The sequence below is a fragment of the Micromonospora sp. NPDC049282 genome, assembly GCF_043197045.1.
Taxonomy (GTDB): Bacteria; Actinomycetota; Actinomycetes; order Mycobacteriales; family Micromonosporaceae; genus Micromonospora.
In genome coordinates, this window is sequence record NZ_JBICSL010000015.1 from 111,533 (window position 1) to 169,203 (window position 57,671).

The following is a 57,671-nucleotide window of genomic DNA, read 5'->3' on the forward strand; positions in this document are numbered from 1 at the left end:
CGCAGGCGTTGAGCGGGGGCCCCTCCTCAACTCCAGGAGGTGGGGGGCGCCGCGCAGCTCGCGCAGCAGCTCGTCGGTCGCGCGCCGGCCGGCCGGGGAGGCCAGCCAGGCCCGCTGCGCGGCGGCGAGGACGGCCGGCCCGGGCGCCGGCTCGGTGGGCGTGTCCGGGTCGTCGTAGGCGTCGGCGAGGTCCCGCACCAGCACCCCGAACGACCAGTCGTCGGCGACCGCGTGGTGCACGACCAGCAGCAGCGCCTCCGCCCGGCCCTCGCCGTCGGGCAGCAGGCAGGCGCGCAGCAGCGGCCCGGACGCCAGATCCATCGGGCGTGCCGTGGCCTCGGCGGTCAGCCGGGCGAGCCGGGCGTCGAGCGAGGCGCCCGGTTCGGGTGGCGCGACGACGAGGCTCGGCCGGGCGTCCGGCCGGACCACCTGCGCCGGCCCGTCCGGGCCGGTGGGGAACACGGTGCGCAGCGCGGGATGCCGGTCGACCACCAGGTGCAGCGCCCGGACCAGCCGGTCCCCGTCCACCGGCACGGCGAAGCGGACCGCGAACGCCAGCAGGTAGGACGTGTCGGCCGGGTCGAGCCGGTGCAGGAACCAGAACCGCCGCTGCGCCGCGGAGAGCGGCGCCGGCCCGTCACCGGCCGGCGTCGGCCCGGTGTCGCCCGCCTCGTCCGAGGCCGGCCCGGTGTCGCCCGCCCCGTCCGCCCCGTCCGGGGTGGACGGCGCGTCGAGGTGGGCGGCGAGCGCGGCGACGGTCGGGTGGGCGAACAGGTCGCCGGGGCGGAGCCGGCGGCCGGTGGCGGCGGTCAGCCGGGTGGCGCAGCGAACGGCGAGCAGCGAGTCGCCGCCGAGCGCGAGGAAGTCGTCGTCCGGGCCGGTGACCGGCACGCCGAGCAGCTCCCGCCAGACCGCCGCCACCAGGGCGCCGGTCGCGCCGAGCGGGTCCGAGCCGGAGCCGGAGGTCGAGCCGAACGCCGGCGCGGGCAGGGCCGCGCGGTCCACCTTGCCGTTGGGCAGCGTGGGCAGCCGGTCCAGCCAGACCACGGTCGCCGGCACCAGCGGCGCCGGCAGCACCTCGGCCAGCCGGGCCCGGACGTCGTCCCGCCGTTCCCCGGTCAGGTAACCGACCAGCAGCGGGTCCCCGCTCGGGCCGGGCCGGACCGCGGCGGTCGCCTCCCGTACGCCGGGCAGGGCGGCGAGCCGGGCCGCCACCTCGCCCAGCTCGATCCGGTAGCCGCGCAGTTTCACCTGGTCGTCCAGCCGGCCCAGATAGGCCAGTTGCCCGTCCGGGCGCAGCCGGACCCGGTCGCCGGTGCGGTACATCCGCTCGCCGGGCCGGAACGGGTCCGGCCGGAAGCGGGCCTCGGTCTCCGCCGGCCGGTCCAGGTAGCCGCGGGCCAGCCCGGCGCCGGCCAGGTACAGCTCGCCGGACTCGCCGGGCGGGACCGGCCGGCCGTCCGGGTCGAGCACGTACGCCCGGGTGCCCGGCAGCGGCCGGCCGATCGGCGGGTCACCGTCGTCCGGCGGCACCTCGGCCCAGGTCGAGTACGTGGTGTCCTCGGACGGGCCGTACAGGTTGCACAGCCGGCGCACGTGCGGACGCGCCCACACCCGGGCGGCCAGCGCGGCGGTCAGCGGCTCACCGGCGAGGCAGACCGTGCGGACGCCCGGCGGCAGCGCCCCGGCGGTGAGCAGCTCGCCCATCGCGGCCGGCACGGTGTTGACAAGCGTGACCGGCAGCCGGTCCGCGCCGGGCGCGGCCAGCGCCAGCACGTCGTCGACCAGCAGCACCCGGCCGCCCCAGGCGAGCGGCCCGAAGATCTCGAACACGGACAGGTCGAAGCAGACCGAGGTGGCCGCGAGCATCCCGCCCAGCTCGGTGTCGTCGAAGGTCTGCCGCACCCAGCGGAGCAGCACCGACGCCGAGCGGTGCTCGATCGCCACGCCCTTGGGACGCCCGGTGGAGCCGGAGGTGTAGATGACGTACGCCAGGTCGTCCGGGGTGGCCGGCGCCGCCGGGTCGGTGTCGTACCCGACCGGGTCGAGCCGGTCCACCAGCACGGTCGGGCCGCTGAACCGGCCGGCGAGGTCGGCGGTGGTCAGCACCAGCCGCGCCCCCGAGTCGGCGGTCATGAACGCCACCCGGGCCGCCGGGTACGCCGGGTCCAGCGGCACGTACGCGGCACCGGTCTTGAGCACGGCGAGCAGCGCGACCACCAGGTCGGGCGTACGCGGCAGGCAGACGCCGACCCGGTCGGCGCGCGCGACGCCGGCGGCGAGCAGCACCCGGGCCAGCCGGTTCGCCGCCCGGTCGAGGTCCCGGTAGGAGAGCGCGGTGTCGCCGTGCCGGACCGCCTCCGCGTCCGGGGTCCGGGCGGCCTGCCCGGCGACCATCCGGTGCAGGCAGTCCACGGTGGCCGGAGCGGTGTCGGCGCGGCGGGCGGCGACGCGGCGGGTCGGGCCGGCGGGCCGGGCGGGCGCGCTCACCGGGGACCACCCCCGGCGGCGGCCGCGAGGCGCCGGTCCGCCTCCTCCTGGATGCGGTCCTTGTCGGCGAGGACGACGCGGCCCGGGTCGTTGTCCGGCAGCTCGTCCTCAAGCCGCCGGATCCGCCGGTGCGCGATGCCGCCGGCGGCGAGCGCCAGTGCGCAGAGCCCGGCCAGGACCGCGGCGAGCGCCATGCCGCGTCCCGGCCCGGTGCCGACCAGTCCGGCGAGCGGGCCGCCGGGCCGGGCCAGCGGGGCGAGCACGTGCTCGGCGAGCGGGCCGGCGCTGAGGAAGCCGGCCGGCACCATCAGCCAGGACAGCATCTGCGCCATGGCGAGCACCCGGCCCTGGAGTTCCAGCCCCACCTTGGCCTGCACGATGGCCAGCCAGTGCGTGTTCACCAACGCGGTGGCCAGGCCCATGCCGAACAGGCCGAGCGCCGGGAACAGCGGGTCCGGCCGCAACCCGACGGTGAGCAGCGAGACGCCGAGCAGCACGACGCCGGCCAGGATGCCTGTGGTCCGCCGGGCGGTGCCGCCCCAGACGCCCATCAGCACCGACCCGACGACCATGCCGACGCCGCTGGCGGCCAGCACCCGGCCGAGCACCGCCGGGTCGCCGAAGGAGAGCGTGAGTGGGGTGACCAGCACCTCGACCAGGGCGAAGAAGTAGTTCAGCGACGCGACCAGGACGACCAGGGCGACCAGCCCGTGCCGCCGGACGATGAACCGCCAGCCGCCCAGCACCTCGCGCCGGAACGGCTCCTCCCGCCGCACGAAGAGGGTGTCCGGGAAGCGGACCGACAGCGTCACGGTCACCGCCACCGCGAACGTGACCAGGTCGATCACCACGATCCCGCGCAGCCCGACCGCGAGCACCAGCGCGCCGCCGACCAGCGGGGCCAGCACGGTGCTGGTGGCGGTGCCGAGCGAGACGATGCCGTTGGCCCGCCCGTAGTAGCGCTTCGGCACCAGTTGGGTCACCGCCGCCTGGTAGGCGGGCTGCTGGAACGCGGTGGCCACGGCGGTGACGGTGATCGCGGTGAGGATGTGCCACAGGTGGAGCTGACCCAGCCAGAGCAGCAGCGCCAGGCTCACCGTGCCGGTGGCGGCCAGGCAGTCGGCGAGCACCATGATCCGGCGGCGGTCCCACCGGTCGGCCAGCGCGCCGGCGATCGGTGACAGCACCACGGCCGGCAGCAACGCGAGCACGGTGGCGGTGGCGAACAGCGACACCGAGCCGGTCCGCTGGTAGACCCACAGCCCCATGCCGAACGCGGTCAGCCCGCTGCCGACCAGCGAGACCAGTTGGCCGACCGCGACCAGGTAGAACACCGCCAGGCTGGGCGTCGCGCGTCGCGCCGGCCGCCGGGACGCGACGGCCGCCGCGGGCGCGGTCCCCGGAGCGGTCCGGGCCGCCTCGTCCGGCTGCGCCGGCGCGGGTACGGCGGTGTGCTCGTCCGGCTGCGCCGACGCGGGTACGGCGGTGTGCCGGTCCGGTTCCGCCGGCGCGGAGGCGCAGTGCGCCAGGATGATCCCGGCCAGCTCGGCCGGCTGGTGCTTGGCGAAGTAGTGCCCGGCGCCGTCGATGACCTCCAGCGACACCCGGTCGGCGAAGAACTCCCACTCCAGGTAGCGCTCCTGGTACAGCTCGGTGGCCCGGTCACCGCCGCCCACCACGCAGACCAGCGGCGCGGACAGCTTGCGGGGCAGCCCCCGCGCGTAGACGTCGGTGTAGTAGTCCTCGCCCCGGGCCGAGTCGGCCAGGACCACCCGCATCACGAAGTCCTTCTCGCGGGCGTCGAAGACCTCGGTGAAGAAACCCATCGCGCGCAGCGACTCCAGCGTGCGCCGCTTCGACGCCCAGCGCTCCACCGGGAACCACCGGCGCAGCCAGCCGAACACCCGGCCGGGCAGCCGGGGCGCGGGGAAGTGCGCGCCGATCACCACGCCGGTCACCTCGACGCCGGCCGCCTCCAGCCGGCGGGCCAGCTCCACCGCCTCGGCGCCGCCCACGCAGTGCCCGTACACCGCCACCGGGCCGGTGACCTGTTCGACCACCTCGGCCACGCAGCGGTCCACCAACTCGTCCAGGTCGAGCATCGGCTCGTCCGGGCGGTTCAGGTCGTGCCCGGGGCGTTCCAGGGCGTAGAGCGACACCCCGGCCGGCAGGGCGTCCGCGAGCGGCTGGAAGGTGATCGCGGAGCCGCCGCCGAACGGTACGCAGAGCAGCGTCAGCGTGGCAGGTGTGCCGGGCCGGTCCGGGGTCAGCTCGTGCAGCAGCCGGCCGGCCGAGCCGCCGGTGGCGTCCAGGTGCTCGGTCAGCGCCCGGATGGTCGGGTGGCGGAACAGGTCGAGCACGCTGATCGCCGGGTCGCTGCCGGCCAGCGCCTTGATCGCCCGGAACGAGTCGCCGCCCAGGTCGAAGAAGTCGTCGTCGATGCCGACCCGGTCGTAGCCGAGCACCTCCGCCCAGCGTCGGGCCAGCGCCGCCCGCAGCGGGGTGTCCGGCTCGCCGGCGCCGGCCGCGGCGCGGTCACGGCGGGGCGCGGGCAGGGCCGCCCGGTCGACCTTGCCGTTGGCGTTCAGCGGCATCCGGTTCAGCGGCACGAACGCCGACGGCACCATGTAGTCCGGCAGCCAGGTGCGGGCGTACGCCCGCCACGGCGCCGGGTCGGCGGCGAAGTCGGCGGTCAGCTCGCTCCCGGCGTCGGGCTCGGGCCCGCCGGCCAGGGTCAGGTAGGCCACCACGGACTTCTCGCCCGCGTCCTCGCGGACCACCACGGCGGCGTCGCGGACCGCGTCGTGCCGGCGCAGCACCGCCTCGATCTCGCCCAGCTCGATCCGGAACCCGCGCACCTTCACCTGCGAGTCGCCCCGCCCGAGGAACTCGATCCGGCCGTCGGCCAGTCGGCGGCCGAGGTCGCCGGTGCGGTAGAGCCGACCGCCGCCGCCGCCGTGCGGGTCGGGCACGAAGCGCGCGGCGGTCAGCGCCGGGTCGCCGTGGTAGTCCCGGGCCAACCCCGGCCCGCCCAGGTGGATCTCGCCGAGCACGCCGACCGGGACCGGGTGCGACGCCGCGTCGAGCACGTGCGCCCGCATGTTGCCGATCGGCCGGCCGATCGTCGGCCGGGTGTCGTCCGGGGTGATCCGGTCCATGGTGGCCCAGACCGCGGCCTCGGTCGGGCCGTAGAGGTTCCACAGCGCGTCGACCCGGCCGGCCAGTTGCCGGGCCAGCGGCGCGGGCACCGCCTCGCCGCCGCAGACCGCGGTGAGCCCGGGAGTGCCGGTCCACCCCGACTCGATCAGCAGCCGCCAGGTCGTCGGCGTGCCCTGGGCCAGCGTGACCCGCTCGGCGGCGAGCAGCGCGGCCAGCCGGGACGCGTCGTAGGCGACGTCGCGGTCCACCAGCAGCATCCGGGCGCCCACCACCAGCGGCAGGAACAGCTCCGGCACGGACATGTCGAAGGCGAAGCTGGCCATCGCCAGCATGGTGCCGTCGCGGGTCAGGCCGGGCCGGTCGCGCATCGCGGCGAGCGTGTTGACCACCGCGCCGTGGGTGACCCGGACGCCCTTGGGCCGGCCGGTCGAGCCGGAGGTGTAGATCAGGTACGCCAGGTGGTCCGGCCCGGCCGACGGCGCGGGCGCGGTGTCCGGCTCCCCGGCCGCGCCCGGCGGCACCACCGTGCCGTCGAAGCCGGCGAACCGGTCGGCCAGCCCCGGGTCGGTGACCAGCACCGGGGCGCCGCTGTGCGCCAGCACGTAGCGCTGCCGCTCGACCGGGTACTCCGGGTCCACCGGGACGTACGCCCCGCCGGCCTTCAGCACGCCGAGCAGCGCGACCGGCAGGTCGGGCGAGCGGGGCAGGCAGACCGCGACCGGCACGTCCGGGCCGACGCCGGCCCGGCGCAGCCGGTGCGCGAGCCGGTTGGCGCGGGCGTCCAGCGTGGCGTAGTCGAGCGTGGTCGGGCCGAACGTCACGGCCGGCCGGTCGGGGTTCGCCGCCACCTGGTGGGCGAAGAGGTCGACGAGTGTCGGCGCCCGGTCGGGCGGGGTGTCCCAGCCGGCCGGCGTGGCGGTGTCGTTCCACTCGGCGTGCCGGGCGCGCTCGGCGGCGGTGAGCAGCGGCAGCGCCGCCAGTCGGGCGCCCGGGTCGGCGACCGCGGCGGCGAGCAGCGTCTCCAGGTGGCCGACCATCCGCTCGGCGGTCGCCGCGTCGAACAGCGCGGTGTTGTACTCCAGCCGGAACCGCAGCCCCTCGGCCACCTCGTAGGCGTACAGCGCCAGGTCCTGCTGCGCGATGCCCGGCTCGACCGCGAACGGGGTCATCCGTACCCCGGCCGCGTCCACGTCCCGCTGCTCGGGCACGTTGAGCAGGTTGAACATCACCTGGAACAGCGGGTTGCGGCTCAGGTCGCGGGGCGCGTCGACCAGATCCACCAGCCGCTCGAACGGCACCTCCTGGTGGTCGTACGCGTCCAGCGCGGTGCGCCGGACCCGACCGAGCAGCTCGGCGAACGTCCAGTCCCCGTCCAGCACGGTCCGCATCGGCAGCATGGTGACGAAGAAGCCGACCATCGGCTCCAGCTCGGCGCGCACCCGGCCGGCCACCGGCGTGCCGACGCAGACGTCCCGCTGGCCGGTCCAGCGGAAGAGCAACGTCTGCCACGCGGCCAGCAACGTCATCGCCAGCGTGGCGCCGTGGTCCTGGCTGAACCGGCGCAACGCGTCGGCGGCCGGTCGGGGCAGGACCAGCGTGCGGACCGCGCCGTCGAACGTCTGCACCGGCGGGCGTGGCCGGTCGGTGGGCACCTCCAGGGCGGCGGGCACCCCGGCGAGCTGCGCACGCCAGTACGCCAGGTCCGGGCTGTCCCTCTCGGCCAGCCGGCCGCGCTGCCAGCGCGCGTAGTCGCCGTACTGGACGGCCAGCTCGGGCAGCGGGTCGGCGCGTCCCTCCCGCGCGGCGGCGTAGAGCGTGGCCACCTCGCGGGCCACCACGCCCAGCGACCAGCCGTCGGAAACCGCGTGGTGCATGGTCAGCGACAGCACGTGCCGGTCGTCGGCGACGCGCAGCAGCACGGCCCGGAACAGCGGCCCGGCGGCCAGGTCGAACGGGCGCCGCACGTCGGCGGCGAGCGCGGCGTGCACCCACCCGGGCACCGCCCCGGCCACCGCCGGCTCGACGATGCTCACCGGCGCGGCCGGGTCCGGGTCCGCCGGGGCGGTCCGCACCGGCAGCTCCACCGGCCCGGCCGGGAGCACCCGCTGGACCGGGTCGCCGTCCGGGCCGAGTGGGAACACGGTGCGCAGCGCCTCGTGCCGCCGCACCAGCCCGGCCAGCGCGGTGCGCAGCGCGTCCTCCTCGAGCGCGCCGTCGAGCAGCAGCGTGGTGCCGACGGTGTAGGCGTTCTGCGCGTACGCCTGGTCGAGGAACCACAGGCGGTGCTGGCCGGAGGAGAGTGGTGCCGGGCCGGCGTCCGGCGCGGCGCGGGCGATGCGGTCCCCGGCGGGCGGATCCGTCGCGAGCGGCGCGGCCCGGTCGACGTCGACGGGTGTGGGCAGCGCCGCCGCCAGCGCGGCGACGGTGGGCCGGGCGAAGACCGTCTCCAGCGGCACCGCGACGCCGAGACGGGCACGCAGCCGCACCACCACCTGGGTGGCGAGCAGCGAGTGCCCGCCCAGCTCGAAGAAGTCGTCGAGCGCGCCGATCGGCCGGATGCCGAGCAGTTCCGCCCAGACCTCCGCCACCGCCTCCTGCGCCGCCCCGCCCGGCGCCACGTACGCGCTGCTCAACTCCGGCCGGTTCCCCCCACCCTCCGCGCGCCCCTCCGCGCGCTGATCGGCGCGCTGATGCACGGAAAGCGTGGCCATCCCGCCCGGAATGCCGACGCTTTCCGGGAACGAGGCCCGGGCGTCGGGGGTGGGGGTGGGGGTGGGGGCGATCCAGTGGCGGTGCCGTTCGAACGGGTAGCTGGGCAGCGGGAGCCGCCGGTCGCCGTCGCCGTGGAACCGGTCCACGTCGACCGGGACGCCGGCCAGCCAGAGCCGCCCCACCGCGTCGAGCAGCGTCGTCAGGTCGTCGGCGTCGGCGCGGGGGTGGCGCATCGCCGCCACCGCGTGGGCCGGGCGCAGCCCGGCGAGCCGGGCCAGGCCGCCGAGCGCGTGCCCGGGGCCCAGCTCGACCAGGGCCGCCTCCTGCTCGGCGAGGAGCGCGGCCGACTCGGCGAACCGGACCGGCTCCCGCAGGTGCCGGACCCAGTACGCCGGATCGGTGACCAGGCCCGGGGTGACCGGACCGCCGGTCAGGTTGCTCAGGTAGGGACGCTCGGGTTCGGCGTAGTCGACCTCGGCGGCGTGCGCCGCGAACTCGTCCAGGACCGGATCGAGCAGCGCGGAGTGGTAGCCGCGGGCCACCCGCAGCGGCCGGCAGTCGACCCCGTCGGCGGCCAGCCGGTCCCGCAGCCGGCCGACCGCCGCCGGGTCGCCGGAGACCACGCACAGCTCCGGGGCGTTCACCGCGGCCAGCGACAGCCCGTCGTCGAGCCGCGCGGTCACCGCCGTCTCGGGCAGCCCCACCGCGAGCATCGCCCCGGCCGGCGTCCGCGCCACCAGCTCGCCGCGCACCCGCACCAGGCGCAGCGCGTCGGCGAGGGAGAAGACGCCGGCCAGGCAGGCGGCCACGTACTCGCCGAGGCTGTGCCCGACCATCAGGTCCGGGGTGACGCCCCGGGCCAGCAACGTGCGGGCCAGCGCGTATTCCGTGACGAAGAGCGCGGGCTGCACCAGGGCGGGGCGGTCGAGCAGCCGTTCCGCCGCCGGGTACCCGCCGGGCGCCGGGTCGAGCACGGCGCGCAGGTCCCGTCCCAGGTCGGCGCCGAGCAGTGCGGCGCACTCGTCCACCACGGCCCGGTAGGTCGGCTCGGACCGGTGGAGCCCGGCGCCCATCGCCACGTGCTGGGCGCCGTGCCCGGGGAAGGCGAACACCAGCGTCCGCCGGCCCCCCGGGTGGCTACCGGTGAACCGGCGCGCCGGGGTGTCCAGGGCGGACACCGCGTCGGCGCGGTCCGCCGCCACCACGTACCGCCGGTGGGTCATCGGCTGCCGGCGGCCCAGCGCCGCCGCGACGTCCGCGAGCGCCACCTCCGGGTGGGCGTCGAGGTGGTCGCGGAGCTGCCCGGTGGCGCGCTCCAGCGCGGCCGGGGTACGCGCCGACACCACCAGCAGCCGTGGTCCGGGCGCGGTCGGGACCGGCGGCCGGGCCGGCGCCGCCGGCGGCTCCTCCAGCACCACGTGCGCGTTCGTGCCGCCCATGCCGAACGAGCTGACCCCGGCCCGGCGCGGACCGTCGGCCGCCCACGGGGCGGCGGCGCGGTCGAGCCGGAACGGGCCGGCCGTGACGTCGATCGCCGGGTGCGGCCGGTCCACGTTGACGGTCGGCGGCAGGGTGCGGGTCCACAGCGCCATCACGGTCTTGATCAGGCCGGCCACGCCGGCCGCCGCGTCGGTGTGCCCGATGTTGGCCTTGACCGAGCCGAGCGCGCAGAAGCCCCGCGCGTCGGTGCCGCGCCGGAACGCCTCGGTCAGCGCGGCCACCTCGATCGGGTCGCCCAGGCTGGTGCCGGTGCCGTGCGCCTCCACGTAGCCCACCGAGCGAGGGCTCACCCCGGCGGTGGCCAACGCCCGGCTGATCACCTCGACCTGCCCGGCGACACCGGGCGCGGTGTAGCCGGTGCGGCGCGCCCCGTCGTTGTTGATCGCCGAGCCGCGGATCACCGCGTAGACCGTGTCGCCGTCGGCGAGCGCGTCGGCCAGCCGCTTGAGCACCACCACGCCCACGCCGCTGGACTCGATGCTGCCGCGCGCGTCGGCGCTGAACGGCCGGCAGTGCCCGTCGGGGGAGTAGATGCCGCCGTCGTGCCAGAGGTACCCGCGGCGCTGGGCGGGGAAGACGCTGACGCCGCCGGCCAGCACCACGTCGGACTCCCCGGTCAGCAGGCTCTGCCGGCCGAGGTGCACGGCCACCAGCGAGGTCGAGCAGGCGGTGGCCACGGTGACCGCGGGACCGGTCAGGTCGAGCTGGTAGGCGATGCGGCTGAGCAGGAAGTCCTTGTCGTTGCCGAGCGAGATCTGGTGCTCGCTGAGCCCGCCGGTCAGCTCCGGGTGGCCGTTGAGGTGGTCGAGCAGGTAGGAGCTGCGGCCCGAGCCGGCGAACAGACCGACCCGGCCCCGATGGCGGGACGGGTCGTGACCGGCGTGCTCCAGCGCGTGCCAGGCGCACTCCAGCAGCAGCCGGTGCTGCGGGTCCAGCGTCTCCGCCTCGCGCGGGGTGAAGCCGAAGAAGGCCGCGTCGAACTCGTCGATGCCGGGCAGGAACGTGCCGGCCCGCACGTACGCCGGGTCGTCGATCCGGGCCGGGTCCGCGCCGTCGGCGAGCATCTCCTCGACGCTGAACTCATGGACCGACTCCACCCCGTCGCGGATGTTCGCCCAGAACTCGTCCACCGTGCGGGCGCCCGGGAACCGGCAGGCCATGCCCACCACGGCGACCGGCCCGTCGGCCGGGCCGGCGGTCGGGGTCGGCCGCGTGACGGGCGGGGCCTGCGGGGCCGGCCGCGGGTCCGCGCCGGTCGCCGTGACGCCGACGAGGTACGCGGCGAGCGACTCAGGCGTGGGGTGGCGGAACAGGTCGGTGGCGGTCAGCACGTCACCGAGTCGGGCACGTAGCCGGTCGAGCACGACCAGCAGCCGCATCGAGTGCCCGCCGAGGTCGAAGAAGCTGTCCCGGGGACCGACCTCGTCGACGCCCAGCACCTCCCGCCACACCTGGGCGACCAGCCGCTCCAGGCGTACCCGTTCGGCGTCCCACCGTCCCGGCGTGGCGGCGGCGCGGAGGCCGTCCGGTCCCGGGGTGGCGGGCGGGTGTCCGTCCGGTCCCGGGACGGCGGGCGGGTGTCCGTCCGGGTCCGGGGTGGCGGTGGCGGGGCCGTCCAGGCTCGACGTGTCGCGGCGGGCGGCCTGCGGGCCCGGCGCGGGCAGCGCGTCCGGGTCGACCTTGCCGTTGCCGGTCAGCGGCAGCGCGTCGAGCCGCACGAACGCGGCCGGCACCAGCCAGGACGGCAGCTCGGCGGCGAGCGTGGCGGGCAGCTCCGCCGGGTCCGCGCCGTCGCCGGCCAGGTAGGCCACCAGGCGCGGGTCGGCCGGGTCGTCGTGGCGGAGCTGGACGGTCACGTCGGCCCTCGGCCGCTGCCGCCGGATCGCCGCCTCGATCTCGCCGCACTCGATCCGGTAGCCGCGCACCTTGACCTGCCGGTCGGTGCGGCCCAGGTATTCCAGGTCCCCGTCCGGGCGGCGGCGCGCCAGGTCGCCGGTGCGGTACAGGCGCGCTCCGGGCACGCCGGAGAACGGGTCGGGCCGGAACCGCTCGGCGGTGCGGCCCGGCTGCCCCAGGTAGCCGCGCGCCACCCCGGCGCCACCGACGTACAACTCGCCGACCACGCCCACCGGCACCGGGTTGCCCCACCCGTCGAGCAGGTGGAGCGCGGTGTTGGCGATCGGCCGGCCGATCGGCACCGAACCGCCGGCCGGGGTGTCCGGCTCCACCTCGTACGCGGCGCAGCCCACCACGGTCTCGGTCGGGCCGTACTCGTTGACCAGCGCGGTCTCCGGCGCGTGCGCCCGCCACGGCGCGATCTGGTCGGCGCGCAGGTTCTCGCCGCCGATGACGAAGCACCGGGTGCGCCCGGCCAGCTCGTCCGGGCGGAGCTGGTGCGTGACCAGCTCCAACTGGGCTGGGGTGATCTTGACCAGGCCGAACGGGGTGGCGGTGTCGCGCAGCGCCTCGCCCAGCGCGGCCGGGCCGAGGTGCTCGCCGATCATCCGGACCGTGGCGCCGGCGGCCAGCGGCACCAGCAGGCTCGTCACGGTCAGGTCGAACCCGACCGACGAGTGCAGCGGGACCACGTCGCCGGCGCGTAGCCGGTAGGACTGGGTGGCCCAGCGCACGTAGTTGGCGACTCCCCGGTGGGTGACCATCACGCCCTTCGGGCGGCCGGTCGACCCGGAGGTGTGGATGACGTACGCCAGGTCGTCCGCGGTGGGCGCGGGCCGGCGGCGCGGTCGCCGTCGCGGCCCGCCGGCGCGCGCCGGCTCCACCACCGTGGCCGGGGTGTCCGGCCCCGGCACCAGCAGCGCCGCGTCCCCGGGCACCAGGTGCGCCAGCTCGGCGCAGGTGAGCACGACCCGGGCGGAGGTGTCGTCGATCAGGTGCCGCAGCCGGGCCGGCGGGTTCGCCGGGTCCAACGGGACGTAGCCCGCGCCGGCCCGCAGCACCGCCAGCACCGCCACGGTGAATCCGACCGCACGGGGCAGCAGCACCCCGACCAGGCCGCCGACGCCGACCCCCCGCGCGCGCAGCGTCTCCGCAAGCGCCTCGGCCCGGGCATGCAGCTCCCGGTAGCTCAGCGCGGCCACGTCGTCGGTCACCGCCACCCCGTCGGGGGTACGCCGGGCCTGCTCCTCGATCAGCGCGTGGACCAGCTCGTCCGGCTCGGCCGGCGTGGCGGTGCGGTTCCACTCGCCGACCAGCCGCCGGTGCTCGGCGGCGGTGAGCATCGCGGCCGAGCCCACCGGCGCGCCCGGGGCGGCCAGCAGCGAGGCCAGCAGCGTCTGGAAGTGCCCGGCGAGGCGGGTCATCGTGTCGGCGTCGAACAGGTCGGTGCGGTACTCCAGCACGGTCCGCAGACCCCGGTCGTTCTCCCGGACGGCGACCGTGAGGTCGAACTTGGCGGTGTCGACCGGCACCTCGACGGCGCTCACCTGGAGGCCGTCCAGGCGGGGCGGGTCGGCCTCGCGGCCGTACACGAACATCACCTGGAACAGCGGGTCGAAACCGGCCCGGCGGGCCGGTCGCAGCGTCTCCAGCACCGTCGAGAAGGGAAGCTCCTCCCGGCTCAGGGCGTCGAGCACGGCACCGCGCACCCGCTCCAGCAGCGTGCCGAAGGACGGGTCGTCGTCCAGCCGGGCCCGGATCGCGACGGTGTTGAGCAGCAGGCCGACGAGCTGCCGCGTCTCCGGACCGCGTCGGCCGGCCACCGGCGTGCCCACCACGACGTCCCGCGCGCCGGTCCACCGGGCCAGCAGCACGTGCAGCACCGCCAGCAGCACCATGTACGGCGACACCCGCGCCTGCCGGTAGCACGCGGCCAGCGCCTCGGCGGGCACCTCCAGCGGCACGGTGAGGGTGGCGCCCGCGCCGGACGGCACCGCCGGGCGTGGTCCCCGGGTGGGCAGGTCGAGCGCCGCGGGCGCGCCCGCGAGCTGCTCCCGCCAGTGGTCGAGCTGGGCCGACGCCTCCGCCCCGGCGAGCCAGTCCCGTTGCCGGATCGCGTGGTCGCGGCAGTCACCGGCCACCGGGTCGAGCACGGCCGGCCGTCCCGCGCGGTGGGCCGCGTAGAGCCGTTCCCACTCCTCGTGCAGGATGCCCAGCGACCACTCGTCGATCGCGACGTGGTGGATCGTCAGCAGGAGCACGTGCTCCTCCGGCGCGCACCGCACCAGCTCGGCCCGGAGCACCGGCCCGCGGACCAGGTCGAGCGGGTCGCTGGCGGCGGCGCGCAACCGGGCCCGCACCTCCCGGTCGCGCTGCCAGCTCGGCAGGCCGCTGAGGTCGTGCACCCGCAGCAGCCCCGGGCGCGGCTCGTGGACCACCTGGACCAGGTCGTCGCCGTCGCCGCCCGGTCCGGGCGCGAGCGTGGTGCGCAGCGCGGCGTGCCGGGCCACCAGGTCGTCGAGCGTCGCGGCGAGCGCCGGCACGTCGAGCGGGCCGTGCAGCCGGTAGGCCAGCGGCACCAGGTAGCCGGCCGAGCCCGGGTCGAGTCGGTCCAGTTGCCACATCTGGCGCTGCGCGGCGGTGGCCGGCGCGGAGCGGCCGGAGTCGGGTCGCGCCGGTGGGGCGGGCACCGGTCGCCGGGTCCGCAGGACGTCCGTCATCGCCTCCGCCTTAGATGGCTGCCCCGGCGGCGGCGGCCCGTGCGGGGACACGCCGGACACGCGGTCGGCCGAGTCGAGGAAAAAAATCTAGGCCCCTCAATGGGGACCGGGCTCATCATGTCACTGCGGATCCGCGTCGGCGGATCCCCGGATCGTGCCTGACATGGATGCGTTCCGGCGGCCCGCGCGACACGTTCGGCCAATTCTCGGAGGCCGGTAAGAAATGCGATTGCGGTCCGCCTGCGATCTTAGTCCGAGATGGGGTGCGGCTGGTGTTGTCGGACCTGCCGGTCATCGGCTCCGGTGCCGTCTACGCCGCACTGTGGACAGGTATGCCGGTTCCGTCAGGTGATGCCTTCCAGGTGGTCGCGGCGATGCCGTCGGCAGCCCTTCTACCTGCGGAAACCGCAGCTCTGTCGAGGCCGGACAGCTTTGATCCACAGTGGCCGTTCGGCTGATGACAAGGTGATCATCGATGAAATAGCGTCGTGTAAGGCATTCGACGGGGAGAGGACCACATGATTCGACGACAGCGTTTATGGTGGCGAAGTGTGATTGCTGCCGCAGTGACCGTAACGGCGACCATCGCGGTAGGCGCCACGCCCGCCCAGGCGGCCGTGTACGCGGACAATCTTTGTTCCGAGAATGATTTTCGGGTGACCGTCTCGGTCGGAAAATCGTGGTCCATCGGTCGGGTTCACGCCACCAGCGACTACACCGTCAACGGCAACGGTTACTCCTTCCGCAGCTGTAGCTGGACCGGCACCAACCACACCTACCGCTACCGGTGCACCAGCGCCACCGCCGGCACCTGGAAGATCAACCTGGTGGCCCGGGAGGAGAACGGCAACGGGGTCCGGGTCCAGCAGGACGTCCGATGCGACGGGTACGAGCGCAACGTGTACTGGACGGGCCAGACCAGTTCGAAGTGGCCGGTGCACTTCCACCTCTGGGCGCCGGCCGGCACCGGATGCCGGGACAGCGGCTGTGAGCAGTACCTCAACAACTGGTACGCCGTAGTCGCCTGACATCGAGCGCGCCGCGCGGGCCACCGAGGGGTGGCCCGCGCGGTCGTGTGTCCGATCCCGATCGGCCGGTCGGGGAACCGCCGGGCTGCCCTGCACCAGCCGATCGGTGGACCCGGATCGCCGTGCGGCCGGAATTGATGTCGAGCGGTCGATAACCGGTGCGGCGGCGTATCGCGAGAAGTCCTTGCCTCCTACGGTGACGTCCGGCACGCGGACGGGATGCGCCGGGAGTCACCCGAGAGCGCCGTCCGGGCGGACAGGGAGAGTTGTCTCGATGCGAGTTTGGAGTCGCGCGGTCGCGGTGCTCGCCGCCGGCGCGGTCGTGGTGGCGGGAGTGCCGGCGCTCGCCGCCACCGTCACCGTGGCGGACGCCGGCGCCACCGGACGTACCGGTGTCCGGACCTCCGGTGGTAGCGCCGCGCTCGGCGCCGCCCGTACGGTCGCCACCAGGGCGCTGGTGACGCCGGGGGACACCCGGCTGATGCCGACCACGCCCCGCACCGACACCCCGCGGATCACCGACGGCGGGATCACCGACATCGAGGTGATCGGCAACCGCGTCTTCGTCGCCGGCACCTTCACGTCGATCTCGAACGTCGGTGGCACGGCCGTCGCGCAGCGGTCGCTGGCGGCGTACAACCTGGACACCGGGAAGGTGGACACCGGCTTCCGGCCCACCATCGACGGCGCGGTGGCGGCCGTCGAGGCGTCGCCGGACGGGTCGTCGCTCTACATCACGGGCTCGTTCAACACCATCAACGGCGTCACCAAGCGCAAGGTGGCCCGGCTCAACCCGACCACTGGCGCGCCGGTCACCGCGTTCACCGCGAACGCGAGCGCGCGGGGGACCGCGCTGGCGGTGAGCCCCACCGCGGTCTACGTCGGCGGTCAGTTCACCACCGTCAACGGCGTCGCCCGCAGCGGCCTGGCCGCGGTCAACCCGACCACCGGCGCGGTCGACACCGCGTTCAACCTGCCGCTCACCGGCGGCATCGGCGTCGGCGGCCTGCTCACCGTGCAGCAGCTCAAGCTGACCCACGACCGCAGCAAGCTGCTGGTGGTGCACACCGGCCGCCAGATCGCCGGGCAGGACCGCTACGGCGTGGCGCTGATCGGTACGGCCAGCAAGGCGCTGCTGCCGTGGCGTACCCGGCTGTGGGAGGACAACCTCTCCTTCGTCGGCGGCATCCAGCGCGTCTTCGCCGGCGACATCGCGCCGGACGACTCGTACTTCGTGGTCACCAGCGGCTCGGGCGGCGACCGGCCGCCGATCAACGACACCGCCATCGCGTACCCGCTGACCGGGAACGACCACGTCGAGCCGCTCTGGATCTCCCGGCACTTCGACAGCATCTACTCGGTCGCCATCACCGCCACCGCCGTCTACGTCGGCGGGCACTTCAGCTGGCAGGAGTCACCCACCTCGAACGTGCCCTGGCCCGGCCTGGAGAACGTCGGCTACGGCACCGGCCAGGGGCTGAGCGGCTACGGCCTCGGTGACCAGGTGGTCCGCCGTGACCACCTCGGCGCGCTGGACCCGGCCACCGGCACCGCGCTGGAGTGGAACCCCGGCTCCGACTCGTACGAGGGGGAGAAGGCGATGCTGGCCACCTCGCGCGGCCTGCTCGTCGGCGGCGACGGCAACGTCAAGGGCGGGAAGACCACCGGTCGGGTGGCCTTCTTCGACCTGTCCACCCTGCCCGCGCCGTCGTCGCTGGACACCACGATCACCACCCCGATCGAGGGCGCGGTGAAGCCGGCCGGCGAGACGTTCGACCTCGGCGGGCAGGGGCTCGCCCCGGCCGGCGTGGCCCGCGTCCAGGTGGAGGTCATGAACCGCAACACCGGCCGCTACCTGCAGGCCGACCTGAAGACCTGGGGCGATTTCAAGGGCCTCAACGCCACGCTCGCCGCGCCGAACGCCACCTCCACCGCCTGGACCCTGCCGGTGTCGTTGCCGGCCGGGGTCTACCAGATCCAGGCGAAGACGTTCGGCCGCGACGGGGCCGGCGACACCACCAAGGCGGTCAAGAAGATCGAGGCGTTCCGCTTCGACGACCTGCCGCCGTCGACCCGGATCACCGCGCCCGCGGCCGGGCTGCTGGCCACGAAGAGTTTCGTGGCCAGCGGCACCGCCACCGACGACAAGGGCGTCAGCTCGCTGATCTACTCGTTCCGCACCCCCGACAACCGCTACCTGCAGGACGACGGCACCGTGGCGGCGGTCTACAACACGTTCCGGGGCGAGCCGGACGTGATCGGCGCGACGTCCACCACCTGGCAGTACGAGGTGACGCTGCCGGCCGAGGGGCAGTGGAAGATGAGCGCCACCGCGGTCGACACGACCGGGCAGAGCGACCTGCGCGGTGACGACCGGGACTGGACCGTCTCGGCGAACGGCGTCCCGCCGACCGTGGCCATCACCGCCCCGGTGGCGATGACCCCGCCGACCGCCGCCGCGCCGCTGACCGTCGCCCCGGGCGCGCGGGTCACGTTCGCCGGCACGGCCCGCGACGAGGACGCCCTGAAGTCGGTCGAGATCTACCTGCGCAACAACACCACCCGCGAGGCGCTCGCGGCGGACGGCACCTGGGGCGCCGACTCGGTGGCCGCGTACCACCGGATCTCACCGCTCAACCTGGACGCCGCGACGTTCGACTGGTCGTTCACCACCGTGCCGCTCACCCCCGGCGTCTACGACTTCCGGGTACGCGCGACCGACCGGCTCGACCTGACCACCGCCACCGGCGACCTGGGCCGGCTCACGGTCACCGCCCAGGTGCCCGGCGACGCCTTCCCGAACGGCCTGCTCAGCTTCACCGGAACCGACCAGAACGTCGACCGGTTGCACCTGGACCTGGCCGGCACGGCGACCGACGACAAGGGCGTCCGGGCGGTCCGGGTGGCGCTGCGCGACCTGGACACCGGCCGGTACGTGCAGCCCAACGGCACGATGGCCGCCGCGTTCGCCACCGTGGACGCGACGCTCGCCAAGCCCGACGCCACGAGCACCGCGTTCACGCTCTCGGTCGACCTGCCCACGAAGGGCACGTACAGCGTCGAGGCGTGGGCCGTGGACACGGCCGGCCAGCAGGACGGGTCGACCGCAGGCGCCACCGCGAAGTACCTCGTCTACCCCGGTGACCTCGATCCGAGGCTGGAGCCGAGCATCACGCCGGTCGAGGGCCAGGTCTACCCCGGCGGCCGGATCGTGGTGTCCGGCCGGGCCGTCGACGACGTCGGGATGCAGCGGGTGGAGGTGCAGATCACCAACAGCGCCGGGCAGGGGATGAACGCGGCCGGCACGTTCGGCCGGGCGGGCACCTGGATCGCGACGTTCCTCACCAGCCCGGGCTCGCCGGGGTCGAACTTCGCGTACACGTCTCCGGTCGTCCCGGCCGGCACCTACACGGTGACGATCCGGGGCATGGACAACTACGGGCAGTACCAGCAGCCGCCCCGTACCGTGTCGGTGACCGTCACCGGCTGAGCCGGTCGGCCCGCGGGCCGGTCCGCGTCGGTTCCTCCGGCGCCGGGCCGGCCCGCGGTCGTCAGGGGTGGACGAGTCGCATCCCGGCGGTCGTCGGACGGTCCATGGTGGCCAGCGCCGCGGGCGCCTCGGCCAGCCCGAGGGCGCCGGTGACCAACTCGCCGGGGCGCAGCACCCCGGCGCTGACCAGGCGCACCAGCTCGGGGTAGGCGTGGGCCGGCATCCCGTGGCTGCCCCGCAGCTCCAACTCGTACGCGATCACCAGCTCCATCGGCAGGGCGGGCCGGCCCCGCGCGGCGGGCAGCAGCCCCACCTGCACGTGCCGGCCGCGCCGGCGCAGGCTCTCGATCGAGGCGACGCAGGTGGCGTGACTGCCCAGCGCGTCGAGCGAGAGGTGGGCGCCGCCACCGGTCGCGTCCCGGACCGCGGCGGCCACCTCACCGGGGCCGCCGAGCGCGCTCCCGTCCAGGCAGACCGCGGCCCCGCTGCGCCCGGCCAGCTCCAGCGCGGCGGGCGCGACGTCCACCGCCACCACCCGGGCGCCGGCCGCCGCCGCGATCATCACGGCGGACAGGCCCACCCCGCCGCAGCCGTGTACCGCGACCCACTCGCCGGCGGCGACCCGGCCGTGGGCGACCACGGCCCGGAACGCGGTGGCGAACCGGCAGCCGAGCGCGGCGGCGGTCGCGTCGTCCACCTCGTCCGGCAGCCGGACCAGGTTGACGTCGGCGTGCCGCACCGCGACGTACTCGGCGAACGAGCCCCAGCCGGTGAAGCCGGGCTGGGTCTGCCGCTCGCAGACCTGCTGGTCGCCGGCGAGGCAGGAGGGGCACCGCCCGCAGGCGCAGACGAACGGCGCGGTGACCCGGTCGCCGGGCCGCCAGCCGCGTACCCCGGCGCCGACCGCCGCGACGACGCCGGCGAACTCGTGCCCGGGTACGTGCGGGAGCCGGATGTCCGGGTCGTGTCCCTGCCAGCCGTGCCAGTCGCTGCGACACAGCCCGGTCGCGCCGACCCGCAGGACCACCCCGTCCGGCGCCGGCTCCGGGTCGGCCACCTGCCGCACCTCGGGCCACCCACCGAACTCGTCGAACACCACCGCTTGCATCCTCGCATCCTCACACGGCGCCCAGCGTCGTTGAAAAGGGCAAGGAGCAGGGCGCAAGTTGCGGAAAAGCGGCAGAAATAGATTGATGCCGGCAAATCTTGACGCGTGTTCGCCCGGTAGCGCACGGTAAGGAAAGTGGTCGGTAGCGCAGGAGGCGGTCATGCGGTTGAATCCGTTCGCGGGAGCGTATCTCACCGACCCGGCCGGCGTCTGGGCCCGGCTGCTCGACGGCGGGGTGCACCACGACGAGGAACTCGGGCTGTGGCTGATCAGCCGGCACGCCGACGTCCGGCGCGCGCTCGCCGACGCGCGGTCGTTCGGCAACGCCCTCACCCTCGCCCCGGTCTACGACGTCTGCCCGGAGGCGCTGGCCCTGGTCGTCCAGATCGACGCGCCGCCCACGACCGCCGCCGCCGACCCGCCGGTGCATCCACGGACCCGCCGGGCGCTGCGGGTCACGTTCGCCAACACCCCGGAGCGGGTCGAGCAGCGCTACGGTCGGATCGTCCGCCGTCGGGTGGACGAGCTGGTGTCGCGGCTGGCCGCCCGGGCCGGTGAGGAGGTCGACCTCGTCACCGAGTTCACCGCCGAACTGCCGTTGCTGGTCCTGCTGGACATCCTCGGTGTGCCGGCGCGCGACGTGCCGCGGATCCGGGCCTGGGCGGACGGGCAGATCGCCCTGATCTGGGGCCGGCCCGACCCGGCCGAGCAGGTGCGGCTGGCCGGCGGGCTGCTGGAGTTCTGGCGCTACTGCCAGGACCTCGTCCGGCGCCGGCTCGACGGCGGCGGCGACGACTACGTCAGCGAGCTGCTGGCGTACCGGCACGGCGACGACGAGGTGCTGACCACCGCCGAGGTGTCCAGCATCGTGTTCAACCTGCTGGTCGCCGGCCACGAGACGACCGCCGGGTTGCTCGCCCACGCGCTGGAGGGGGCGCTGTCCGAACCGGACCGGTGGCGGTCGTTCGCCGAGCGCCCGGAGCGGGTGCCGGCGTTCCTCACCGAGACGCTGCGCTTCGCGCCCGCGATCGACGGTTGGCTGCGGGTGACCAACCGGCCGGTCACGCTGGGCGGGGTCACCATTCCCGCCGGGGCGCGTTGCCTGCTGCTGATCGGCGCCGCCAACCGGGACCCGGCGGCGTTCCGTGACCCGAACCGGTTCGACCCGGACCGGCCGGACGCGCACGAGCATCTCTCCTTCGGCCACGGCCCGCACTTCTGCATCGGGGCGGCGCTGGCCCGGCTGGAGGCGGGCACCGCGCTCACCCGCCTCGCCGCGGCCCTGCCGGACCTGCGGCCGGCGCCGGGGCACCACCGCGCCTTCCGGCCCAACCTGGCGTTCCGCGCCCACCGGGCGCTGCCGGTCACCGTCGCCGCGGCGGTGCCGTCCGGCCACCGGCCGGTGGCGTGACGCGTGCCGATGGGGGTGCCGGGCGGTAGACGCGGGCGGACACGCAGCGCAGTCGCGTCTTCACACCCGCGCGCCGGTGGGTTAAGAATGACCCCCTGCGAACGTCCGGTAATCACCCGCCCTCGATCTGCTGCCGATGCCGGTCCGGCGTCGCGAAGGTGAGCACATGGATCGCACGCCCGCGTCGAACGCCGCTCCCTCCGCCGCCAGCCACCAGTTCCGTGCCGAGCTGCGCCGCTGGCGGACCCGGCGCGGCCTGACCCAGCGGGCGCTGGCCGAGCGGGTGCGGTTCAGCCGGGAGACGGTCGCCGCGGTCGAGTCCGGCCGGCGGTTCGGCAGCCAGGAGTTCGCCGTCCGCTGCGACGACGTGCTCGCCACCGGCGGTCGGCTGTGCGAGCTGTGGCCGCAGGTCGCGGCGGAGCAGTTGGCGGCGGACGGCCGACGGGGGCCCCGGTTCGGCGAGGTGGCCCGGCCGGACCCGGCCGGCGCGCCGGCCGTGCGGCGCGACCCGCGCGATCCGCAGGCCGTGGTGGCGGCGATCGACGAGTTGCGGGAGCTGATCGGTCAGGTGCTCGCACAGCCCGAGCCCGACGGGCCGCCACCGCCGGCGGTGGACCGGCGCTGACCGGGCTCGACGCCCGGAGCCGGGGCGGTCACCGGCGTCGCCAACTCTGGGTACAGATGCTGGTACGGCCTGTTTGTACCACGGTCGGGTCTGGCCTCGACGCATGGCTTCCGGCGCAATGAGACGTGCAATCCGCAAATGCAGATAGAACTTTGCCGATCAGTGCGGGGAGTCAGCAGTGGCGTCGAGCACGAGGTCCCACGCGGCCCGACCCTACCCGACCCGCCGCCGTCGGTGGCGCATCGGCGGCCGGATGCGCCTCATCGTGGCGGCCCCGCTCGTCGCCGTGATGGGCTTCGCCGGGCTGGCCCTGACCGAGAGTGCCCGGCAGACCGCCCGCGCCAGCGACCTCGGCCAACTCGCCCAGCTCGGCGCCGAGGCGGGCGGCCTGGCGCACCGCCTCCAGCACGAACGGATCGTCGCCGCCGATCTGCTGACCCGCGGCACCCCCGCCCAGCAGGACGCCTTCGCCGACGCCACCAGCGCCACCGACGCCGCGGTGGCCGGATACCGCCGGCAGCGCGCCCAGGTGCCCACCGGAGCCGCCGCCGAACGGGCCGTCCTGCCGCGGATCGACGCCGCGCTGGCCGGCCTCGCCCCGCTGCGCGCCCAGGTACGCACCGCCGAGCGCGCCTCGGTGTCGGCGATGACCTTCAGCTACCGCATCGTCATCGCCGACCTGCTCGGCCTGCGGGAGAGCGTCACCCTCGGCGTGGTCGAGCCCCGGATCGCGGACGGCATCCGGGCCTCCGCCGCGCTGTCCAAGGTGGCCGAGGCGGTCGGTCAGCAACAGGTGGCCGTGCTGCGCGCCGTCACCGCCGGTCAGGTGACGCCCGCGTTGCAGCAGGACATCACCGCCGCCCGGACCGGCTTCACCGAGGCGACGCTGGCCTTCCTGGCACTGGCCCGGCCGAGCTGGCAGGGCTGGTGGGAGCAGGCCGGCAGCGGCGAGAACGCGCTGCGGCTGCAACGTCTCCTCGACCAGGTGGCCCGGACGGCGGCGGGCGACCGCCTCCAGCTCGACCTGGGCACCTGGCTCACCGCCACCCAGCAGTGGGCGGTACGCCTGGCCGAGCTGCGCCTGCGGGTCGACGGCGCGGTGCTCGACGACATCCGCGCCGCCCACGCCGAGCAACGCCGGCGCACCGTGGTCGAGGCGGCGGCCGCCGCGCTGGCCCTGCTGCTGACCGCGCTTGTCACCTGGGCGGTGGCGCGCCAGATCACCCGGCGACTGCGCCGGCTGCGGGACGCGGCGAACGCGGTCGCCTTCGAGCGGTTGCCCCAGGTGGTGGCCCGGTTGAAGGAGCCGGACAGCGCCTCGGTGGACCCGGACGAACTGGCCCGCCGGCAGGCCGTCGACGCGCTGGAGGTCTCCGGCGACGACGAGATCGGCGAGGTCGGGCAGGCGTTCAGCGCGGTGCACCGGGCCGCCGTGCGGACCGCCGCGGAGCAGGCGGTGATGCGGGCCAACACCGCGGAGATCTTCATCCACCTCAGCCGGCGGGAGCAGCGCCTGGTCGACGCCGTGCTGGCCCAGGTCGACAGGGTCGAGCGGGACGAGACCGATCCGGACCGGCTGCACCAGCTCTACGCGCTGGACAATCTCGCCACCCGGATGGGGCGGATCAACGCCAGCCTGCTGGTGCTGGGCGGGGTGGGCGTCGGGCGGGTCCGCCACCACGACGTGCCGCTGCCCCAGGTGCTCCAGGCCGCGCAGAGCCAGATCGAGCACTACGCCCGCATCCGGCTCGGTCTGGTGGACGGCGACGTCGCCGTGGCCGCCGAGTCGGTCGACGAGGTGGTGCACCTGCTCGCCGAGCTGATGGAGAACGCCACCGGCTACTCGCCGCCGGCGACCGAGGCCTGGGTGACCGGACGCAGTCTCGGCGACCGGGTGATCGTGCAGATCAGCGACGAGGGCGTCGGTCTGCCCCCGCACCGGCGGCAGCAACTCAACGACCTGCTCGCCCAGCCGCCCGCCATCGACGTCGCCACCGTCCGGGCGATGGGTCTGGTCGTGGTGGGGCAGCTCGCCACCCGGCTGGGCGCCGCCGTCCAGCTCCGCTCCGGGCCACGTCGCGGCACCATCGCCGAGGTGGCGCTCCCGGCCGCGTTGACCCGACCGCTGCCGCCCGAGGAGTTCCTGCTCACCCCCGAGCGGCCGTCCCGACGGACGGCCCGCACCACCCTCGCGTCCCCGACCGGGCGGGCCACCATCGTGCCCGCCGGGGCGCGGCCCGCCCCGCAGCCGTGGGCCGGCGGCCCGGCCGCCGACCGGGCGCTCCCGGTCGCCCCGGTCTTCCAGCCGGCGGCGGTCCCCGGCCCGGGCGACGCGCCGACCGAGGAGCTGGTCATCTTCCACCAGGTCAACCACTGGTTCCAGGCGGACCGGCCGGACGGCGACGGCACGTCGTGGGCCGGCCCCGCCGACGACGCCTGGCGCACGGCGACGCGTTCCGACGAGCCCCGGGTCGCCGGCACCACCACGTCCGGGCTGCCCCGCCGGCAGCCGCAGGAGCACCTGGTGCCCGGCGGCGTCCCGGCGCCCCGGCAGGCCACCGAGCACCGTGACCCCGCCCGGGTGGCCACCGCGATGGCCGCCTACGCCCGCGGTGTCGCCGGCCGCCGGGCCAACCTGATCACCCACTGACCCGACAAGGGAGCGCACGTGACCGACCACCAGGATCTCGGCTGGCTGCTGGACGCCTTCGCCGAGCGCGCCACCGAGGTCACCCACGCCATCGCCATCTCCAGCGACGGTCTGATGGTGGCCGCCACCCGCGGCCTCCCACCGGACCGGGCCGACCAGTTGGCGGCGACCGGCAGCGGGCTGGTCAGCCTGCTGCGCGGCGCGGCGGCGTTCTTCGACGCCGGCGCGGTGATCTCCAACGTCACCCAGCTGGAGGGCGGCTTCATGTTCTCCATGGCCTTCAACGACGGCGCCTCACTGCTCGTGCTCGCCGATCCGCGGTGCGACGTCGGCAAGGTCTCCTACGAGATGACCGAGCTGGCGAACCGCATCGGCGACGCGCTCACCCCCGCGGCCCGGGCGGCGCTGAGCCGCAGCCGCTGACCGCCGGCAGCACGCCGGATCCTCACCCCCTGACACAGGAGAGACACCATGTCCCTGACCCTGCCCCGGCGCAGCCGTGCCCGCACCGCGGCGCTGCTCGCCCTCGTTCTGCTCGCGGCGCCCGCCTGCGCCGACGGCGGCCCGGCCGCCGGCTCCGGCGGCACCGTCAAGATCGGTCTGCTCGCGTCGCTCTCCGGCACCTACCAGTCGGTCGGCAAGGACATCCGCGACGGCTTCCAGCTCTACCTGTCCGGCCACGACGGCAAGCTCGGTGGCCGCACGGTCGAGCTGGTCGTCGCCGACGAGGGCAACGGCGCGGCGACCGCCGTGCCCGCCGCCACCAAGCTGCTCAAGCAGGACCGGGTGGTGGCGCTCACCGGCATCGTCGGCGGCGGCTCGGTGGCCGCGGTCTATCCGCTGCTCAACGAGACGAAGGTGCCGTTCGTCGGCTCCAACGGGCGGCCGGAGCTCAAGGACGTGTCCCGGGTCTGGCACACCTCCTACCTCTCGGACGAGCCCGGCGAGGCGATCGCGGCGCACGTGCGCGAGGACGTCAAGGGCAGCGTCTACGCGATCGGCCCGGACTACCAGGGCGGCTGGGACGAGTTGCGCGGCTTCACCGAGGCGTTCGCCGCCGCGGGCGGCAAGCTGGCCAACCCGGACGGCAAGACCACGTTCACGCCGTTCCCGGCGACCACCAACTTCACCCCGTACTTCGCCCGGATCAAGGCCTCCGGCGCGAACGCGGTCTACACCTTCTACGCCGGTGGCGCGGCCGTCGACTTCGTCAAGCAGTACGCCCAGTCCGAGATCAAGGACGTGCCGCTCTACGCCGCCGGCTTCCTGACCGAGGGCGGGGTGCTCGACGCGCAGGGCGACGCAGCCCGGGACATCTACTCGGTGCTGAACTACTCGCCCGACCTCGACAACGCGCAGAACCGCGAGTTCGTGGCGGCCTGGAAGGCCGAGCACGACGGCTCACCGACGACGTACGCGATGGCCTCCTACGACGCGGCGGCGGTGCTGGACCGGGCGATCGCGGCGGCCGGCGACGACGCGACCCCAGAGAAGATCAACGCGGCGATCGGCCAACTCGGCCAGATCGCCAGCCCACGCGGCACCTGGCAGTTCTCGCCGACCACCCACGCGCCGGTGCAGAAGTGGTACCTGCGCCAGGTCCGCCAGGACGGGCGGGCGCTGTCCAACACCGTGGTCGGCGACCTCGCCACCGTGGGGGGATGACCGGCGTGCCGGTCGACCCCTACGTCGTCCCGGCCCTGGACGGGGTCGCCTACGGGCTGCTGGTGTTCGTCGCCGCGGCCGGGCTGGTGCTCTGCTTCGGCGTGGCCGGCATCCTCAACCTCGCGCACGGCACGCTCTTCGCCGTCGGCGGCTACACCGCCGCGGCGCTGCTGGACGGCGGCTGGCCCAGCCTGGCGCTGGCGTTCGCGGTCGGCGTGGGCGCCGCCACCGCCGCCGGCGCGCTGGTCGCGGTGCTGCTCACCCGGGTCGCGACGGCCGGCCACCTCACCCAGGCGCTGCTCACCTTCGGCGTCGCGCTGGCCGGCGGGAGCCTGCTCGTCGCCGCGTTCGGCCCGGACGACCCACCGGTGCGGGTGCCGGCCGCGCTGGACGGGTCGGTGGCGGTGGCGGGGCACCGCTATGCGGCGTACCGGTTGGTCTTCATCGTGGTGGCCGCGGTGCTCGCCGGCTTGTTGCACCTGGTGGTGCGGCGGACCCGGGCGGGGATGCTGGTGCGGGCGGCGGTCGACGACGCGGAGATGGTCGCGACGCTCGGGGTGAGCCCGGCGGTGGTCCGGGTCGGCGTGCTGGCCGCGGCCGGGGCGCTGGCCGGCGCCGCCGGCGTGCTGGGCGCGCCGATCATCGGCCCGGGGCCGGACACCGCGGACGCGGTGCTGCTGCTCTCCCTGGTCGTGGTGGTCCTCGGCGGCCTCGGCTCGATGACCGGCACGCTGCTCGCCGCGCTGGCCGTCGGTCAGATCCAGACGCTCGGCGTCGCGCTCGCCCCGTCGGCCGCCCCGTTCCTGCTCTTCGCCGCCATGGCGGTCGTGCTCGCGATCCGGGCCCGCGGCCTGACCACGGCGCGGAGGGCGACGTGAGGGGCCGGGCCGGGCGGGTGCTGCGGGTGGCCGTCGCCGCGGTGGTGCTGGCCGGTCTGGTCGCCGCGCGTCTGGTCGCCGTGCGGGGGGCGACGTGAGGGGCCGGGCCGGGCGGGTGCTGCGGGTGGCCGTCGCCGCGGTGGTGCTGGCCGGTCTGGTCGCCGCGCCCTGGGCGGTGGATGACTACACCGTGGCGCTGCTGGCCCGCACGCTGGCGCTGGGCCTGGTCGCGGTCGGCGTAGCCCTGCTGACCGGCGTCGCCGGGCTGCCCACGCTCGGCCAGACCGCGCCCTACGCGGCGGGCGCGTACGCCGGCGCGGTGGCCGGCGGCCAACTGACCGACGTCGGGCCGGTGCAACTGCTGGTCGCGGCCACGGCCGGGGCGGCGCTGGCGGTGGCGACGCTGCCGCTGGTGCTGCCCGCCCGCGGGGTGGTGCTCCTGATGATCACGCTGGCGATCGGCGAGCTGGCGGTGGTCCTCGCCGGGCGGTGGACCTCGGTGACCGGTGGCACCGACGGGCTGGCCGGCATCGCGCCGACCCGCCCGCTGTGGGGGCTGCCGGTGCTGGCCACCGACCGGTCCCGCTACCTCTACACGCTTGTGGTCGTCGCGGTGCTGACCGGCCTGGTGCTGCTGGTGCTGCGGACCCGGGCCGGGCTGCTGCTGCGGGCCGGCCGCGACGACGAGGCGCGGCTGCGGGCCAGCGGGCACCGCGTTCCGGCGCAGGTGGCGGGCGTCCACGTCGCGGCCGGCGCGATCGCCGGCGCGGCCGGCTCGCTGCTGGTCACCGCCCAGCAGTACGTCTCGCCGGCCGACTTCGGGTTCGACACCTCCGCGCTGCTGCTGCTCGGCGTGGTCGTCGGGGGCACCGCCTCGGTCGGCGGCGCGCTGGTCGGCGCCGTGCTCGTCGTCGCCGCCCGGGACTGGCTGTTCGGCGCGCTGCCCGGGCAGGCGCCGCTGGTGCTCGGGTTGGCCTTCGTCGTCGCCGCGCACCTGCTGCCCACCGCCCGGCCCGCCCGGCCGGCGGGCCGGCGCAACCGGGCGTCCACCCCGCACGCCGCCGACGCGCCCCGGCCGGCCGCCATGAGCGGGGTACGCACATGACGCCGCTGCTCACCGCCGAGGCGCTCACCGTGCGCTACGGCTCGCTGACCGCGCTCGACGCGGTCGACCTGCGCGTTCCGCTCGGCCAGCGGCACGCGCTGATCGGGCCGAACGGGGCGGGCAAGACCACGCTGCTCGACGTGGTGGCCGGCGCCGCCCGGCCGGCCGGTGGCCGGATCCGGCTGGCCGGGCGGGACGTCACCCGGCTCGGCCCGGCCGCCCGAGCCCGGCGTGGCGTCGGCCGGATCCACCAGCGGCCCGCCGTCTGGGATTCGCTCACTGCCCGGGAGAACGTGCTGGTCGCCGCGCTGCCCCGGGCCGAGCGGGCGGGCCGGTGGCACCCGACGGCCCGGCGGCGCGCGGCCGGGCGCACCGCGGACACGCTGCTCGACCGGGTGGGCCTCGCCCACCTCGCCGCGACCGCGGCCGGGCAACTCGCCCACGGGCAGCGCCGGCAACTGGAGATCGCCGTGGCGCTGGCCGGCCGGCCGCGGCTGCTGCTGCTCGACGAGCCGGCCGCCGGGCTCTCCACGGTGGAGGTCGGCTGGCTGGCGGAGTTCCTGCGCGGGCTGCCGCGCGCGGTCGCGGTGCTGCTGGTCGAGCACCGGCTGGACCTGGTCTACGCGCTCTGCGACACGGTGACCGTGCTGCGCGACGGCCGGACGCTCGCCACCGGGTCGCCCGCCGAGATCCGTGCGTCCGTCCCGGTCCGGGAGGCGTACGCGGAGGGGGTGACGTGATGCTGCGCATCGAACAGCTCTGCGCCGGTTACGCCGGCGGCACCGTCCTGCACGAGGTGAGCCTCGACGTGCCGCCCGGGGCCGTGCAGGCGGTGGTGGGCCGCAACGGCGCCGGCAAGAGCACGCTCGTGCACTGCGTGGCCGGCCTGGTCCGGCCGCACGCCGGGCGGATCGAGATCAGCGGGGTGCCGGTCGCCGGTCGGCAGCCGCACCGGATCGCCCGCGCCGGGGTGGGGCTGGTGCCGCAGGGCCGGCGGGTCTTCTCCCGGCTGACCGTGGCCGAGCACCTCGTCCTGGCCGCGGCGCCGTGGCGGGCGGCGACCCCGGGCGGGGAGGGCTGGACCGTCGCCCGGGTGCTGGAGCTGCTGCCTCGGCTCGGGGCCCGGCTGCGGCATCGCGGCGACCAGCTCTCCGGCGGGGAGCAGCAGATGCTGGCGATCGCCCGGGCGCTGCTCGGCCAGCCGCGGGTGCTGCTGCTCGACGAGCCGTGCGAGGGGCTCGCGCCCGACCTGGCCGCCCGGGTACGCGAGCTGGTCGGGTCCCTGGCCCGGGCCGGCACGACCGTGCTCCTGGTCGAGCAGCAGATCCGGCACGCGGTCGAGGTCGCCGACCGGCTCGCGGTGCTGGAGTACGGCCGGGTCGTCTACGACCGGCCGGCCGACGAGGCCCGGGCCGACCCGGGCGCGGTGGCGGCGCTGCTCAGCGTCGCCGCGGTCGGGGAGCCACCGGCCTCCCGGCCCGGGCCCGGGCTGCCCCACGTACCGGGCCCACGAACCGACCGACCGCGACAGGAATGAGGAGCGATGACGACCGACGCCCCCGAGACCGACTACGCCTTCGACACCGGCGCCGCCGACGCGGTGCCCCAACTGCACGCGCTCGAAGCCTTCCTGGACCCGATCACCACCGGCCGGATCGCCGGGCCGCTGCTCGCCCCGGACGCCGCCCGGTGCTGGGAGGTCGGCGCCGGCGGCGGCTCGGTCGCCCGGGCCATGGCCGCCGCGGTCGGCCCGGCCGGCCGGGTGGTGGCCACCGACCTCGACGTGACGCACCTGCGGCCGGCGGCCAACCTCGACGTGCGCCGGCACGACGTGCGCCGGGAGCCGCCGCCGGGGGACGCGTTCGACCTGATCCACGCCCGGCTGGTGCTGCTGCACCTGCCGGAGCGGCGCCGGGTCCTGCGTACCCTGGCCGGCGCGCTGGCCCCGGGCGGGTGGCTGGTGGTCGAGGAGTTCGACTGCACCGCGCCGCTGCGGGTGCTGACCGCGCCGAGCGACGACGCGGCGAAGCTCTTCGCCCAGGTGACGGACGCGATGCTGGGCATCCTGCAGAGCCACGGCGCGGACCTGGGCTGGGCGCAGGACGTGCACGCCGAGCTGGCCGCCGCGGGCCTGGTCGACATCGACACCGTCAGCCACGCGCAGAGCTGGCCGGGCGGCTCGCTCGGGGTCTCGCTGTACGGCACGAACTCCCGCCAGCTGGAACCGGAGCTGCTCGACGCCGGGCTGTCGCCGGGCCAACTGGAGGCGTTCCGTCGGCTGCTGGGTGATCCCGGGTTCGCGGCCATGTCCTACCAGTTCGTGTCGACCCGGGGTCGGCGTCGAGGTCCGGGACGGCGGTGAGTCCCGGGAACCGGCCGGCGGCCCCGGTTCATGGTGCTGCGTGCCGCGCACGCCGGCCTGAACCGGCGTGCGACGCGAGGACGCTTCGGCGGCCGTAGGTCCGATGGGCTCTGGGTGCGCTTGTGGTAGCTGGGACGACGACAGCCGCACCCAAGGGTGAGCGCGCGCGGCCGGCGTCAGAACAGCGTGGCCGGGCCGACCGGGGTCGGCTCGGGCAGCGGCGCCAACTCGGGCAGGCGGGCGCGGACCTGGTCGTGGAACCGGCGGGCCAGGTCCGGGGCGTCGGCGTTGTCCGGCGTGTGCACGAACACGGTCGGCGAGCGGCCCTCGCGCAGCCACCCGGTGACCACGTCCAGCCACGGCTGCCAGCCCTCGACCGTCGCGGCCGGGTCGTCGCGGCCGAGGTAGCGCACCACCGGCCGGTCGGTCAGCGCCTCGGTGCGCAGCGGCAGGCGCGGCTTGCGCGTCCACGCCTCCCGTTCCGCGTCGCTGGTCGGCGGCGTGCGGAAGAACGCGGTGGTGTCGAACGGGATCCACTCCGCGCCGGCCCGCCCCAGCGTCCGCGCCAACGCCCGCACCGCGTCGGCGTCGGTGAAGAACGCGGGGTGGCGGACCTCGACCGCGTACCGGTGGCCGGCGGGCAGGGCATGCAGGAACCGGTCCAGGTCGGGCACGTCACCCGGGCCGAACGAGCCGGGCAGTTGCACCCAGAGGGTGTCCGCCCGGGGCCCGAGCGGTTCCATCGCGTCCAGGAACGCCCGCAGCTCGGCCTCACCGCCGGTGAGCCGGCGCTCGTGCGTGACCACCTTCGGCAGCTTCGGCAGGAAACGGAAGTCCGGACCGGTCTGCTCCGCCCAGGACGCCACCGTCTCCCGGGCCGGCGTCGCGTAGAACGTGGTGTTCCCCTCGACCGCGTCGCACCAGCCGGCGTACGCCCGCAGCCGCTCGTGGGCCGGCAGGACCTGCCCCGGCCAGGACCGGTGCGTCCACATGGCACACCCGACGTGCAGTCGCATCCGACCCCTCCCTGCCGCGCCCACCGTATCCGGTCGCGGGCGGCGTGCCCGACTGGGCCGGGCCCAGCCTGGGAGGAGGAATCCGGAGGCGTCCGGCTCCGGTCAGCCGCCGCCGTCGGCGAGCAGCCGCCCGGCGGCCCGGCGACGCTGCTGCTTGACCCGGTAGAGGCGCTGGTCGGCGGCGTGCAGGAGCCGATCGAGGGTGTCCCCGTCGGAGGGCGCCGTGGCCGTGCCGACGCTCACCGCGGTAAGTGGCCGCAGCGCCGCCTCGATCCGCGTCGCGGTGGACCGGGCCGCCTGCTCGTCGGCGTCGGCGAGCACCACCACGAACTCGTCGCCGCCGATCCGGGCGATGGCGTCACCGCCGCGCAGCACCTCGCGCGTCGCGGTCACCACCCGGCGCAGCAGATCGTCTCCGGCGGCGTGCCCGAGACGGTCGTTGACCAGCTTGAAGTCGTCCAGGTCGAGGCAGAGCAGGGACGGTGCGGGCCGGCACCCGGTGCGGAACAGGAACCGGGCCAGCTCGGCCAGCCCGCGCCGGTTCAGCGCGCCGGTCAGCGGATCGAGCGAGGCCAGGGTACGCAGCTGCGACCGCTGCCGGGCCAGCGCCCGGGTCTGGGTGGAGCAGACCGAGATCAGCACCAGCATGCCGGACAGGTAGACGAAGACGTGACCGCGCGGTGCGGGCGGTCCGGCGACGGCGACCAGGAGATAGGTGCCGACGATGAGCACCTCGAAGCCCAGCATCAGGCGCAACTGCGGGGTGTAGCTGGCGACGAAGACGGCGGTGGTGAGGAAGCCCAGCGCGGCCGGTGAGGAGACGCCACCGTCGGCGAGCGCGCCCACCGTGGCCACCACCACCGTGATCAGCAGCAGTGTGGAGGAGACCCGGTAGCTCCAGGTCTTCGACGTCACCCGGGTCGCGACCCAGGAGCCCGCGACGCCGGCGGCCAGGCCGCAGCCGTACGCCCCGAGCATCATCGGTCGGTGCGGCTCGGTGAGCGTCGCCAGGCAGTACACCACGGCGACCGCGTGGGACACGGCGTGCAGCGCCGCGCTGAGCAGCGTGCGCCGGCGGCGCTCGGTCATCGGGCGGCCCGCCGGGGCGGGCGCCGGGCGGGTGCCCGGCGATGGTCGCGGGATCGGGCGACCGGCCCGCCCCCGCAGACGGCCGGTGTGCTCGCCACGCACCGGGGGCAGCTCGCCACGTCGAAATTCAATGACCGGGTCGCCCGGCCGTCAACACCCGGATCGTTCACCGAGCGTTCATCCGTGACAATTGAGACCTCATCGTGACGCGGTGCGACCGAGCCTGCTCAGAGCGCGGCGAGCGCCTCGGCGATGTTCCGCTCGGCCAGGTCGAGCATCCACCGCCGGTCCGGGAAGTCGCCCTCGGCGATCCGCAGCGGACCGTCGATGAGCGACAGCACCTGCGCGTACCGGTAGAACTCCAGCCGGTCCGCGTCGAGCGCGACCGGACGCAGCGCCGGGTACGTCGCGCCGAAGCGCAGCCGCAGCCAGGCGTGCTCCCACTCGACGTCGAACCAGGTCAGACCCTCGATGTCGATCATCACGGGTTCGCCGGCCGGGGTCACCAGCACGTGGTCCGGGCCGAGTTCGCCGTGCACCAGCGCGTACGCCCGCCGGGCCGGCACCCGGCCGCGCAGCCCGCGCAGGTGGGCGGCGATCCGGTCCCGCGCGGCGGCCGGCCGGGGGTCCCGGGCCGCCGCCCCGGCGAGGTGCCCGAGCGCGCGGTCCAGGACCACGTCCTCGGCGGGCCGGGCCGGTGCCGCGTTCCGGGCGGCGTCGGTGAGCCGGCCGTAACGCGGGCCGAACGTGGTGTGCATCCGCCGGAGCGCGTCCCCGAGCCGGGCCAGCGGTTCGGCCGCCCGCTCGGGGTCGCGCGTCAGCAACGCCTCAAGCGTCATCCCGCCGGCGTCCTCCACCAGCGCGACGTCGGCGTCCAGGTGGCGGCCGGCGGGATCGCGGCCGATCAGGTGCGGCACGCGTACGCCGACGGCGGTGAGCGCGGCGTGGTTGGCGGCGAACAGCTCGGGGCCGGACGCCTCGGTGAACGGGTCGTCCGGGACGGTCTCCGCATCGGGCCAGTAGTTCTCCCGCGGCGACCAGACGTACAGGACCACGGTCGTCCCGTCGTCGAGCCCGATCCGGTAGACGCCCTTGCGGGTGCCGCCGGCGAGCCGGTCCAGCGCGGTGACCCGCCGGTCCGCGCCGAGCCGGTCACGCACCAGGTCACGAACGTCGTCCGGCCGCAGGAACGTGCGCGTCACGGCCGTTCCACCCGGACCGGGTCGCCGCGGACCAACTCGTCGTGGATCCGCCACCGGGCGGTCGTGCCGGCGCGCCGGGCCGCCTCGTCGTCCTCGGCGACCCGCCGCCGCAGCAGGTCGACCGCGATCCGGCGGTTGAGGTGGAGCTGCCGTTCGGTGTCCACCACCACGACGTGCCCGGACGGGCGGTGGGTCGCCCGGACGGCGGTGCTGGCCTTGTTCCGGTGCTGGCCGCCGGGCCCGCCGGTGCGGCACGGCGTGAACTCGACGTCCGTCTCGTGGAACGGGGTCACCACCACGTCGGCCCGGTGCGGCCGGGCGGTGACGTACCAGTTCTTCCGCCCGTGGCTCGGCCGGTAAGGGCTGGACGCCTGCCAGCAGAGCGTGCCGGTCCAGCCGGCGGCGAACGCCTCCGCCCCGGCGCCGGAGATCCGGACCAGCGCCGAGCGCCAGGTGCCCGGCCGGTCGCCGGGCACGGTTTCGACCCGGGTCGTGTCCAGACGTCGCCGGGCGGCGTCGGCCTCCAGGCGGTCCAGCAGCCGGCCCAGCGCCCAGGCGCACTCCTGCGGGCCACGCCCGGCGGACAGGAAGAGGTCCGTCACCGTCGCCCCCGGCGGCGGGCCGGTACGACGTCCGGCGTCTTGTAGGTGACCAGGGGCACCGTGGTGGTGACCGGGGTGGCGAGGTCGTGTGCCACCAGGTCGCCGATCACCTGCTCGATGCGCTTGTAGGCGGTGGGCGCCTCCTCGAACAGCAGTTGGCGGTCGCCGCACACCACAAGCGACCCGACCGGGGTGCGGCGCAGCTCCTCCACGGTGTGCTTGGCCCTGCCCCGGCGCAGCGCGTCGGCGCGGGACATCTTCCGGCCGGCGCCGTGCGCCACCGAGTGGTTGGCCGCCGCGCCCGCGTGCGCGGCCACCAGGTGGGACGGGGTGCCCCGGGTGCCGGCGACGAGCACGTCCCGGCCGTCGCCCGGGGCCGCGCCCTTGCGGTGGAGGTAGTGCCCGTCGCGCGGTTCGACCAGGTTGTGGCACTGGTCGACGACCGGCTCGGTGGGTTCGGCGCCCAGCGCGTGGGCGACCCGGGCGGCCAGCAGCCGCCGGTTGAGCGAGCCCCAGCGCACCGCTTCGTCGTGCCGGGACAGGTAGGCATCCGGGTCGGGCGCGGGGCCGGCGCCATGCGCCTCGGTGTGCTCCCGCAGGATCTTCTCGCCCAGCCCGCGCGACCCGGAGTGCACCACCAGCACCAGGTCGCCGGTGGCCAGCCCGAGCCGGCCGGCGTGCTCCGGCGCCTCGATCGCGCCGACGCGGGCCAGCTCGACGAAGTGGTTGCCACGCCCGACCGTGCCGAGGCCGTCGAGGTGCCCGGCCGGCACGTCGCCGGAAAGCACCGACCAGGCCGGGTCGTCGGCGTCCCGGTCCGGGTGCAGGGCGCGGTCCAGGTCGGGGAAGCGGGCGGCGAGCCGTTCCGGCACGGCCCGGCGCAGCGCGATCGGGAACACCGCGATGCCGCAGCCGATGTCGGAGCCGACGAGGAACGGGTAGAGCACGGTCGACGACATGGCGGCGCCGATCGGCGCGCCCTTGCCGGGGTGCAGGTCCGGCATGGCGGCGACGTGCGCCATCCCGTCGAGGGCGGCGACCTGGTGGCACTGGTCGAGCGCGGCGGACTCGATCCAACTGCCGGGGGAGGAGAAGACGGAGACGGTGGCAGGCACGGACGCTCGTTTCGGTCGAGAGGGTGCGGGAAGCGGCGGGGTGCGGTCCGTCAGAACGTCATGACCGACACCCTCCCGGACCCCGCCACGCCCGGCAACCGACTTTCCGTCGACACCGGGTCACCGGCTCCATAGACTCCGGTCGTTCTGGTACCACGAGTCCAGGGAGGACCCACGTGTCGAGCGAAACCCGACCGCACGCCGCCGTACCGCTGCTGGCCCGTCTCGCCGGGGTGACGGTGGCCGCCGCCGCGCTGGTCGCCGGCTCCGCCGTCGTCGCGACCGCGGCGCCGGCCGCCGACCCCGTGCCGACCAAGGGGCCGTGCGCGTACACGCCGACGCCGGACGAGCCGGCGGCCCGGCCGGTGCCGCTGCCGCCGGACCCGCGCCGCACGCCGGACCGGGGCACGGTACGGGTCACGCTGCGCACCAACCAGGGGCCGATCGGGCTGACCCTGGACCGGGAGCAGGCGCCGTGCACGGTGCAGAGCTTCCTGCACCTGACCCGGCACCGGTTCTACGACCGGACGCCCTGCCACCGGCTGACCGCCTACCCGACGCTGACCGTGCTGCAGTGCGGTGACCCGTCCGGCACCGGCGAGGGCGGTCCGGGCTACCGGTACCGCGACGAGCTGCCCACCGACCTGCCGCCCGCGCCGACCGACCCGACCGGCGTCCGCCGCCTCTACGCCCGTGGCACGCTGGCCATGGCGAACGCCGGCCCGGACACCAACGGCAGCCAGTTCTTCCTGGTCCAGGCCGACTCGGCGCTGCGCCCCAACTACACCGTGTTCGGCCGGGTGGACGCGGCCGGGCTGGCCACGCTGGACCGGATCGCGGCCGGCGGCATCGCCGCCACGCCGGAGGACCCGGCGCCGGTCGACGGCGCGCCGGCCCAGCCGGTGGAGATCTGCCGGGCCAAGCCGGGCCGCTGACGCCGACGGCCCGGCGGAACGGCTGTTCGAGGCCGCTCCGCCGGGCCGCGTGCCCGGGCGATCAGGCCGGCAGTCGCCAGACCTGGTTGGCGCCGCCGAAGCAGTCCCAGATCTGGAGCCGGGTGCCGTCGGCGGAGCTGTTGTCGGTGGCGTCCAGGCACCGGTTCGACACCGGGTTGCGCAGCGTGCCGTTGCCCTGGGCCTGCCAGACCTGGGCGCCGGTGCCGTTGCAGTCCCAGAGCTGGATCTTCGTGCCGTTCGCGGTGCCGGCGCTGGCCACGTCGAGGCACTTGCCCAGCGCCCGCAGCGTGCCGTCGCCGGCCACGGTCCAGCTCTGCGCGGCGGTGCCGTTGCAGCCGTAGAGCTGCACCGCGGTGCCGTTCGCGGTGCCGGCGGCGGCGACGTCGACGCACTTGCCGCCGATGCCGGTGATCGGACCGGTGCGCCCGGACGGCGGCGGGGTGGTGCCGCCTCCGGTGGCCGTGTCGTAGATCGCGGTCACCAGCGAGGTCGCGCCGGTGGTGTCCTGGGACAGCTCCCAGTTCATCATCCCGCCCGCGTTGGTCATCGCCCACTGCGTCTTGCGCTTGACCGTCGGGATGCCGTTGTAGCACTGCTGGGCGCCGCCGGCCGTGGTGCAGTCCCGGTTGGCGTTGGCCGGGTCCATGCCGACCAGCGCGGCGTACGTGTAGTAGCCGGGCCGGCTGTAGAAGGGCACGCCGAGCACCGCCTTGGCGGCGGGCAGGCCGCGCGCCTTCCACCCGTTGACGCTGGCGATCGCCCAGTCGTAGTTGGCGTGCGGGCTGCCGCCGTCGTACGCCATGATGTTCAGCCAGTCGACCGAGCCGAACACCGCCGTGGGCACCCCGTTGACGTAGTAGCCCTCGGCGACCACGGCGGCGGTGAGCAGCTTGCCACGGCTGTGCATGGCGCTGCCGAGCTGTTGCATCAGCAGCGTGTAGTTGTTGGCCGACGCGCCCGGGTCGGGGTATTCCCAGTCGATGTCGACGCCGTCGAGGTTGTACTGGTTGACGAAGTTGACCACGTTGTTCACGAACGCGCCGCGGGCGCCGGAGTTGGCGGCGAGCGCCTCGAACGCGGAGTCGTCGCCGTCGTTCCAGCCACCGATCGCGATGGAGACCTTGACGTTGTTGGCGTGCCCGAGCGACACCAGCGAGGAGAGCTTGCCGGGGTTCTCCACGGCGCGCAGGCTGCCGTCGCCGTTGGGCAGCACGAAGGCGTAGTTGATGTGGGTGAGCTTGCCGTACTGGATGCTGTTGACGCTGCCGCTCCAGGACGGCATGTAGCCGACGCTCTTGAAGCCGTTGGGCAGCACGACCGCCTCGGCGGCGGACGGGGTGAGGGCGAGCGTGGCGGTGGCGGTGGCCAGCGCGAGCGCTCCGGCGGCGAGGTGGCGCCGGAGGTGGGGTCTGGGCATCGAGGGCCTTCCCGGGGGACGGGGTGGACAGGGGGTCTTCCTCGAGGTGGCCCAAATATTAAAGAGTATTAACTAAGGCGTCAATGATGGACTTCGATGAGCTACCCGACGTACGCGGACCGTTGCGCGAGCTGGCCGGCCGCCGAGGTTCGGGTGGGCGGCGGGGTACAGCGCGAGGGGCGGCCCGCCGTGGCGGACCGCCCCTCGACCGTGCGCCGGTCAGGCCACCGAGGCCGGGAACCGCTCCCAGACCCGGTGTGCCGCCATCAGCCGCTGCACCGACTCCAGCACCTCGGCGCCGGAGCCGCCGGTGACCACGCCCGGCGAGCCGGCCACCCCGGTCTGCTGGAGCACCTCGGCGCCGGCGCCCCACGCGCCGATCGCCTTGGCGTGCCGCCACGCCTCCTCGACCAGCAGCGACACCCGCGGGTCGACGGTGCGGGGACCCGGCGCGCCGGCCTTGGCGTCCCGGGCCGGCAACGCGTCCGGCGCCGGCGCCGGCGCGCCGGCCAGCAGGATCGCGTCGAACTCGACCGACCGGGCGGTGGCGAACGTGCGCTGCACCGGCAGCCCGCCCACCGTCCCGCCGTGCGCGGCGATCAGCAGCGGCACCATGCCGGCGGCGAACACCGCCCGCTGGACCTGCGCGACGTCGTCCAGGTCGCCGTCCGCGTCGACCACGATGCCGACCATCCGGCCGTCGGCCGGCCACTCCCGGCCGACCTGGGACAGCGCCGGGCTGGGCTGCACCTCGGCCAGCGGCACGGTGGGCTGCGGCACGGGCAGACCCAGGCCGGTGGCGACCTGCTCGCAGAGCACCGGGTCGATGTTGGCCAGGCACTGGAGCTGCCGCTCCTTGATCGCCTGGTGGTAGCACTTGCCCAGCTCGAACGTGTACGCCCGGATGATGTGCTCCTTCTCCACCGGCGACATGCTCGCCCAGAAGAGCCGGACCTGGCTGTAGTGGTCGTCGAAGGAGGCCGGGGAAGCCCGGACCTTCGGCGCCTCGGCCACCGTCACCGGGATGTCGACGAACGCGTGCTCCCGGTCCCCGGCCGGGAACGGGTTGCCGTCGTCGAGCGAGTTCGGCCGGTAGGGCGCCACCCCGGCGTGCACCGCCTGCTGGTGGAAGCCGTCGCGCAGCATGTCGTTGACGTCCGCGTGCGGCCGGTTGATCGGGATCTGGGTGAAGTTCGGCCCGGCCAGCCGGGTGAGCTGCGTGTCCAGGTAGGAGAAGAGCCGGCCCTGCAGCAGCGGGTCGTTGGTGACGTCGATGCCCGGCGGAAGGTGCCCGAGGTGGAACGCCACCTGCTCGGTCTCGGCGAAGAAGTTGCGCGGCGTCCGGTTGAGCGTCAGCGTGCCGATCGGCTGCACCGGCGCCAACTCCTCCGGCACGATCTTCGTCGGGTCGAGCAGGTCGATCCCGGCGAACGTCTCCTCCGGGGTGTCCGGGAAGACCTGGATGCCCAGCTCCCACTCCGGGTACGCGCCGGCCTCGATGGCGTCGTAGAGGTCGCGGCGGTGGAAGTCCGGGTCGATGCCGTTGATCAGCTGCGCCTCCTCCCACTCCAGCGAGTGCACCCCGAGCCTCGGCTTCCAGTGAAACTTGACCAGCACCGTCGCGCCGGCGTCGTCGACCAGGCGGAAGGTGTGCACGCCGAAGCCCTCCATGGTCCGGTAGGACCGCGGGATGCCCCGGTCGGACATGTTCCAGATGGTGTGGTGCTGCGCCTCGGTGTGCAGCGAGACGAAGTCCCAGAACGTGTCGTGCGCGCTCTGCGCCTGCGGGATCTCCCGGTCCGGGTGCGGCTTGGCGGCGTGGATGATGTCCGGGAACTTGATCGCGTCCTGGATGAAGAAGACCGGCATGTTGTTGCCGACCAGGTCGAACGTGCCCTCGTCGGTGTAGAACTTGGTGGCGAAGCCCCGGGTGTCGCGGACCGTGTCCGCCGACCCGCGCGAGCCCAGCACGGTGGAGAAGCGGACGAAGACCGGGGTCTCGCGGCCCTTCTTCAGGAAGCCGGCCCGGGTGACCTTCTCGGCGGCGCCGTTCGCGACGAAGACGCCGTGCGCCCCGGCGCCGCGGGCGTGCACCACCCGCTCCGGGATGCGCTCGTGGTCGAAGTGGGTGATCTTCTCGCGCAGGTGATGGTCCTGCAGCAGCACCGGGCCGCGCGGGCCGGCCTTGAGCGAGTGGTCGGTGTCCCGCAGCCGCGCGCCGTTGGCAGTGGTGAGGTACGCCCCCTGCTGCCCCTTGGCGATCTTCGGCACGCCGGTCTCCGCGCCGGTCGGGGTACGCGTGTCCGGTGCGCCCTGCTCGTCCTTGGGCGGCAGCGGGCCGTGCGGCGCGGTCGGCTCCTCGAGCGCCGGCGGCGCGCTCCCCGGCGCGCCTGGCACGTCCGGGGTCAGCGCGTCGCCGACCTTCTCGACGGCGGCCTCGACGACACCCTTGACGACCTGGGCGGGTTTGCTGGAATCCATCAGGACCTGTCCTCCGTTGCGGTGAAATGACCAGGCCCTCAGCCCCTACCCTGGGTAGGGCCGGGCAAACAAGGACGAATCGCAGGGCACCGCGACGGCGGTCACCACCAGCCCGCCGGCCACCAGCCAGCGGCCGTCGAGCGCGCGCAACGGCGGCCCGCCGTCGGTCCGGTCCCCGGCGACCAGCAGCCGGGCGGTGAACCGGCCGGCCGGGTCGAGCGTCACCTCCGCCTCCTCGAACCCGAGCCACCTGCCGGTCAGCGGATACCACGCCTTGTAGACGGACTCCTTGGCGCTGAACAGCAGCCGGTCCCAGTGCACGCCCGCGTCGCCCGCGCGCAGCCCGGCCAGCCGCTCCGGCTCGCCGGCCGCGGTGACGATGCCGGCCACCTCGCCGGGCAGCGGCTCGTGCGGCTCGGCGTCGACACCGAGCGAGGCCAGCGCGGTGGCCGGGGCCACCACCGCCGCCCGGTATCCGACGCAGTGGGTGATGCTGCCCACCACACCGGCCGGCCAGAGCGGCTCCCGCCGGGGGCCGGGGCGGATCGGCGCCGGCGCGTACCCGAGCCGGCCCAGCGCCTCGCGGGCGCAGCGCCGGGCGGTGACGAACTCCCGGCGCCGGCTCTCGGCGGCGCGGGCGACCAGGTCCTCCTCCCCGGGGTACGGCGGCTCGCCGGGCACGTCGGCGAACGCCTCGACGGCCACCGCCGCCGCCGGCAGCAGGGACTCGATCACCCGGCGCCGCCGAGGATCCGGCGCATCGGCCGGGGATCCCCGCCCCGGCGCCCCCACTCGCGCGGGTAGCCGAGCGACACCTCCTCGAAGCGCACCCCGTCGTAGTGGGTGGTGCGCGGGATGTGCAGGTGGCCGTAGACCGCCACGGCGGCCCGGTGCCGCACGTGCCAGTCGGCGGTGCGGTCGGTGCCGCACCACTGGGCGAACTCCGGATACCAGAGCACCTCGGTGGGCTGGCGGACCAGCGGCCAGTGGTTGACCAGCACCGTCGGCAGCGCCGGGTCGGTCGCGGCCAGCCGCCGTCCGGTCACGGCCAGCCGCGCCCGGCACCACGACTCCCGGTCCGGGTACGGGTCGGGGTGCAGCAGCATCTCGTCGGTGCACACCACCCCGGACGCGTACGCCGCGCGCAGCGACTCCTCCTTCGTCGTGGTGCCGGGCGCGCGGAAGGAGTAGTCGTAGAGCAGGAACAGCGGCGCGACGGTGACCGGGCCGCCCTCGCCGTGCCACACCGGGTAGTCGTCCTCCGGGGTGAGCACGCCCAGCTCACGGCACATCCCGACAAGCGCGTCGTAGCGCGCCACCCCGCGCAGCGTCACCGGGTCGGTGGGGTGGGTCCACAGCTCGTGGTTGCCCGGCACCCAGACCACCCGGGCGAACCGGTCGCGCAGCAGCCGCAGCGTCCGCTCGACGTCGGCGAACGCCTCGCCGACGTCACCGGCCACGATCAGCCAGTCGTCCGCGTTCTCCGGCCGCAGGCCGTCCACCACCGCACGGTTCTCCGCGTACGACACGTGGAGGTCACTGACCGCGTACAACCCACCCGTCACCCGGCCGATCTTGCCAGCGGCGACCCCGGAAGACCAGGGCGTGCCGAGGTCTCAGCCGATCCGGTCGGCGACGCGGTCGACGGCGCGCAGCAGCTCCCGGGCGATGCCCGGCTCGGCCGCCGAGTGGCCCGCGTCCGGCACCATCCGCAGCTCCGCCTCCGGCCACCGGCGGGCCAGGTCGTACGCGGACGCCGGCGGGCAGCACAGGTCGTAGCGGCCGTTGACGATCACGGCGGGCAGGTGGCGGATCTTGTCCACCCCGTCGAGCAACTGGCCCTCGGCGAGGAAGCCGCCGTGCACCGCGTAGTGCGACAGGATTCGGGCGATCGGCAGCGCCTGCTCGTCGGCGGTGAAGTGGGCGAGCGCCGCCGGGTCGGGTCGCAGCGACGAGTTCACCGCCTCCCACCGGCCCCAGGCCAGCGCACACGTCCGGGCCTCGCCGGCGTCCGGGCCGTGCAGCCGCCGGTGGTAGGCGGCCAGCACGTCGCCGCGTTCGGCCGACGGGATCGGGGCGACGAAGCGGTCCCACTCCTCGGGTTGGAGGTGGCGCAGGCCGCCCTGGTAGAACCAGTCCCGCTCGGCGCGCCGCAGCAGCAGCACGCCGCGCAGCACCAGGCCGGTGACCCGCTCCGGGTGGGCCTGCGCGTACGCCAGACCCAGGGTGACCCCCCACGACCCGCCGAACACCAGCCACGACTCGATGCCCAGGCGTTGCCGGATCGTCTCCAGGTCGGCCACCAGGTGCCAGGTGGTGTTGGCGCGCACCTCGCCGAACGGGGTGCTGCGGCCGGCGCCGCGCTGGTCGAACAGCACCGCGCGGTAGCGCCGGGGGTCGAAGAAGCGGCGGGCCGCCGGCACCAGGCCGCCGCCGGGCCCACCGTGCAGGAAGACCACGGGTACGCCGTCCGGCCGCCCCACCTCCTCCACGTGCAGGACGTGGCCGTCGCCGACCGGGATCCGGTGGGTGGCGTACGGCTCGACGGGCGGGTGGAGTGCGGCTCCGGTCATGCCCGCTGATTGTGCCCGCCCGGCGCGCTCGGCGCGGCCCGGTCAGCAGGCGACGTTGCCGCCGAGGTTGTCGAGCAGGGCGTCGGCGACCCAGCCGGAGACGCCGGTGGTGGTGTCCCTGAGGTAGGTCCAGGTGTAGGTGGTGTGCCCGTTGGCGCTGACCCGGTCGCCGCTGGCGAAGCAGTGGAAGTCGACGTTGTGGGAGAGCTGGCCGTAGCCCAGCGACCCGCAGGTGGTGTGCGGACCGCTGCGGATGTTGACGTTGGTGGCGTTGAAGAGCTGGCCGAACTTGTTGTCCACGTTGGAGTGGGAGTGGCTGCAGCCCGCGCTGGCCGGTGCGGCCCCACCCACCACCACGACGCCTGCCGCGGCGACGGCCAGGACGACCGCCGCGCCGATCGAGGACGCTTTCCGCATGTCCACCACCCCTGTCCGTGAAGGATCGATCACCGTCTGCAAATTGATCCACATATTTGCATATAGCAAAGGTCAGGAGCAAGGGCGCCGGTTCAGTGATCGGTCCGGAGCCGCAGGTGCCGCCGGACCGCGTCGCGGCTCAGGCTCATGCACGCGATCCGGCTGTCCAGGCGGGCGAGTTCGGCGGTGAAAAGCGCGACCAGCTCGCCCTCGTCGGCGTCCTCCTCGTCCCCGCTCGCCGGGGCCGCCCGGTCGTCCTGGAGCAGGGGCAGGATCAGCCTGGTCGGCAGCCCCGACCTGATCAGGCTGCTGACCAGCGTCGCCCGCCCGACGTCCGCCTCCGCGTACCGCCGGTAGCCGCTCGGGGTGCGCTGCGGCGCCAGCAGCCCCCGCTCCTCGTAGTAGCGCAGCATCCGAACCGGAATCCGGGTCCGCCTCGACAGCTCACCGATCCGCACCATCACTCCTTGACTCTCACATCGATGTGAGACTTTACGGTGCTGGCCATGACCACTCAACCCGCCCGGATGCCCTGGCGAGCACTGCTTCTGCTCGCCGGCGCGGCCTTCGCGACAGTCACCACGGAACTGCTGCCGGCGAGCCTGCTGCTCCGGCTCGGCGACGACCTCGACGTCACGCCCGCCGCCGCCGGCACACTGGTCGGCGCCTGGGCGCTGACGATCGCCGTCGTCGCCGTCCCGCTGACCCGGCTGACCGGGCGGGTGCCGCGCCGGCGGCTCGTGCCCGCCATCCTGCTGCTCCTCGCCGTGGCGACGGCCGGCACCGCGTTCGCGCCCTCGTACGGTTGGGCACTCACCGGCCGGATCGTCGCCGCCGCCGCGCACGGCCTCTTCTGGTCCCTGCTCGTGCCGACGGTTGCCACCCTGGCCCCACCGGCCCGGATCGGCCGGGCCGTCTCGGTGGTGCTGGCCGGCCCCGCGCTCGCCGGCATCGTCGGTGTCCCGCTGGGCGCCACCGCCGGCGCCGCACTCGGCTGGCGGGTCTCCTTCGCCGCGCTGGCGGCGTTGCTCGCGCTGGCGGCCCTCGTGATCCGCACCCTGCCCCTGCCGGACCCGCCCGCACCCGCCGCGTCGCGGGAAGGCACCGACCCGGCGCTGTGGGGGGTGCTCGGCGTCGCGCTCGCCGGCGGCCTCGTCCTCACCGGCCACTTCCTGCTCTACACCTACGTCGCGCCGCTGTTCCACCAGTTCGGCGGCTACGACGACACCACCGCAGGGCTACTGCTGTTCGTCTTCGGCGGGGCCGGGGTGGCCGGAACCGCCGGTGCCGGAGCGCTCTTCGACCGGTTCCCGCGGCAGGCGCTCGGCTGGGTCAGCGCCGCCTTCGCCGGCAGCGCCGCGTCCCTGCTGCTTCTCGACCGCCACCTCGCCGTGGCGGTCGTGGTGGTCGCCGGCTGGGGCCTGCTCATCGGACTGCTCCCACCGGTCTTCCAGACGCACCTCCTGCGGATCGCCTCCCCCGGTCGGGAAGCCACCGCCGGAGCGATCGGCATCACCGTGCTCAATCTCGGCATCGCCGCCGGGGCCACGCTCGGCGGGGCGGTGCTGGACCACCGGCAGGCCGGCGCCCTGCCCGTCGTCGCGGCCGTCGTCATCGCGGTCGCCACCATCGGGCTCGCGGCCGGCGGCGCACGGGGCCGGCGGGCCGCCCGCTCCGAGCGCGTCGCCGCCCGGGAGGGTGGGACCGCCGGCCAGGTCTCCGGGAGGCTCGTCGCCACGATCGACGACGAGCCCGTCGCCGGTGGGCCGACGCGGTGACCCGCCGTACCGCGCCACGCGGCGGCGCGACCGCCGCCGACGAGCGAGGCGGACGGCCCGGTCGTCAGGCCGGGGCGCGGACGTCGGTGTCCGGCCCGGTGCTCTCCGCCTCGGGCACAGCGCGGGGCGCCGGTGTGCGCACCGCGAACGCGTCGAAGCTCGGCCCGTCCAGCCGTTCGATGAACGGTTCGGCGCTCAGGCGGTCCGCCTCGATCCGCTCGGCCTCGACCCGCTCCGCCTCGATCCGCTCGGCCTCGACCCGCTCCGCCTCGACCCGCTCGGCCTCGACCCGCTCCGCCTCGGACCGCTCAGGGTCGGACCGCCCGTTCTCGGGCCGCCCGACGGGTCCCGGCTCGGCCGCCGCGGGCCCCAGCAGGCGCGCCACCACCTGCGGGTACTCGGCGGTCTCGCCCCCACCCGCGGCGGCCGCCATCACCGCCGCCGCGGCCAGGTCGGCCACCCGCTTGGCCTCCCGCTGCACCCGGGCCCGGGTCTCCTTGGCGTGCTGCTCGGCCAGCTCCGCCGCGCGCCGGGCCTCGTCCAGCCGCTTGGTCTCGATGGCCAGGTCCCGGCGTACGCCGACCAGCCGCTCCTCCAGCTCGGCGCCCGCCTGCTCGATCTCGGTGATCTCCTCGCGGGTCTCCTCCAGCTGCTGGCCGACGGTCTCCAGCTCGGCCCTGAGCTGGGCCAGCGCCTCCTGGCGCTGCTGGATGTCCCGCTGCACGGAGGCAAGCTGCTCCTGGTGGGCGGCGTTCTCCTCGTCGGCCCGCTCGCGCACCTCGGTGGCGTACTCCTGGGCCTCGGCGACCAGCGCGGCGATGTCCCGCTCGGCGGCCACGGCCCGGTCGGCCAGCTCCTGCTCGGCCGCGGCCCGCCGCTCGTCCAGCTCCCGGGCCATGGTGGCCTGCCACTGGGCCAGCTCCTGCTGGGCCTTGCTGCGGTTGGCCTGCACCTCCTGCTGGATCTGGGTGCGCGCGGCCTTCACCAGCGCCTCGGACGCGGACCGGGCCTGCTCCACCTGCTGCGTGCTCTGCTCGGCGAGCCGCTTCGCCTCCTGCTGGGCCCGGTCGTGCACGGCCTGGCCCTCGGCGCGCAGTCTCTCCGCCAGCTCCCGCACGGCGGTCAGCTCCGCCTGCGCGACGGCCCGCCGTTCCTCGTCCGCCCGCTCCTGCTCGGCCCGGCGGGCGGACAGCTCCTCGTCCAGCTCGCGCCGTTCCCGGGCGGCCTGCTCCTGCGCCGCGACCAGCAGCTTCTCCGCCTGGGCCTGGAAGTCGTCGGCGCGCTTGGCGGCCATCTCGGTGATCTGGCCGGCCTGCTTCTCGGCCAGGTCGAGGATCTGGTCGACCATCGGACCGAGGTCCCGGAAGGACGCCCGGTCCACCGGCGTCGGTCGGTCACGCAGCTCGACCGCCTCGGCCTGCGCCCGCTGCACCTGCGCCGTCAGCTCACGGACCTGGGTGTACGCCCGGTCGCGCGCGGCGGCCAGCGCGCCGACCTCGCCGTCCATCTGCTCGACGTAGCGGTCCACCTGGCGTTTGTCGTAACCGCGCAGCGCCGGGTCGAACCGCGGCCGCGCGGACACGTCGTCGTGGGGTGCGAACGGTTCCTCACCGTTGGACATGCGCCATCCTCCGTCGGTTCGCCAGCGCCAGGCCGCGGGGCATGATGAGGCGCAACGGTACCGTGTCCGCGCGCGCCGTCGAGCCCGCCCCGCCCCCGGCCCGCCGGTCGGTCAGCCGGTCAGACCGGGAAGTGCGCATTGCCCGCCGTCAGTCGGATGGTGAAACCGTCGGCGTCCCGGTGGTGCGACACGTGGTCGCAACTCTGGTGACTGATCCACAGCCCCAGGCCGCCCTCGGTCCCGTCACCGGCCGGCAGTAGCCCGGCGTACGGATCCTTCGGGCCGGGGCCCCGGTCGTGGACGGTCACCACGATCCGGTCCGGCGCGCACCACAGCCGCATACGCACCGGCGACGTCCCGTGCCGCAGCGCGTTGCACACCACCTCGCTGACGGCCATCAGCAGGTCGTCGACGCCGTCGGGCGGGAGCAGGCCGGAGTCGGCGGCGCGGACCGCCGCCCGGGCCCGGGCCGGCGTCGGGTCGACCAGCTCGACCACCGGCGCCGTGTGCTGCACCGGATCGAGCGGGGCCGGCCGGCACTCGGTCAGATAGCTCGCCGGTTCGGTGTAGACGCCGGTCGGCTCGTGGGAACCGTCCGGCCGGGCGATCCGGGGATGGGTCCGCGCCACGTCGGTCAGCACGTGCGGCGGGGTGACCCGCCGGTCGTAGGCGCACATGCTCCACAACGGGAAGTCGTCGTAGGCGTGGTTTATCGCCGACTCGTAGCGGGCCCACCAGTCCCAGGTCGCGCCGAACACCACCGGCGGCAGCTCACCGACGATGCGGATCTGCGTCGCGCCCGCGGCCGCGTGGCCGGCCAGCAGCTCGCGGTAGGCGCGGATCGCCGCGGTGGGCCGGGTGTAGACGTCGCCGCCGGGCAGGAAGGTGACCTCGACGCCGGTGGGCAGCGCCCGGCGTACCAGATCGGCGTTGCGCCCGCCGAGGCCCACCACCGTGGGCTCGCCGGCCTCGACGCCGCCGAGCAGGAACGGCAGCACCACGGCCAGCAGGTGCTCGTCGGAGTCGTAGAGGATCGCCTCGTGGAAGTAGCCCACGTGGTCGGCGGCCGCGCCGGTCCTCATCGGGCCACCTCCGCCCGTACCTCGGCCAGGCTCAGCAGCTCGACCAGCCGGGCCGTCGCCGGGCGGCGGGTGCGCAGCACCGCGACCGCGCCGTGGCGTCGGGCGTGCTCCCGCAGGCGCAGCAGGGCGCGGTGGTCGACGAAACGCAGGTTCGTCGCGTCGAACACGAGCCGCCCCGCCACCGGCCGCGGGTCGGCCCGCTCCAGCGCGACGGCGAAGAGATGCTCGTCGGTCGGGTCCAGCTCGCCCGCGAGCGCCGCCGCCGCGTCGTCGCCCCCGGCGTGCAGCCGGAACAGCACGTCGGCGTTGGTCTCCGGGTGCAGGCAGGCCAACTCGGCGATCGCCGCGTCGCCGAGCACCCGCCGGTCGTAGGCGCAGACCGCCGACATCGGCCGGTGCCGCATCCAGTGGTCGATGCGGTGCTCGTAGCGGGCGAACGCGTCGCGCTGGGCGGCGGTGCGGACCAGGTTTGTCGCCTCGGCCAGCACCCGCAGGCCGGTGTGGCCGGCGGTCAGCGCCTCGGTGGTGGCCCGGATGTATGCCCGGACCTGCCGCTCCGGGTCGACGATCTCGTCACGCCGGTAGGCCTCGTCGACCCGGAACAGCCGCACCGCGCCGCGCCGCAGCGCGTCGGCGAAGCCGGGCACCGGCGCCAGCCGTCGGGCCACCGCGTCCGGATCCTCCGGGTCGACCAGCCAGATCAGCTCACCCGCGGCGAGGCCGATGGCGACCTGCTCGACCGTCCGGGCGTGCAGCGCGGCCGGGTCGTCGTAGACGAGACAGGCATGGCCGTAGCCCGGGTTCGTCGTGTTCCCGCCGGTCACCGCCTCCGCCTCATCGGGCCATCCTAAGCTCAGCCGAGCCGCGGACCGCGTCAGGAGGTGGCCCCGAACGCGGTGGCCCACCGCCCCGGCGGGCCGCATCCTGGTCGGATGACGATCATCGTGTGGGACCTCACCGAGCCGGACTGGCCGCAGCTCCGGCCCATGCTGCGGGACATGGGCGTGATCGACGAGCCGGCGGAGGCCCAGCGGGCGCGGCTCGGCCACCACGGCGACCCGTGTCCGCAGCCGGACCACCCGACCTTCCTCCTCGACCTCGGCCGGCGCTGATCGACGTCCGCCGCCCGCCGAGACCCAGGACCGATGATCGGCGCCAGTTCCCCGAGGTGGCGGCATCGAGCGCGGTGCGATGCCGCCACCTCGGCGAGGTGGAGCCGATCATGCGCGAGGTGGGCCGCAGCGCGGCGGGACGGTGCCGCGCCGGCCGAGGGCACCCTACGTGCCGCCGGGGTCCAGGGCCGTCCGTCGCCTGCCGGCAACGGACCGGGGTCGGGTCCGGGGACCGACCGCGGGCTCAGGGGAGGGGACGGCAGATGTCGCGGGCGTGGTCGGTGACGGCGGCGCCGACCACGGTGGCGGTCAGCGGCAACACCTCCAGGCACCGGCGCACCGCGGCGGTCATCAGCGGGTTCGGCACCCGCATGGAGAGCGTGCAGTGCGGCACCCAGCGCCCGGGCCGGTAGTGCTCCACCACGTCGATCCCCGCCCCGACCAGCCGTTCGTGCACCGCGGCGTGGTGGGCGAGCAGCGCCGCCGTGGGCGCCGGCCCGAGCCAGAGCACCCGCCCGACGAACTGGCCGGCGTGCAGGAACTCCAGCCGCAGCGGCGCGGCCACCACCGTCCCGGCGAGCGCCTCGGCCACCCGCTCCGGGTCGAGGCGGGGCGCGACCGCGAGCGAGACGTGCGGGCGGTGCCGCTGGGCCAGCAGCGACCGCAGACTCGGCACCCCCTCGGACTCCAGCAGGTCCCACAGCACCCGGATCCGCCGGGTGGCGTCGGTGTCGAGATACAGCTCCAGCGCCGCGACCACGTGATCACCCTAGGCGGCCAGGTTTGCCGGGCACGCTGGGCGGTACTGCCCCGGAGGACGACACCAGACGGTGGGGGAGTGAGGCGCACGTGGACGTGAACGATCTGCTGACCGAGGCGTACGGGCGGTTGCCGGACCTCGTCGCCGGGGCGCTCGACGGGCTCGCCCCGGAGCAGTTGCGGCAGGCCCCGGCCGACGGGGCGAACCCGGTGGGCTGGCTGGTCTGGCACCTGACCCGGATCCAGGACCACCACGTCGCCGACCTGCTCGGCGCGGAGCAGCTCTGGGTCACCGGCGACTGGGCGGGGCGGTGCGGCCTGCGACCCGATCCCGACGACACCGGCTACGGACACGGCCCCGAGCAGATCGCCGCCGTGCGACCGGAGGACGGCGGCGTGCTGCTCGACTACCACCGGGCGGTGGTCGAGCGGAGCCTGAAGTACCTGCGCGGACTGGAGCCCACCGACCTGGACCGGGTGGTGGACGACAACTGGGATCCGCCGGTCACCCTCGGCGTACGGCTGGTCAGCGTGCTCGACGACGACCTGCAGCACGCCGGGCAGGCCGCGTACGTGCGCGGGCTCATCCGGAAGGACTGACCGCCGCCCGGGCGCGGCGCAGCGCGGCCTGCCCGAGCAGGTGACAGGCCTGCGCCTCGGGGGAGGTGCCCGGGCCGGAGAAGTCCGGCGCGCCGCTGACCCCGGTGACCCGCCCGTACCGGTCCACCCGCCGGCCGGCGGCGGCCAGCAACTCCGACCCGGTGCCGAGCCACGACGGCGGCAGCCAGCCGTCGGCCACCCCGGTCAGCGCCGCGTACCCGAACAGTTGGGCGGCGTTGGCCTCGCGGAACGTGCCGGGGTCGTCGAGCACGTCGGGGAAGAGCCCGTCCTCGGTGCGGTGGCGCAGGCAGGCGGTCAGCACCTCCTCGGCGTGCCCGGCCAGCTCGGCGCGCAGCCCCGCCGGCCACTGCGGCGCCAGGCGCAGCGCCCGGGCGATCCCGGCGACCACCCAGCCGTTGCCGGTGGCCCACGGCTGCGGCCGGTCCAGCTCGCCCCGGTCCTCGTCCCAGCGGGCCGCGTACAGTCCGGTGCCCGGGTCGTGCAGCCGGCGCCGGTGCCCGGCGACCTGGGCGGCGGCCAGCTCCGTCCGGCCGGTCAGCGCGAGCAGCGGCACCACCATGTAGACCGTGTCGGCCCACACCTGGCGGCCGTCGAGCAGGTGGAACAGGGTGCCGTCGGCGGCCCGGGGCGCCCGGCGGGTCAGCCAGTCGAGCTGGGCGGCCAACGCGGCGGCGTACCTCGGCTCACCGGTGGTGGTCGCCGCGTGCCGAACCACCTCGCCGCAGGCGGCGCCGTTCACCGCGCCGAGCGCTCCGGCCAGCTCGCCGAGCCGGCCGTCGGGCCGTTGCCGGGTCACCGCGGCGTCCGCGACAAGCGTCGCCGCCTCGGGCCGGCCGAGGTCGAGCAGCGCCTGCCCGGTGAGGCCCTGCTCCCAGGACTCCCGCTGCATGGTCAGCAACGCCGACAGCACCCGGTCGGTGGTGGCGTCCCCGGTCGTCGACATGCCCGTCCCGCTACCCGGAGCCGGAACCGCTGGGTTCCCGGGCGGTCACCTCGGCCGTCGGGGGCGGTGCCGGTGCGGTGCGGGACACCACCCGGGCGAGCAGCCGGTCGGCGCCCACGAAGAGCAGGCCCAGCAGCCAGAACACGGCGGCGAACCCCAGCGCGCTGATCCCGACGCCGTCGTAGCCGAGCTGCCCGGCGTCGAGGAACGGGTACGGGTAGCGGTGCACGACGAGCCCGCGCACCAGCGCGAAGCCGAGGTAGGCCAGCGGGAACGCCAACCACCAGGCGGCGTACCGGGGGCGCAGCCGGCCACGGCGGTCGAACAGCGCCCAGTCGGTGATCGCGAGCAGCGGCACCACCGTGTGCAGGAGCTGGTTACCCCACCACTCGCCCGGCTCCCGGTGCGGCTGGGCCATCGCGAACGGGCTGGCGGGGTTGGCCAGCACCAGGTGGTAGACCGTACCGGTGATGGTGATGTAGAGGGTCACCGCGCCCTTGAGCGCGCTTGACGGTTCCGGCCGGTCCCGCGCCGCGCACCAGGCGGCGTAGCCGGCGAGCACGCCGACCGCCACGTTGCTCTGAATGGTGAAGTAGGGCAGCAGGCCGGTCACCGTGGCCGGGCCGAGCGCGGTGAGCACGATGCCGCCCACCACGCCGAGCACCACGGCCAGGCGGAGGAGGATCGCCGGTCGGCGACGCCGGGGGGTCATCGGCGCAAGTTACCAGCCGGTCGTCAGCCGGTCGGCGGTCCGCCCTGCTCGGGTACGCCGCCCGCAGGTGGCCGCGCCGGACCGGATCGGTGACCGGCCGGTGACCGCCCCGCGCCGGGCGTGCGGGCGGCGCGGGACGGGGGGCCGTTCGGCGTCCGGGCGGCGCCGGACGCGGGGGCGGCGCCGGACGGCGGTCCGCCGGTGCCCGGGTCGGGTACGCCCCCGGTGGGCGGGCCGGTCCGATCCGCCTCGCCCGCCCCCGGCGAGTCGGAGCCGTGGAGCAGCCCGGCGCAGTAGCCGGGCACCCGGGCCGGACCGCCGGCGGCGGCGACCAGGCCGGCGAAGGCCGGAGCCGCCAGGGCGCGGCCCCGCCCGCCCTCGCCGACGGCCCGGTAGGCGACGCACAGTCCGGCCGGCGACGACAGGTCGGGCGCACCGGCGGTCGGGCCGGTCGCCGGGTGGGTGGGGTGGGCCGTGGGCGCCGACCCGGTCGTGGCCGGGGCGCCGGCGGTGGTGGGGCCGGCCGGTGGCGCCTCACCCCGGGTGTCGCCGGGCAGGTTCCCGGTCGCCGCGGCCAGCGCGACGCCGCCGGTGAGCGTCGCGGCCAGGGCGGCGACGGCGACCTTGGCGCCGAGCAGCGTGGCGAACCGCCGAGCGGGGCGGTCGTCCGCGCCACCGCCGGCGCCCGCCGGCTGTCGGCGGGCGGAAGCGGCCGTCGGCTGGTGGTCGGCCAGGTCGGCCGTCGACCCGGCGGCGGACGCCGCCGCCCGCGCCGCCCGGAACTCCGCGAGGGCGGCCGACTCGCCGTCGAGTTCCGCGGGCCGGGGCGCCGCGCGGACGGCGCCGAGGAACCGGACGAGCACGGGTGGAGCGGCGGGCGCGCCGTAGGGGGAACCGTCGAGCAGGCGCTCGACGGTCTCCTGGTCCAGGCGGGGTGCATCCATCTCGTGACCCTCAGCGCCGTCACCTGCCCGGGCGTCACACCCCGGACCCCGCGGCCCGGGTGAGGCCGGTCACCGTCGCGGCGATCCGGGGCCGGCGGTCCGGGCCGGTCAGCCGATGATCCTCGCGCCGTCGATCGGCTCGCGGATGATCCGCTCCACACCGGAGCCTCCGGTTGCCGGCCGGTCCGGTTCGCGGTGAACTGAATGACATGGGTGTCATCAAGGTGGGCACGTCCTCCTGGGCCGACCAGATGCTGGTCCGCTCCGGTTGGTACCCGCGCGGGGTCAACACCCCGGCCGGCCGGCTGGGCTGGTACGCCGAGCACTTCGGACTGGTCGAGGTGGACACGTCGTACTACGCGGTGCCGGCGGTGGAGACCACGACGGCCTGGGCGGACGCCACCCCGGCCGGCTTCACCTTCGACGTCAAGGCGTTCCGGCTGTTCACCGGCCACCACACCCCGGTCGAGGCGCTGCCGAAGGACCTGCGGCCGGCCGGTGGGCCGAGCCGGATCCGATGGCGGGACCTGTCCGCCGGGGCGTACGACGAGCTGTGGGACCGGTTCCACGCGGCGCTGGCGCCGCTCGCGGCGGCCGACCGGCTCGGCGCGGTGCTGTTGCAGTTCCCGCCCTGGCTGGCCCGCGGTGACGCGGCCCGGCGGCGGATCCTGGCCGCCGCCCGGCGGTGCCGTCCCCATCCGGTCACCGTCGAGCTGCGACACTCCTCCTGGTTCACCGAGGACGCGGTGGTCGACACCGTGACGTTCCTGCGCGAGAACGGGCTCGGCTACGGCTGCGTGGACATGCCGCAGGGGCACGCCTCCTCGGTGCCGCCGATCCTGGTCGCCACCACCGACCTGGCCGTGATCCGGTTCCACGGGCACAGCGACGCCTGGGAGAGCGGCGACAAGCAGGAGCGGTTCCGCTACGCCTACGGCGAGCGGGAGCTGCGGCACTGGTCCGTGCTGCTGCGCGAGCTGGCCGACGAGTGCGCCGAGTTGCACGTGCTGATGAACAACTGCTGCGGGGACCAGGCCCAGCGGGACGCCGCCCGCCTCGCCGACCTGCTCGGCGTGCTGCCCGCCGCCGCGCGGGCCTAGAGGTTTTCCGGCCGGCCTCGCGGGTACCGGCCGGGAACGACAGCGAGGGGGGAGACGTGGACGAGCGGCGGGACGAGACGAACCCGGCGGACCGGGATCCCCGGGAAGCCGAGGAGGCGCACGGCGGCAGCATGGCCCCGGGCCTGGTAGACGACACCGGGCACCCGGTGACCGGTTCGCCGGTGCCGGACAACGAGCCGTCCGCGCCGGGCGGTCCGGGGGAGGACGGCACCGGCTCCTGAACGGGCACCACGCGGCCGGCGGTCCACCCCGATGTGGGCCGCCGGCCGCGTGGTGGTCAGCGGCCGGCCCCGGCCAGGTGACGTTTGGCCGCACCCATGGCGGCCACCTTGCCGATGGTCTTCGGCGCGGACATCAGCCCGCCGGCGCGGTCCAGCATGCCGCGGAACACCTGGTTCGGCTTCTGCTGCTCACTCATGTACGACGTCACCACGACCAGCGCGCCGGTCAGCGCCGGGATCGCCCACTGGAGCATTCTCATCTGCCGCTGGCTGGCGGCGACGTTCGCCGGGGTGTGGTGGTTGGGCTCGGTGGTGCCGTCGACCGGCGGTCCGCCCGCCTTCTCCAGGCGCATGCCGACCAGCTTGCTGTAGCCGGTCACCGCCAGCGCGCCGACGGTCAGCGCGGTCTTGACCGCGCTCGCCTTGCCGACGCCGGCCTGCCGGGCCATCCGCGGGCTCTCGGTGACCAGCTCACCGACCGCGCCGGCCAGGTGGGCGCCGATCGCCGCCGCGTTCACCGGGGTCCACCGGGCCCAACCGGCCGAGGCCACCGGCAGCCGCTGAGTCGTGTCGTCGATTCGTGCCGCCGCGCCGTTGACGCCGAGCGCCCCCATCAGTGAGCCGCCGAACCAGGCCGCCAGGCCCAGGTCGTGCATCGAGCGCAACGCGGTGTGCCGTTCGGACATCTGATCCCCCTCCGCCGTGTTCGGGCGGTGCGGCATACCCGTCCTCGGCCTGCTCACGCCCCCGAATCGCGCGACGGCAGCGAGCCCGCGAACGCGGCCACCCGGCCGGCCAGCGGCGCCGCCGACCGGACCCAGGTGAAGTGGTCCAGCGCGGCGTCGGCCTCGGCGACGGTGTAGCGGTGCCGGGTCACCGGCGCCGCGGTCAGCTTGTCGCAGAGGTGGTCCAGCGTCTCGTGCGGCGTGTACTGGTCGTCGTCGACGCTTACCGCGAGCACCGGCGTCCGGATCCGCCGCACGGCGGCCTCGGTGTCCACCCCGTCGAGCGCCGGGAACCGCCCGGTCCGGGCGGTGTGCGCCCAGTCCCGGATCACGCCGCGCGCCTGCCGGCCGCCGAACCCCCAGCCGGGCCAGACGCCGAGCAGTCGGGCCGTCGCCGCGATGCCCTGGGTGTACGGCAGCACGCCCCAGCCGCGAAGCCCCGGATAGCGCCGCCACCAGGGCAGGCCCACGGCCACCAGGGCCAGGCCGTCCACCCGGCCGGCGTCGTGCAGCGCCTGGTGCAGCACGGCGACCTGGCCGCCGAGGGAGTGCCCGAGCAGCACCCGGACGCGCCCGTCCAACCGGGGCTTGAGCGCGTCGAGCACCGCTCCCACGTCGGTGGCCAGCTCGGCGTAGCCGTACCGGCAGGTGCGGGCCGGACCGGGGGTGCTCTCCCCGGTGCCGCGCAGGTCCGCCACGATCACCGCGAGCCCGGCGTCGCGCAGCGCGGCGGCGAACGGCCGGTAGTAGCGGGCGCGGACGCCCATGGCCGGCCAGATCAGCACCACCGGCGCGCCGGGCGGCCCGTCCGGTTCCGGGTGGATCTGCACGCCGATCCGCGCGCCGTCGACGTCCACGTACTCCTGCGTGTACTCGCCACTCACCGGCCCAGCGTACGGCCGGAAGCTACCGGCGGGTAGCAAGGGGTGGCGAGGCGCGTCGACGCGGGCGTCAGGCCACCGCCGGTACCGGCCGGGCCGCGGTCGACAACGTGTCGTAGACGACGCCGAGCTGCTCCGCGCAACGCTTCCACGAGTACCGGCTGCGGACGCGGTCCAGCGCGGCGGTGGCGTACGTGAAGCGGCGGACGTTGTCGGCGAGCAGTCGGCGCAACGCGGCGCCCAGCGCGCGGGGGTCGCGCGGCGGCACCAGGTCACCCGTCAGGCCGTCCACCACGCTGTCGGCGATGCCCCCGACGGCGGTGCCGATCACCGGCACACCGCAGGCCATGCCCTCCAGCGCGGTGAGGCCGAACGGCTCGTGCCAGGGGGCGGCGACCAGCACGTCCGCCGAGCGGTACCAGGAGGCCATCTCCTCCCGGGGCACGCCGCCGACCAGCCGCACCCGGTCGGCGACGCCGCACGACGCGGCCAGCGCGGACAGCCGGCGGGCGAACGCGTCGGCCGGCAGCAGGTCGGCCGGCGGGCCGCCGACCACCACGCACTCCGCGTCCGGGACGGCGGGCAGCGCCCGGACCACGTCCACGAAGCCCTGGCGCTCGACCATCCGGCCGACCGTGAGGATGCGCGGGCGGGCCGGATCGTGCGGTGCGACCGGGCCGTCGGGGCGGAACACCGCCTCGTTGACGCCGGCCGGAACCAGCGCCATCCGGGAGCGGGGTACGCCCATCCGGAGCAGCTCACCCACCTCGTCCTCAGACTGCACCACGACCCGGTCGACGGCCCGGCCGAGCGCCCGCTCGTAGCCGATCCGCCTCGACGGACCCATGTCCCGGGCGTCCCGGTGGCGGCGCTCCACCGTGCCGAGCGTGTGGTAGGTCAGCACGGTCGGCACCCCGGTGCGGCGGCTGGCGTGCACGGTGGCCAGCCCGCTCATCCAGAAGTGCGCGTGCGCCACGTCCGGGACCCAGCCCCCGTGCCGCCAGGCGTCCGCCAGCCAGTTCCCGAACTCGCCCAGGTGCGGCAGCAACTCGTCCCTGGGCACTCGCCGGGCCGGGCCGGCGGGCACCGCGCACACCTGGTAGCCGCCGTGGGCGGAGGCCGCCTCGGGCTGCGTGCCGGAGTCCCGGCGGGTGTAGACACGCACCTCGTGCCCGGCCCGGACCAGCGCGGCCGCGAGTTCCGCCACGTGGGCGTGCTGTTCGCCGGCGTTCTCCTCGCCGGGGACGGCGAGCGGGCTGGCGTGCTCCGAGACCATCGCGATGCGCATGGTGAACCTCTACCCTGCCGATCCGCCCCCAACCTGTGGCCCACCGACTTCCTCACGACCCGGGTCGGTCGGGCAGCATTCCGGGGCCGAACACCTCGTAGGCGATCCGCCCGGCCGGGACACCCCGGCGCAGCAGGTTGCCGCGGACCAGGTTCATGAACGCGATCGGCCCGCACAGGTGCGCCACCGTCCCGGC

Annotated in this window: 45 protein-coding genes (2 of these 45 running past the window's edge); 19 read left to right on the forward strand and 26 right to left on the reverse strand. The window is 75.5% G+C overall.

Going from position 1 to position 57,671, the window contains the following annotated elements; translation table 11 throughout:
• Positions 1–2,490: the 5' portion of an amino acid adenylation domain-containing protein gene (locus ACGFI2_RS23170; protein ID WP_393520564.1), read on the reverse strand. It extends 702 nt beyond the left edge of the window; only the first 2,490 of its 3,192 coding nucleotides appear in the window; it begins with the start codon at positions 2,488–2,490; its stop codon lies off the left edge, out of view.
• Positions 2,487–14,477: an amino acid adenylation domain-containing protein gene (locus ACGFI2_RS23175; RefSeq protein ID WP_393520566.1), complete on the reverse strand. Its 11,991-nt coding sequence runs from the start codon at positions 14,475–14,477 to the stop codon at positions 2,487–2,489. Before ACGFI2_RS23175 ends, ACGFI2_RS23170 begins: the two co-directional genes overlap by 4 nt.
• A 272-nt stretch (positions 14,478–14,749) precedes the next feature.
• On the opposite strand from ACGFI2_RS23175, the gene ACGFI2_RS23180 reads away from it, so the two are divergent.
• From ACGFI2_RS23180 to ACGFI2_RS23190, 3 genes are all read left to right on the forward strand, one after another.
• Positions 14,750–14,935 carry a hypothetical protein gene (locus tag ACGFI2_RS23180; RefSeq protein WP_393520568.1) on the forward strand — a complete coding sequence of 62 codons (186 nt, stop codon included), beginning with the start codon at positions 14,750–14,752 and terminating at the stop codon, positions 14,933–14,935.
• Positions 14,936–15,133: 198 nt separating this feature from the next.
• Positions 15,134–15,505, forward strand: a complete 372-nt coding sequence (locus ACGFI2_RS23185; protein WP_393520570.1) for a hypothetical protein — start codon at positions 15,134–15,136, stop codon at positions 15,503–15,505.
• A 274-nt stretch (positions 15,506–15,779) separates the two neighbouring features.
• Positions 15,780–18,995 carry a hypothetical protein gene (locus ACGFI2_RS23190; protein WP_393520572.1) on the forward strand — a complete coding sequence of 1,072 codons (3,216 nt, stop codon included), beginning with the start codon at positions 15,780–15,782 and terminating at the stop codon, positions 18,993–18,995.
• 61 nt (positions 18,996–19,056) lie between these two features.
• Here the strand turns inward: ACGFI2_RS23190 and ACGFI2_RS23195 are convergent, their stop codons facing one another.
• Positions 19,057–20,103 (reverse strand): alcohol dehydrogenase catalytic domain-containing protein, encoded by a 1,047-nt coding sequence (locus tag ACGFI2_RS23195; RefSeq protein ID WP_393520574.1) that lies wholly within the window; start codon positions 20,101–20,103, stop codon positions 19,057–19,059.
• A 160-nt stretch (positions 20,104–20,263) separates the two neighbouring features.
• Here ACGFI2_RS23195 and ACGFI2_RS23200 point away from each other — a divergent pair, with 160 nt between their 5' ends.
• The 10 genes from ACGFI2_RS23200 to ACGFI2_RS23245 all read left to right on the forward strand — a co-directional run bounded on the left by ACGFI2_RS23200 (position 20,264) and on the right by ACGFI2_RS23245 (position 30,799).
• Positions 20,264–21,514, forward strand: coding sequence for a cytochrome P450 (locus tag ACGFI2_RS23200; protein WP_393520576.1), 1,251 nt, complete (start codon positions 20,264–20,266; stop codon positions 21,512–21,514).
• 166 nt (positions 21,515–21,680) lie between these two features.
• On the forward strand, positions 21,681–22,139 hold the full coding sequence (locus tag ACGFI2_RS23205; protein ID WP_393520578.1) for a helix-turn-helix transcriptional regulator: 459 nt from the start codon (positions 21,681–21,683) through the stop codon (positions 22,137–22,139).
• Between the two features lie 253 nt (positions 22,140–22,392).
• Positions 22,393–24,789 carry a nitrate- and nitrite sensing domain-containing protein gene (locus ACGFI2_RS23210; protein WP_393520580.1) on the forward strand — a complete coding sequence of 799 codons (2,397 nt, stop codon included), beginning with the start codon at positions 22,393–22,395 and terminating at the stop codon, positions 24,787–24,789.
• 18 nt (positions 24,790–24,807) lie between these two features.
• Positions 24,808–25,212: a roadblock/LC7 domain-containing protein gene (locus ACGFI2_RS23215; protein ID WP_181567524.1), complete on the forward strand. Its 405-nt coding sequence runs from the start codon at positions 24,808–24,810 to the stop codon at positions 25,210–25,212.
• Positions 25,213–25,260: 48 nt separating this feature from the next.
• Positions 25,261–26,454 (forward strand): ABC transporter substrate-binding protein, encoded by a 1,194-nt coding sequence (locus ACGFI2_RS23220; RefSeq protein WP_393520583.1) that lies wholly within the window; start codon positions 25,261–25,263, stop codon positions 26,452–26,454.
• Positions 26,451–27,332 carry a branched-chain amino acid ABC transporter permease gene (locus ACGFI2_RS23225; RefSeq protein WP_393520585.1) on the forward strand — a complete coding sequence of 294 codons (882 nt, stop codon included), beginning with the start codon at positions 26,451–26,453 and terminating at the stop codon, positions 27,330–27,332. Before ACGFI2_RS23220 ends, ACGFI2_RS23225 begins: the two co-directional genes overlap by 4 nt.
• 94 nt (positions 27,333–27,426) lie before the next feature.
• A complete protein-coding gene (locus ACGFI2_RS23230; RefSeq protein WP_393520587.1) occupies positions 27,427–28,437 on the forward strand; it encodes a branched-chain amino acid ABC transporter permease in 1,011 nt (336 codons plus the stop codon).
• Positions 28,434–29,177 (forward strand): ABC transporter ATP-binding protein, encoded by a 744-nt coding sequence (locus ACGFI2_RS23235; protein ID WP_393520589.1) that lies wholly within the window; start codon positions 28,434–28,436, stop codon positions 29,175–29,177. The genes ACGFI2_RS23230 and ACGFI2_RS23235 overlap by 4 nt, the downstream gene beginning before the upstream one ends.
• Positions 29,177–29,974: an ABC transporter ATP-binding protein gene (locus ACGFI2_RS23240; protein WP_393520591.1), complete on the forward strand. Its 798-nt coding sequence runs from the start codon at positions 29,177–29,179 to the stop codon at positions 29,972–29,974. Before ACGFI2_RS23235 ends, ACGFI2_RS23240 begins: the two co-directional genes overlap by 1 nt.
• Before the next feature lie 6 nt (positions 29,975–29,980).
• The gene (locus ACGFI2_RS23245; RefSeq protein ID WP_393520593.1) at positions 29,981–30,799 is read left to right on the forward strand and encodes a class I SAM-dependent methyltransferase; all 819 of its coding nucleotides are present in this window, start codon (positions 29,981–29,983) and stop codon (positions 30,797–30,799) included.
• 176 nt (positions 30,800–30,975) lie between these two features.
• Here ACGFI2_RS23245 and ACGFI2_RS23250 read toward each other — a convergent pair whose 3' ends face one another.
• The 5 genes from ACGFI2_RS23250 to ACGFI2_RS23270 all read right to left on the reverse strand — a co-directional run bounded on the left by ACGFI2_RS23250 (position 30,976) and on the right by ACGFI2_RS23270 (position 35,877).
• The gene (locus tag ACGFI2_RS23250) at positions 30,976–31,791 is read right to left on the reverse strand and encodes a DUF72 domain-containing protein (RefSeq protein WP_393520676.1); all 816 of its coding nucleotides are present in this window, start codon (positions 31,789–31,791) and stop codon (positions 30,976–30,978) included.
• Positions 31,792–31,917: 126 nt separating this feature from the next.
• A complete protein-coding gene (locus ACGFI2_RS23255; protein ID WP_393520595.1) occupies positions 31,918–32,904 on the reverse strand; it encodes a GGDEF domain-containing protein in 987 nt (328 codons plus the stop codon).
• Between the two features lie 227 nt (positions 32,905–33,131).
• Positions 33,132–34,106 carry a phosphotransferase family protein gene (locus tag ACGFI2_RS23260; RefSeq protein WP_393520597.1) on the reverse strand — a complete coding sequence of 325 codons (975 nt, stop codon included), beginning with the start codon at positions 34,104–34,106 and terminating at the stop codon, positions 33,132–33,134.
• Positions 34,103–34,708, reverse strand: a complete 606-nt coding sequence (prfH, locus tag ACGFI2_RS23265) for a peptide chain release factor H (RefSeq protein WP_393520599.1) — start codon at positions 34,706–34,708, stop codon at positions 34,103–34,105. Before prfH ends, ACGFI2_RS23260 begins: the two co-directional genes overlap by 4 nt.
• On the reverse strand, positions 34,705–35,877 hold the full coding sequence (locus ACGFI2_RS23270; protein ID WP_393520678.1) for an RNA ligase RtcB family protein: 1,173 nt from the start codon (positions 35,875–35,877) through the stop codon (positions 34,705–34,707). Before ACGFI2_RS23270 ends, prfH begins: the two co-directional genes overlap by 4 nt.
• Before the next feature lie 122 nt (positions 35,878–35,999).
• Between ACGFI2_RS23270 and ACGFI2_RS23275 the strand changes: the two genes are divergently transcribed.
• Entirely contained in the window at positions 36,000–36,758 is a 759-nt protein-coding gene (locus ACGFI2_RS23275; protein ID WP_393520601.1) for a peptidylprolyl isomerase, read from the forward strand.
• Between the two features lie 61 nt (positions 36,759–36,819).
• On the opposite strand, the gene ACGFI2_RS23280 is transcribed toward ACGFI2_RS23275, so the two are convergent.
• The 7 genes from ACGFI2_RS23280 to ACGFI2_RS23310 form a co-directional block, all read right to left on the reverse strand.
• Entirely contained in the window at positions 36,820–38,196 is a 1,377-nt protein-coding gene (locus ACGFI2_RS23280; RefSeq protein WP_393520603.1) for a glycosyl hydrolase family 18 protein, read from the reverse strand.
• A gap of 219 nt (positions 38,197–38,415) precedes the next feature.
• Positions 38,416–40,677, reverse strand: coding sequence for a catalase (locus ACGFI2_RS23285; RefSeq protein ID WP_393520605.1), 2,262 nt, complete (start codon positions 40,675–40,677; stop codon positions 38,416–38,418).
• A 45-nt stretch (positions 40,678–40,722) separates the two neighbouring features.
• Positions 40,723–41,412: a 4'-phosphopantetheinyl transferase gene (locus ACGFI2_RS23290; RefSeq protein WP_393520607.1), complete on the reverse strand. Its 690-nt coding sequence runs from the start codon at positions 41,410–41,412 to the stop codon at positions 40,723–40,725.
• Positions 41,409–42,242 carry a metallophosphoesterase family protein gene (locus ACGFI2_RS23295; protein WP_393520609.1) on the reverse strand — a complete coding sequence of 278 codons (834 nt, stop codon included), beginning with the start codon at positions 42,240–42,242 and terminating at the stop codon, positions 41,409–41,411. The genes ACGFI2_RS23290 and ACGFI2_RS23295 overlap by 4 nt, the downstream gene beginning before the upstream one ends.
• Positions 42,243–42,293: 51 nt before the next feature.
• A complete protein-coding gene (gene pip / locus ACGFI2_RS23300; RefSeq protein ID WP_393520611.1) occupies positions 42,294–43,250 on the reverse strand; it encodes a prolyl aminopeptidase in 957 nt (318 codons plus the stop codon).
• A 42-nt stretch (positions 43,251–43,292) separates the two neighbouring features.
• Positions 43,293–43,667 (reverse strand): hypothetical protein, encoded by a 375-nt coding sequence (locus ACGFI2_RS23305; RefSeq protein WP_393520613.1) that lies wholly within the window; start codon positions 43,665–43,667, stop codon positions 43,293–43,295.
• Between the two features lie 92 nt (positions 43,668–43,759).
• A complete protein-coding gene (locus tag ACGFI2_RS23310; RefSeq protein WP_393520615.1) occupies positions 43,760–44,125 on the reverse strand; it encodes a MerR family transcriptional regulator in 366 nt (121 codons plus the stop codon).
• A 48-nt stretch (positions 44,126–44,173) separates the two neighbouring features.
• On the opposite strand from ACGFI2_RS23310, the gene ACGFI2_RS23315 reads away from it, so the two are divergent.
• On the forward strand, positions 44,174–45,445 hold the full coding sequence (locus tag ACGFI2_RS23315; RefSeq protein WP_393520617.1) for an MFS transporter: 1,272 nt from the start codon (positions 44,174–44,176) through the stop codon (positions 45,443–45,445).
• Positions 45,446–45,509: 64 nt separating this feature from the next.
• On the opposite strand, the gene ACGFI2_RS23320 is transcribed toward ACGFI2_RS23315, so the two are convergent.
• The 3 genes from ACGFI2_RS23320 to ACGFI2_RS23330 form a co-directional block, all read right to left on the reverse strand.
• The gene (locus tag ACGFI2_RS23320) at positions 45,510–47,066 is read right to left on the reverse strand and encodes a hypothetical protein (RefSeq protein ID WP_393520619.1); all 1,557 of its coding nucleotides are present in this window, start codon (positions 47,064–47,066) and stop codon (positions 45,510–45,512) included.
• A 119-nt stretch (positions 47,067–47,185) separates the two neighbouring features.
• Positions 47,186–48,148 carry an anti-sigma factor RsbA family regulatory protein gene (locus tag ACGFI2_RS23325; protein ID WP_393520621.1) on the reverse strand — a complete coding sequence of 321 codons (963 nt, stop codon included), beginning with the start codon at positions 48,146–48,148 and terminating at the stop codon, positions 47,186–47,188.
• On the reverse strand, positions 48,145–48,972 hold the full coding sequence (locus tag ACGFI2_RS23330) for an MEDS domain-containing protein (RefSeq protein ID WP_393520623.1): 828 nt from the start codon (positions 48,970–48,972) through the stop codon (positions 48,145–48,147). The genes ACGFI2_RS23325 and ACGFI2_RS23330 overlap by 4 nt, the downstream gene beginning before the upstream one ends.
• Before the next feature lie 108 nt (positions 48,973–49,080).
• Between ACGFI2_RS23330 and ACGFI2_RS23335 the strand changes: the two genes are divergently transcribed.
• Positions 49,081–49,260: a hypothetical protein gene (locus tag ACGFI2_RS23335; RefSeq protein ID WP_393520625.1), complete on the forward strand. Its 180-nt coding sequence runs from the start codon at positions 49,081–49,083 to the stop codon at positions 49,258–49,260.
• Between the two features lie 244 nt (positions 49,261–49,504).
• Here ACGFI2_RS23335 and ACGFI2_RS23340 read toward each other — a convergent pair whose 3' ends face one another.
• Complete coding sequence (locus tag ACGFI2_RS23340; protein WP_393520627.1) at positions 49,505–50,020, reverse strand: 2'-5' RNA ligase family protein; 516 nt, start codon at positions 50,018–50,020, stop codon at positions 49,505–49,507.
• Between the two features lie 89 nt (positions 50,021–50,109).
• Here ACGFI2_RS23340 and ACGFI2_RS23345 point away from each other — a divergent pair, with 89 nt between their 5' ends.
• Complete coding sequence (locus tag ACGFI2_RS23345; protein WP_393520629.1) at positions 50,110–50,619, forward strand: DinB family protein; 510 nt, start codon at positions 50,110–50,112, stop codon at positions 50,617–50,619.
• Here the strand turns inward: ACGFI2_RS23345 and ACGFI2_RS23350 are convergent.
• The 3 genes from ACGFI2_RS23350 to ACGFI2_RS23360 are packed head-to-tail and all read right to left on the reverse strand — an operon-like array spanning position 50,603 to position 53,239.
• Positions 50,603–51,583: a glycoside hydrolase family 88 protein gene (locus tag ACGFI2_RS23350; protein WP_393520631.1), complete on the reverse strand. Its 981-nt coding sequence runs from the start codon at positions 51,581–51,583 to the stop codon at positions 50,603–50,605. The two genes, ACGFI2_RS23345 and ACGFI2_RS23350, sit on opposite strands and share 17 nt — an antisense overlap.
• Positions 51,584–51,593: 10 nt before the next feature.
• Positions 51,594–52,295, reverse strand: a complete 702-nt coding sequence (locus ACGFI2_RS23355; protein WP_393520633.1) for a Pr6Pr family membrane protein — start codon at positions 52,293–52,295, stop codon at positions 51,594–51,596.
• A 23-nt stretch (positions 52,296–52,318) separates the two neighbouring features.
• Complete coding sequence (locus tag ACGFI2_RS23360; protein WP_393520635.1) at positions 52,319–53,239, reverse strand: hypothetical protein; 921 nt, start codon at positions 53,237–53,239, stop codon at positions 52,319–52,321.
• 209 nt (positions 53,240–53,448) lie between these two features.
• On the opposite strand from ACGFI2_RS23360, the gene ACGFI2_RS23365 reads away from it, so the two are divergent.
• Positions 53,449–54,339, forward strand: a complete 891-nt coding sequence (locus ACGFI2_RS23365) for a DUF72 domain-containing protein (RefSeq protein ID WP_393520637.1) — start codon at positions 53,449–53,451, stop codon at positions 54,337–54,339.
• 56 nt (positions 54,340–54,395) lie between these two features.
• Positions 54,396–54,581, forward strand: coding sequence for a GTPase activator (locus tag ACGFI2_RS23370; RefSeq protein WP_393520639.1), 186 nt, complete (start codon positions 54,396–54,398; stop codon positions 54,579–54,581).
• A 56-nt stretch (positions 54,582–54,637) separates the two neighbouring features.
• Here the strand turns inward: ACGFI2_RS23370 and ACGFI2_RS23375 are convergent, their stop codons facing one another.
• From ACGFI2_RS23375 to ACGFI2_RS23390, 4 genes are all read right to left on the reverse strand, one after another.
• Positions 54,638–55,267: a hypothetical protein gene (locus ACGFI2_RS23375; RefSeq protein WP_393520641.1), complete on the reverse strand. Its 630-nt coding sequence runs from the start codon at positions 55,265–55,267 to the stop codon at positions 54,638–54,640.
• A gap of 53 nt (positions 55,268–55,320) precedes the next feature.
• The gene (locus tag ACGFI2_RS23380) at positions 55,321–56,190 is read right to left on the reverse strand and encodes an alpha/beta fold hydrolase (protein ID WP_393520643.1); all 870 of its coding nucleotides are present in this window, start codon (positions 56,188–56,190) and stop codon (positions 55,321–55,323) included.
• A 67-nt stretch (positions 56,191–56,257) separates the two neighbouring features.
• Positions 56,258–57,475, reverse strand: a complete 1,218-nt coding sequence (locus tag ACGFI2_RS23385; RefSeq protein WP_393520645.1) for a glycosyltransferase — start codon at positions 57,473–57,475, stop codon at positions 56,258–56,260.
• A gap of 52 nt (positions 57,476–57,527) precedes the next feature.
• Positions 57,528–57,671, reverse strand: partial view of a globin domain-containing protein gene (locus ACGFI2_RS23390; RefSeq protein ID WP_393520647.1) — the 3' end only. 1,086 nt of this gene lie beyond the right edge of the window; the window shows 144 of its 1,230 coding nt (coding positions 1,087–1,230); the start codon falls outside the window, past its right edge — the gene reads right to left on this strand; the stop codon is at positions 57,528–57,530.

Coding starts and splice junctions, on each gene's coding strand:
- ACGFI2_RS23175 (WP_393520566.1), bottom strand. CDS start 14,477: ATGACGGACGTCCTGCGGACCCGGCGACCGGTGCCCGCCCCACCGGCG.
- ACGFI2_RS23190 (WP_393520572.1), top strand. CDS start 15,780: ATGCGAGTTTGGAGTCGCGCGGTCGCGGTGCTCGCCGCCGGCGCGGTC.
- ACGFI2_RS23195 (WP_393520574.1), bottom strand. CDS start 20,103: ATGCAAGCGGTGGTGTTCGACGAGTTCGGTGGGTGGCCCGAGGTGCGG.
- ACGFI2_RS23200 (WP_393520576.1), top strand. CDS start 20,264: ATGCGGTTGAATCCGTTCGCGGGAGCGTATCTCACCGACCCGGCCGGC.
- ACGFI2_RS23205 (WP_393520578.1), top strand. CDS start 21,681: ATGGATCGCACGCCCGCGTCGAACGCCGCTCCCTCCGCCGCCAGCCAC.
- ACGFI2_RS23210 (WP_393520580.1), top strand. CDS start 22,393: ATGCGCCTCATCGTGGCGGCCCCGCTCGTCGCCGTGATGGGCTTCGCC.
- ACGFI2_RS23220 (WP_393520583.1), top strand. CDS start 25,261: ATGTCCCTGACCCTGCCCCGGCGCAGCCGTGCCCGCACCGCGGCGCTG.
- ACGFI2_RS23225 (WP_393520585.1), top strand. CDS start 26,451: ATGACCGGCGTGCCGGTCGACCCCTACGTCGTCCCGGCCCTGGACGGG.
- ACGFI2_RS23235 (WP_393520589.1), top strand. CDS start 28,434: ATGACGCCGCTGCTCACCGCCGAGGCGCTCACCGTGCGCTACGGCTCG.
- ACGFI2_RS23240 (WP_393520591.1), top strand. CDS start 29,177: ATGCTGCGCATCGAACAGCTCTGCGCCGGTTACGCCGGCGGCACCGTC.
- ACGFI2_RS23245 (WP_393520593.1), top strand. CDS start 29,981: ATGACGACCGACGCCCCCGAGACCGACTACGCCTTCGACACCGGCGCC.
- ACGFI2_RS23250 (WP_393520676.1), bottom strand. CDS start 31,791: ATGTGGACGCACCGGTCCTGGCCGGGGCAGGTCCTGCCGGCCCACGAG.
- ACGFI2_RS23255 (WP_393520595.1), bottom strand. CDS start 32,904: ATGACCGAGCGCCGCCGGCGCACGCTGCTCAGCGCGGCGCTGCACGCC.
- ACGFI2_RS23280 (WP_393520603.1), bottom strand. CDS start 38,196: ATGCCCAGACCCCACCTCCGGCGCCACCTCGCCGCCGGAGCGCTCGCG.
- ACGFI2_RS23285 (WP_393520605.1), bottom strand. CDS start 40,677: ATGGATTCCAGCAAACCCGCCCAGGTCGTCAAGGGTGTCGTCGAGGCC.
- pip (WP_393520611.1), bottom strand. CDS start 43,250: ATGACCGGAGCCGCACTCCACCCGCCCGTCGAGCCGTACGCCACCCAC.
- ACGFI2_RS23305 (WP_393520613.1), bottom strand. CDS start 43,667: ATGCGGAAAGCGTCCTCGATCGGCGCGGCGGTCGTCCTGGCCGTCGCC.
- ACGFI2_RS23315 (WP_393520617.1), top strand. CDS start 44,174: ATGACCACTCAACCCGCCCGGATGCCCTGGCGAGCACTGCTTCTGCTC.
- ACGFI2_RS23320 (WP_393520619.1), bottom strand. CDS start 47,066: ATGTCCAACGGTGAGGAACCGTTCGCACCCCACGACGACGTGTCCGCG.
- ACGFI2_RS23325 (WP_393520621.1), bottom strand. CDS start 48,148: ATGAGGACCGGCGCGGCCGCCGACCACGTGGGCTACTTCCACGAGGCG.
- ACGFI2_RS23335 (WP_393520625.1), top strand. CDS start 49,081: ATGACGATCATCGTGTGGGACCTCACCGAGCCGGACTGGCCGCAGCTC.
- ACGFI2_RS23350 (WP_393520631.1), bottom strand. CDS start 51,583: ATGTCGACGACCGGGGACGCCACCACCGACCGGGTGCTGTCGGCGTTG.
- ACGFI2_RS23355 (WP_393520633.1), bottom strand. CDS start 52,295: ATGACCCCCCGGCGTCGCCGACCGGCGATCCTCCTCCGCCTGGCCGTG.
- ACGFI2_RS23360 (WP_393520635.1), bottom strand. CDS start 53,239: ATGGATGCACCCCGCCTGGACCAGGAGACCGTCGAGCGCCTGCTCGAC.
- ACGFI2_RS23365 (WP_393520637.1), top strand. CDS start 53,449: ATGGGTGTCATCAAGGTGGGCACGTCCTCCTGGGCCGACCAGATGCTG.
- ACGFI2_RS23375 (WP_393520641.1), bottom strand. CDS start 55,267: ATGTCCGAACGGCACACCGCGTTGCGCTCGATGCACGACCTGGGCCTG.
- ACGFI2_RS23385 (WP_393520645.1), bottom strand. CDS start 57,475: ATGCGCATCGCGATGGTCTCGGAGCACGCCAGCCCGCTCGCCGTCCCC.